Source organism: Tropicimonas sp. TH_r6 (assembly GCF_033101155.1).
Lineage (GTDB): Bacteria > Pseudomonadota > Alphaproteobacteria > Rhodobacterales > Rhodobacteraceae > Tropicimonas.
Map to the genome: position 1 here is coordinate 56,456 of NZ_JAWMPX010000009.1, position 57,671 is coordinate 114,126.

44 protein-coding genes (2 of these 44 running past the window's edge) are annotated in these 57,671 nt (G+C 63.6%); 27 read left to right on the forward strand and 17 right to left on the reverse strand.

The annotated features are described in order from the left end of the window. On the forward strand, window positions 1-1,258 hold the 3' portion of the coding sequence (locus tag R3X27_RS10950; protein ID WP_317708986.1) for a SulP family inorganic anion transporter. It extends 302 nt beyond the left edge of the window; the window shows 1,258 of its 1,560 coding nt (coding positions 303-1,560); its start codon lies beyond the left edge, outside the window; it ends in the stop codon at window positions 1,256-1,258. A 61-nt stretch (window positions 1,259-1,319) separates the two neighbouring features. Here the strand turns inward: R3X27_RS10950 and R3X27_RS10955 are convergent, their stop codons facing one another. Together R3X27_RS10955 and R3X27_RS10960 are read right to left on the reverse strand one after the other, a co-directional pair. After that, complete coding sequence (locus R3X27_RS10955; protein ID WP_317708894.1) at window positions 1,320-1,739, reverse strand: hypothetical protein; 420 nt, start codon at window positions 1,737-1,739, stop codon at window positions 1,320-1,322. Between the two features lie 118 nt (window positions 1,740-1,857). After that, window positions 1,858-2,868, reverse strand: coding sequence for a substrate-binding domain-containing protein (locus R3X27_RS10960; protein ID WP_317708895.1), 1,011 nt, complete (start codon window positions 2,866-2,868; stop codon window positions 1,858-1,860). 186 nt (window positions 2,869-3,054) lie between these two features. Between R3X27_RS10960 and R3X27_RS10965 the strand changes: the two genes are divergently transcribed. Both R3X27_RS10965 and R3X27_RS10970 read left to right on the forward strand, forming a co-directional pair. Further along, the gene (locus tag R3X27_RS10965) at window positions 3,055-4,680 is read left to right on the forward strand and encodes an alpha-amylase family glycosyl hydrolase (protein WP_317708896.1); all 1,626 of its coding nucleotides are present in this window, start codon (window positions 3,055-3,057) and stop codon (window positions 4,678-4,680) included. A gap of 487 nt (window positions 4,681-5,167) precedes the next feature. Next, complete coding sequence (locus R3X27_RS10970; protein WP_317708897.1) at window positions 5,168-7,639, forward strand: caspase family protein; 2,472 nt, start codon at window positions 5,168-5,170, stop codon at window positions 7,637-7,639. A 181-nt stretch (window positions 7,640-7,820) separates the two neighbouring features. Here the strand turns inward: R3X27_RS10970 and R3X27_RS10975 are convergent, their stop codons facing one another. The 4 genes from R3X27_RS10975 to R3X27_RS10990 all read right to left on the reverse strand — a co-directional run bounded on the left by R3X27_RS10975 (window position 7,821) and on the right by R3X27_RS10990 (window position 13,012). Further along, the gene (locus R3X27_RS10975; protein WP_317708898.1) at window positions 7,821-8,168 is read right to left on the reverse strand and encodes a DUF427 domain-containing protein; all 348 of its coding nucleotides are present in this window, start codon (window positions 8,166-8,168) and stop codon (window positions 7,821-7,823) included. A gap of 80 nt (window positions 8,169-8,248) precedes the next feature. Continuing rightward, window positions 8,249-10,048: an aminopeptidase P family protein gene (locus R3X27_RS10980; RefSeq protein ID WP_317708899.1), complete on the reverse strand. Its 1,800-nt coding sequence runs from the start codon at window positions 10,046-10,048 to the stop codon at window positions 8,249-8,251. Between the two features lie 158 nt (window positions 10,049-10,206). Beyond that, entirely contained in the window at window positions 10,207-12,075 is a 1,869-nt protein-coding gene (cobT, locus tag R3X27_RS10985) for a cobaltochelatase subunit CobT (protein WP_317708900.1), read from the reverse strand. 262 nt (window positions 12,076-12,337) lie between these two features. Further along, window positions 12,338-13,012 (reverse strand): DUF2270 domain-containing protein, encoded by a 675-nt coding sequence (locus R3X27_RS10990; protein ID WP_317708901.1) that lies wholly within the window; start codon window positions 13,010-13,012, stop codon window positions 12,338-12,340. Window positions 13,013-13,181: 169 nt separating this feature from the next. Between R3X27_RS10990 and R3X27_RS10995 the strand changes: the two genes are divergently transcribed. Further along, entirely contained in the window at window positions 13,182-14,657 is a 1,476-nt protein-coding gene (locus tag R3X27_RS10995) for a leucyl aminopeptidase (protein WP_317708902.1), read from the forward strand. 4 nt (window positions 14,658-14,661) lie between these two features. Beyond that, complete coding sequence (locus tag R3X27_RS11000) at window positions 14,662-15,120, forward strand: DNA polymerase III subunit chi (RefSeq protein ID WP_317708903.1); 459 nt, start codon at window positions 14,662-14,664, stop codon at window positions 15,118-15,120. Window positions 15,121-15,716: 596 nt separating this feature from the next. Here the strand turns inward: R3X27_RS11000 and R3X27_RS11005 are convergent. From R3X27_RS11005 to R3X27_RS11015, 3 genes are all read right to left on the reverse strand, one after another. After that, the gene (locus R3X27_RS11005; RefSeq protein WP_317708904.1) at window positions 15,717-17,000 is read right to left on the reverse strand and encodes a TRAP transporter large permease; all 1,284 of its coding nucleotides are present in this window, start codon (window positions 16,998-17,000) and stop codon (window positions 15,717-15,719) included. 3 nt (window positions 17,001-17,003) lie between these two features. Continuing rightward, window positions 17,004-17,543 carry a TRAP transporter small permease gene (locus R3X27_RS11010; RefSeq protein WP_317708905.1) on the reverse strand — a complete coding sequence of 180 codons (540 nt, stop codon included), beginning with the start codon at window positions 17,541-17,543 and terminating at the stop codon, window positions 17,004-17,006. A gap of 68 nt (window positions 17,544-17,611) precedes the next feature. Beyond that, a complete protein-coding gene (locus R3X27_RS11015) occupies window positions 17,612-18,604 on the reverse strand; it encodes a TRAP transporter substrate-binding protein (RefSeq protein ID WP_317708906.1) in 993 nt (330 codons plus the stop codon). A gap of 403 nt (window positions 18,605-19,007) precedes the next feature. On the opposite strand from R3X27_RS11015, the gene R3X27_RS11020 reads away from it, so the two are divergent. From R3X27_RS11020 to R3X27_RS11065, 10 genes are all read left to right on the forward strand, one after another. Continuing rightward, on the forward strand, window positions 19,008-19,727 hold the full coding sequence (locus tag R3X27_RS11020; RefSeq protein WP_317708907.1) for a FadR/GntR family transcriptional regulator: 720 nt from the start codon (window positions 19,008-19,010) through the stop codon (window positions 19,725-19,727). Between the two features lie 302 nt (window positions 19,728-20,029). After that, a complete protein-coding gene (locus R3X27_RS11025) occupies window positions 20,030-20,836 on the forward strand; it encodes a GntR family transcriptional regulator (protein ID WP_317708908.1) in 807 nt (268 codons plus the stop codon). A 19-nt stretch (window positions 20,837-20,855) separates the two neighbouring features. After that, window positions 20,856-21,950 carry a sn-glycerol-3-phosphate ABC transporter ATP-binding protein UgpC gene (locus R3X27_RS11030; RefSeq protein WP_317708909.1) on the forward strand — a complete coding sequence of 365 codons (1,095 nt, stop codon included), beginning with the start codon at window positions 20,856-20,858 and terminating at the stop codon, window positions 21,948-21,950. Between the two features lie 10 nt (window positions 21,951-21,960). Beyond that, the gene (locus R3X27_RS11035) at window positions 21,961-22,938 is read left to right on the forward strand and encodes an ABC transporter permease (protein ID WP_317708910.1); all 978 of its coding nucleotides are present in this window, start codon (window positions 21,961-21,963) and stop codon (window positions 22,936-22,938) included. Between the two features lie 12 nt (window positions 22,939-22,950). Then, the gene (locus tag R3X27_RS11040; protein WP_317708911.1) at window positions 22,951-23,832 is read left to right on the forward strand and encodes a carbohydrate ABC transporter permease; all 882 of its coding nucleotides are present in this window, start codon (window positions 22,951-22,953) and stop codon (window positions 23,830-23,832) included. 32 nt (window positions 23,833-23,864) lie between these two features. Continuing rightward, window positions 23,865-25,424 (forward strand): extracellular solute-binding protein, encoded by a 1,560-nt coding sequence (locus tag R3X27_RS11045; RefSeq protein WP_317708912.1) that lies wholly within the window; start codon window positions 23,865-23,867, stop codon window positions 25,422-25,424. A gap of 137 nt (window positions 25,425-25,561) precedes the next feature. Continuing rightward, window positions 25,562-27,895, forward strand: coding sequence for a DUF4962 domain-containing protein (locus tag R3X27_RS11050; protein WP_317708913.1), 2,334 nt, complete (start codon window positions 25,562-25,564; stop codon window positions 27,893-27,895). A gap of 64 nt (window positions 27,896-27,959) precedes the next feature. After that, the gene (locus R3X27_RS11055; protein ID WP_317708914.1) at window positions 27,960-28,292 is read left to right on the forward strand and encodes a cupin domain-containing protein; all 333 of its coding nucleotides are present in this window, start codon (window positions 27,960-27,962) and stop codon (window positions 28,290-28,292) included. Between the two features lie 279 nt (window positions 28,293-28,571). After that, window positions 28,572-30,059, forward strand: coding sequence for an amidophosphoribosyltransferase (purF, locus tag R3X27_RS11060; RefSeq protein ID WP_317708915.1), 1,488 nt, complete (start codon window positions 28,572-28,574; stop codon window positions 30,057-30,059). A gap of 207 nt (window positions 30,060-30,266) precedes the next feature. Next, the gene (locus tag R3X27_RS11065; protein WP_317708916.1) at window positions 30,267-32,189 is read left to right on the forward strand and encodes a DUF3604 domain-containing protein; all 1,923 of its coding nucleotides are present in this window, start codon (window positions 30,267-30,269) and stop codon (window positions 32,187-32,189) included. Between the two features lie 410 nt (window positions 32,190-32,599). Here the strand turns inward: R3X27_RS11065 and R3X27_RS11070 are convergent, their stop codons facing one another. Next, window positions 32,600-34,411 (reverse strand): SLC13 family permease, encoded by a 1,812-nt coding sequence (locus R3X27_RS11070; protein ID WP_317708917.1) that lies wholly within the window; start codon window positions 34,409-34,411, stop codon window positions 32,600-32,602. A gap of 672 nt (window positions 34,412-35,083) precedes the next feature. On the opposite strand from R3X27_RS11070, the gene R3X27_RS11075 reads away from it, so the two are divergent. Both R3X27_RS11075 and R3X27_RS11080 read left to right on the forward strand, forming a co-directional pair. Continuing rightward, window positions 35,084-35,335, forward strand: a complete 252-nt coding sequence (locus tag R3X27_RS11075; RefSeq protein WP_317708918.1) for a hypothetical protein — start codon at window positions 35,084-35,086, stop codon at window positions 35,333-35,335. 40 nt (window positions 35,336-35,375) lie between these two features. Continuing rightward, window positions 35,376-36,035, forward strand: coding sequence for an SDR family NAD(P)-dependent oxidoreductase (locus R3X27_RS11080; protein WP_411572485.1), 660 nt, complete (start codon window positions 35,376-35,378; stop codon window positions 36,033-36,035). 25 nt (window positions 36,036-36,060) lie between these two features. Here the strand turns inward: R3X27_RS11080 and R3X27_RS11085 are convergent, their stop codons facing one another. Both R3X27_RS11085 and R3X27_RS11090 read right to left on the reverse strand, forming a co-directional pair. Beyond that, a complete protein-coding gene (locus tag R3X27_RS11085; RefSeq protein WP_411572488.1) occupies window positions 36,061-39,258 on the reverse strand; it encodes a 2Fe-2S iron-sulfur cluster-binding protein in 3,198 nt (1,065 codons plus the stop codon). Window positions 39,259-39,272: 14 nt separating this feature from the next. After that, window positions 39,273-39,713, reverse strand: a complete 441-nt coding sequence (locus tag R3X27_RS11090; RefSeq protein WP_317708921.1) for a hypothetical protein — start codon at window positions 39,711-39,713, stop codon at window positions 39,273-39,275. Between the two features lie 260 nt (window positions 39,714-39,973). On the opposite strand from R3X27_RS11090, the gene R3X27_RS11095 reads away from it, so the two are divergent. Continuing rightward, window positions 39,974-41,041 carry a dipeptidase gene (locus tag R3X27_RS11095; protein ID WP_317708987.1) on the forward strand — a complete coding sequence of 356 codons (1,068 nt, stop codon included), beginning with the start codon at window positions 39,974-39,976 and terminating at the stop codon, window positions 41,039-41,041. 92 nt (window positions 41,042-41,133) lie between these two features. Beyond that, the gene (locus tag R3X27_RS11100; RefSeq protein ID WP_317708922.1) at window positions 41,134-41,616 is read left to right on the forward strand and encodes a hypothetical protein; all 483 of its coding nucleotides are present in this window, start codon (window positions 41,134-41,136) and stop codon (window positions 41,614-41,616) included. Window positions 41,617-41,845: 229 nt separating this feature from the next. Here the strand turns inward: R3X27_RS11100 and R3X27_RS11105 are convergent, their stop codons facing one another. Together R3X27_RS11105 and R3X27_RS11110 are read right to left on the reverse strand one after the other, a co-directional pair. Next, a complete protein-coding gene (locus R3X27_RS11105; RefSeq protein WP_317708923.1) occupies window positions 41,846-42,628 on the reverse strand; it encodes a hypothetical protein in 783 nt (260 codons plus the stop codon). 13 nt (window positions 42,629-42,641) lie between these two features. Then, window positions 42,642-43,649, reverse strand: coding sequence for a DUF2125 domain-containing protein (locus tag R3X27_RS11110; protein WP_317708924.1), 1,008 nt, complete (start codon window positions 43,647-43,649; stop codon window positions 42,642-42,644). A gap of 62 nt (window positions 43,650-43,711) precedes the next feature. Between R3X27_RS11110 and R3X27_RS11115 the strand changes: the two genes are divergently transcribed. The 3 genes from R3X27_RS11115 (at window position 43,712) to R3X27_RS11125 (ending at window position 47,983) form a co-directional block, all read left to right on the forward strand. Further along, a complete protein-coding gene (locus tag R3X27_RS11115; protein WP_317708925.1) occupies window positions 43,712-44,272 on the forward strand; it encodes a gamma-glutamylcyclotransferase in 561 nt (186 codons plus the stop codon). A 132-nt stretch (window positions 44,273-44,404) separates the two neighbouring features. Then, window positions 44,405-45,655 (forward strand): biopolymer transporter ExbB, encoded by a 1,251-nt coding sequence (locus tag R3X27_RS11120; protein WP_317708926.1) that lies wholly within the window; start codon window positions 44,405-44,407, stop codon window positions 45,653-45,655. Between the two features lie 3 nt (window positions 45,656-45,658). Next, entirely contained in the window at window positions 45,659-47,983 is a 2,325-nt protein-coding gene (locus R3X27_RS11125; protein WP_317708927.1) for a peptidoglycan -binding protein, read from the forward strand. Between the two features lie 3 nt (window positions 47,984-47,986). On the opposite strand, the gene R3X27_RS11130 is transcribed toward R3X27_RS11125, so the two are convergent. The 3 genes from R3X27_RS11130 to gloB form a co-directional block, all read right to left on the reverse strand. Next, window positions 47,987-48,991 (reverse strand): M23 family metallopeptidase, encoded by a 1,005-nt coding sequence (locus tag R3X27_RS11130; RefSeq protein ID WP_317708928.1) that lies wholly within the window; start codon window positions 48,989-48,991, stop codon window positions 47,987-47,989. Continuing rightward, window positions 48,991-51,324 (reverse strand): ATP-dependent Clp protease ATP-binding subunit ClpA, encoded by a 2,334-nt coding sequence (gene clpA, locus R3X27_RS11135; protein ID WP_317708929.1) that lies wholly within the window; start codon window positions 51,322-51,324, stop codon window positions 48,991-48,993. The genes R3X27_RS11130 and clpA overlap by 1 nt, the downstream gene beginning before the upstream one ends. Window positions 51,325-51,741: 417 nt before the next feature. Then, complete coding sequence (gene gloB / locus R3X27_RS11140; RefSeq protein WP_317708930.1) at window positions 51,742-52,503, reverse strand: hydroxyacylglutathione hydrolase; 762 nt, start codon at window positions 52,501-52,503, stop codon at window positions 51,742-51,744. A 68-nt stretch (window positions 52,504-52,571) separates the two neighbouring features. Here gloB and R3X27_RS11145 point away from each other — a divergent pair, with 68 nt between their 5' ends. From R3X27_RS11145 to atpD, 5 genes are all read left to right on the forward strand, one after another. Further along, window positions 52,572-53,327: a methyltransferase domain-containing protein gene (locus R3X27_RS11145; RefSeq protein WP_317708931.1), complete on the forward strand. Its 756-nt coding sequence runs from the start codon at window positions 52,572-52,574 to the stop codon at window positions 53,325-53,327. Between the two features lie 582 nt (window positions 53,328-53,909). Beyond that, window positions 53,910-54,470, forward strand: a complete 561-nt coding sequence (locus R3X27_RS11150; protein ID WP_317708932.1) for a F0F1 ATP synthase subunit delta — start codon at window positions 53,910-53,912, stop codon at window positions 54,468-54,470. Continuing rightward, the gene (gene atpA / locus R3X27_RS11155) at window positions 54,470-56,008 is read left to right on the forward strand and encodes a F0F1 ATP synthase subunit alpha (protein WP_317708933.1); all 1,539 of its coding nucleotides are present in this window, start codon (window positions 54,470-54,472) and stop codon (window positions 56,006-56,008) included. Before R3X27_RS11150 ends, atpA begins: the two co-directional genes overlap by 1 nt. 14 nt (window positions 56,009-56,022) lie before the next feature. Then, window positions 56,023-56,901, forward strand: a complete 879-nt coding sequence (locus R3X27_RS11160) for a F0F1 ATP synthase subunit gamma (protein ID WP_317708934.1) — start codon at window positions 56,023-56,025, stop codon at window positions 56,899-56,901. Between the two features lie 21 nt (window positions 56,902-56,922). Further along, window positions 56,923-57,671, forward strand: partial view of a F0F1 ATP synthase subunit beta gene (atpD, locus tag R3X27_RS11165; protein ID WP_317708935.1) — the 5' portion only. 673 nt of this gene lie beyond the right edge of the window; only the first 749 of its 1,422 coding nucleotides appear in the window; its start codon is at window positions 56,923-56,925; its stop codon lies off the right edge, out of view.

A 57,671-nucleotide genomic window follows, 5' to 3' on the forward strand; every position in this document is an offset into this window, starting at 1 on the left:
GCTCGGCAAGTTCATCCGGCTGGTGCCGCATTCGGTGATGCTGGGCTTCGTCAACGGCCTCGCCATCGTCATCTTCCTCGCGCAGCTCACGCAGTTTCAGGTCCCGGGCACGGCCGAGGTCTCCGGCCACGGCATGTCGGGCGGGGAATGGCTCTCCGGCTGGCCGCTTATCGTCATGCTGGCGCTGGTTGCGCTGACCATGGCCATCATCTGGGGGCTGCCGAAACTGACCAATGTGATCCCAGCCCCGCTTGCCGGGATCGGAATCACGGCCGGCCTCGTCATCGCCTTTGGCATTGATGTGCCCCGCGTCGGCGATATGGCCTCCATCGAAGGCGGGCTGCCGATGTTCCATATCCCGATGGTGCCGCTGACCTTCGAGACCTTCCAGATCATCCTGCCCTACGCGCTGATCCTTGCCGCGATCGGCCTGATCGAGAGCTTGCTGACGCTGAACCTCGTGGGCGAGATCGTCCATGAGCGCGGCGGCGCTTCCCAGGAATGCGTCGCCCAGGGCATCGCCAACACAGTCACCGGCTTCTTCGGAGGCATGGGCGGCTGCGCGATGATCGGCCAGTCGATGATCAACGTGAAATCCGGCGGCCGCACCCGGCTCTCCGGTGTTGCCGCAGCGCTCTTCCTGCTCGCCTTTATCGTCGTCGCCGCGCCGCTGATCGAACAGATCCCGCTCGCCGCGCTTGTCGGCGTCATGTTCATGGTCGTGATCGGGACCTTCGCTTGGAAATCCCTGACCATCATGCGCAAGGTGCCGATGACCGATGCGATCGTCATCGTTCTCGTGACGGTCGTGACCGTTGCCACGGACCTTGCCACCGCCGTGGTCGTCGGTGTCATCGTCTCGGCGCTGGTCTTCGCCTGGGAGAGCGCCTCCCACATCCACGCCAAGACCTACAAGACGCCGGAAGGCGCCAAGGTCTACCAGATCCAGGGGCCGCTCTTCTTCGGTTCTGCCCATGCCTTTGCCGAGCTCTTCGATCCCTCGGGCGATCCGGGGCGCGTTGTCGTCGATTTTGCCGAGAGCAAGGTGGCCGACCAGTCGGCACTCACGGCGATCGACGCGCTGGCGGGCAAATACGAGAAGGCTGGCAAGAAGCTGGAACTGCGCCACCTGAGCCATGACTGCCACGAGTTGCTGAGCAAGGCCGGGCAGTTGATCGTGGATGCCGATGACGATCCCGATTACGCCATTGCCGCGAACTACTCGGTGCGCACCGGCGTCCTGCACGCCGGCCACTGACGGAAAACGAACCTGGCTGGGCGCGGGGGCCTTGTGTCGCCCGCGCCGCCGCACTGGCTCATCACGTCTCCACGAACATCTTCCAGTCCGTTTCCAGCGCCGGTGACATGCCGATGTGGTCCAGCGCCTCGGCGCGGTCGTCTGTTATGGCGATGTCCAGCTCGCTCAGCTCCGAGAGCACCGTTGCCGTCATGCGGCTCAGGCCGAAACTCATGTCGCTCGGCGCATAATAGACCCAGCGGACCGGGCGGGGCAGCCCGGCATAGTGCTCGGCCAGTCTTTCCCGCCGGATCAGGATCATGGACAGGTCAATCTCGCTGGACTGGATGCGCGAAACATCATTCAGCACGGGCATGTCACGCTTGTAGCGCGGATCGGCCACGACCGTTTCCAGCATGTCGCGCTGCTCTGCGCGGCGTATCCGCCCCTCGTAGCACAGCAGTAGAACGCCGGGGGAAAGAAATCCGTGTCGACAGGGCATGTTCTGCCGCTCCTTGTCTTGTGGCAACTTTGGGATCCCAGAGCGCGGAGTCTAGCCCTCGCCGCGGCAAAGCTGCAATGAGGTTTGTTCTGCGTTCGCTGGGGGTTGCATGGCGAAGCTATGCCGGGGGTGGTCGAGTCGAGGCCCGCAAGACAAGCTCGACCGGTGCGATCTCCTGCAGGGAGTCGGGCGCAGCCCCGGTCATCAAAGCCTCCAGCATGCCGGCGATGGCCTGCCCGGCCTCCCGGATCGGGGCGCGGGTCACGGTGAGTGGCGCGGAGAAGCTGGCGGTGCTGAGACCGGACAGGTCGTCATCATGGCAGATCAGCGAGACATCCCGGCCAAGCTCCTGTCCCGCATCCCGCACTGCCCGTTCGGCCCCGAGTGCGAGCAGGATCGAGGAACAGAGCAGGGCGGTTGCGCCCGCTTCCAGTGCGGCGCGCGTGGCTCGGTACCCCGCCGCTTCCGTCATCTCGGTCTCGGTGATCGGTGTTTGTGCCCGGGGCAGTCCGCCGAGCCCGTCGAGGAACCCCTCCCGCCGCATGATCGCGAAGACCGCCTCGGGGTGACCGTTGAGCAGGGCGATCCGGCGGTGACCGAGAGCGACCAGCAATTCGGTGGCCTGCCGGAAAGCGCCATGATTGTCGATGTCATAGAAGGCGTGGGTGGGGGCGCGGCTGGCGCGACCATGCACGACGAAGGGGATGCCGAGACGGTCGAGATGCGCGGCGCGCGGGTCGTCGAGCAACGGCTGGCCGAGGACGAATCCGTCTACCTTGCCGGCCCGTGAGAAGCGCTCATAGGTCGCTGCGCCGAAACCCTCGAAGCTCGCGCCGAGCACGACATCGCGTTCCTGCCGCGCCAGTTCTTCCGTCAGGCCGGACATGAAGTCGGAAAAGAGCGGGTCGAGCAGCAGATGCCGTTCCGATGGCAGGATCATCCCATAGGCGCCGGCGCGACCGGTGGCGAGGCGGCGGGCAGAGCTGTTCGGCCGGTAATCGAGGGCCCGGGCGGCGTCGAGCACGCGTTGGCGTGTCTTCGGGCTGACGGTCGAGTAACCGTTCAACGCCCGGCTGACGGTCGCCTGGCTCAGGCCGAGATGTTCCGAGAGGGTCTTGAGGCTGGTCACAGGGTGCGCCCAATTACTTAAAGCGCTTTCTAAAGTATCTAGTAAACTGCAAGGCCGCAACGCTCATTGCGATGAATGGGCTAATTTTTGCTGATGATTTCTCTTCCGTTGACTTCGGATTTTCGTCGGTATTTATGAAAGCGCTTTCATAAATGCTCCCATGCATCGAGTCCCGAGGAGAAAACCATGTCCAAGACCCTGCTTGCCCAAAATCCCGACTGGTGGCGCGGCGCAGTGATCTACCAGATCTATCCGCGCTCCTTTCAGGACAGTTCCGGCTCCGGTACCGGCGATCTGCGCGGGATCACCGAGCGGCTCGACCATGTGGCCTCGCTCGGCGTCGACGCGATCTGGCTTTCGCCCTTCTTCACCTCGCCCATGGCCGATATGGGCTATGACGTGGCCGATTACTGCGATGTCGACCCGTCCTTCGGCACGTTGGCCGATTTCGATGCGCTGGTCGCCCGCGCCCATGAGTTGGGCCTGCGGGTGATGATCGACCAGGTCCTGTCGCACAGCTCCGATCAGCACGCATGGTTCAAGGAGAGCCGCAGCTCGCGCGACAATCCGAAGGCGGATTGGTATGTCTGGGCCGACCCGCTCCCCGACGGCTCGCCGCCCAATAACTGGATCGCCATCTTTGGCGGGCCGGCCTGGGAATGGGACGGCGTGCGCCGGCAATACTACCTGCACAACTTCCTGATCGGCCAGCCGGACCTCAACTTTCACAACCCGGAGGTACGTGGGGCGCTGCTGGATAGCGTTCGCTTCTGGCTGGAGCGTGGGGTGGACGGGTTCCGGCTCGACGTATGCAATTTCTACTACCATGACGCCTCGCTGGCCTCGAACCCGCCCCGGCCCGCAGACGCAGAGCCGAGCCGGCACACGAACCCCTACGGGATGCAGCTCCATATCCACGACAAAACGCAGCCGGAGAACCTGGAATTCCTCAAGTCCTTCCGTGCGCTCCTCGAAGAATACCCGGACCGGGCGTCGGTTGGCGAGATCGGCGCAGAGGAGCGTTCGCTCGACGTGGTTGCCGAATATACCGGGGGCGGCGACAAGCTGCACATGAGCTACACGTTCGACCTGCTCTCCAGCGACGGGACGCCGGCACAGATCGCAAGCTCGATCGAGAAATTCGAAACCGTCGTTACCGATGGCTGGGTTTGTTGGGCGCTCTCCAACCATGACGTGAACCGCCATGTCTCGCGCTGGCTGCGCGCAGGGGATGATCGGGAAACGGTGGCCAGGCTTGCGGCCAACCTGCTTCTGAGCTTGCGCGGCTCGGTCTGCATCTATCAAGGCGAGGAACTTGGCCTCGAACAGGCCGAGGTGCCGTATGAGCGGCTCAACGATCCGCAGGGCAAGCGCTTTTGGCCGGCCGACAAGGGGCGCGACGGCTGTCGCACGCCGATGCCCTGGGAGGCAGGGGCCGCGCAGGCGGGTTTCTCGACGGTCGAGCCATGGCTGCCGCTCGATCCGCGCCACGCAGAGCAGGCGGTGGACCGGCAGGGCGCACCCGGAACGGTGCTCGACCATTACCGGCAGATGCTGGCCTTCCGCAGGGCGCACCCGGTCCTTGCCACGGGCGCGATCCGAATCGTGGAGGCCGGTGATGCCGTTCTCGCCTTTGAGCGCAGCGGTGAGGAGACACTTCTGATGCTGTTCAACCTCGGCCGTACCGCCGTGTGCCGGGATCTGCCGGACGGGGCGGTCCCACTGGAACTGCCAGGGAACCTTCCGCCTGCCATGCAGGGGCATCGGGTGGATGTGCCGGCGCAATCGGCGGCGTGCTTCCGTCTTGCCTGACCGGCCCAGATCGCTTTGAAAATCGGGAAATGGCCGGTGGCCGGTCCGGCCATTTCTGCCCTCACGCGGGCTGTCTTTTTGCACAGGCTTGCAATGCTCGAAAAGGCATCGCAAGATTACCCAAGGTAAATTTATTGGATTGCTACCCGTAATTTCTTTGGGAGACTTGATATGCCGAAACGCGCAATTGCCGTTATTCTGGGGACTTTGATGTGGCTGGGGGCGTGTACGACAGTGCCGACCTCCACAACTGGCGAAACCGAAGCCATGGCCACGACCGCCGCCACGACCACAACGAATTCTTCTTCCTCGTCAAGTTCGTCCAGAAGCTCCCAGGGAACGTTGCTCAATCGGGGCTCGGGTGATTCCGGGACCGGCAGTTCGAACGATAGTTCTTCGGGTGGCAGTTCCGGAGGCGGCGGCTTCGGGGGCGGCAGCTCGGGTAGCAGCAGCTCGGACAATGACAGTTCGGACAATGACAGCTCGGATGATGACAGCACCGACGGTTCGGATGATGGCGGCTGGAGCGGCGGCTGACGCCATGCACAGCCCTTGTTCTTTTGCTTCGGCGCGGCGCCCGGTCCGGGCGCTGCTTTTGACCGCGACCCTGTTGGCTGCTGTCCCGTTCTCCGGCCTCCCCGTATTGGCTGGCTCTCTGCAATCGGAGCGGGCAAACGCCGGGCAGGCGGTTCCCGGGCGGATCGCCATTGTTATTGGCAATCAGGAATACGAGGCCGTCAGTGACCTCGAAAATGCACGTCGGGACGCCAGGGACGTTGCCGATATGCTCCGCAGCTTCCGTTTCAACGTGTTTGACGGCTATGATCTCGACAAACGGGGATTCGAGGAACTGCTGCGCAGCGCCATGCTGAATATCCCCGACGGCGCCGAGGTGGTGTTCTACTATGCGGGGCATGGCATCCAGATCGGCCGGCGCAATTACCTGCTGCCCACGGATGCGGCCTTTGCCAGCATCTATGACGTGCCGCTGGAAACGATGACGCTGGACCGGGTGATCGATACGCTCGCGGCGCGCGGCGCGGCGCATGTGGCTATCCTCGATTCCTGTCGCGACAACCCTTTCCCCGATATTCGCCTCGCGGCGGATCTCGACGCGAATCTTTTCGAGACCAAGTCCGGTTTCGACGTGTTCAGCACTCCGCTCAACTCTTTGGTCGCTTTCTCGACCTCTCCCGGCGCAGTGGCCATGGATGGCGCGGCCGGTGGCAACAGCCCCTATACGCGCGCCATCATGGAAGCGGCCCAGGCCGCGCCCGGCGAGAACATCCAGAACCTGTTTCCGGTTGTCCGGCGCAAAGTCCACGAGGCGACGGAAGGGCGGCAGGTCCCCTGGGAAAGTTCGACCCTTGTGCAGCCCTTCTTCCTGGCGCCGGCCTCGGTGACCGCGGCCGACACGTCCGGACAGGCCGACGCGGGGACCGGCTCGGCGGATCGCGGCATGGTGATCGCGGCCCCGTCGGATGAGCCGACCGCTCTTGAGCCCATTCCGATCTCCCTGACACGGGTCTTTGACCGCAGGGTTGTGCTGGGTGACGAAATTCTCGACGCGATCGGCGGGGAGTTCGTGGCCGTCGAAATGGCCGTTCCCCCGACAAGCGGCATCCTGTCGCTCGGAGCCGGGGTCGGACAGATCGGGCGGGTTTCCTTCGCCCCGGAAATCTCGGACATCCGCGCGACCGAGCTCGATGGATTTGAGCTTGAGGAGCGGTTCTCGCTGAACTTCGTACTGGCCGGTGGTTTGACCCGCCAGGTCGACGTCAACCTGAAGCTCGAAGTCGATTCGTGCGATCTTGAAATGGGCGATGCACTGGATCTCGGCGGGATCGGAATCTACCGCCTTGCCAATGAGATCGACGTTGCGGCGGGGCTTGCAGCTTGCGAACGCGCCGTTGCCGAGGATCCCGAGAGCGGCCGGTTCCACTATCAGCTTGGGCGTGCGCAGCAAAGCGCGGGGCAGGTCCCGGAGGCATTCGCCAGTTTCAGCCGTGCTGCCGAACTGGGGCATGTGCGGGCGCTGAACGCGTTGTCGATCCTGCACGGATCCAAGCGCATCGACCATGAGGCGTTGGGGATTCCCAAGGATCCGGAGCTGGCGCTGAGCTTGCTGGAACGCGGGATTGCGACCGGCGATCCCTATCCGATGCACCGGCTGGGGCAGCAGCTCCTGCGGCAGGGCGAGACACCACAGGATCGCCAGCGCGGATTCGAACTGATGGAGCGGGCGGTCGAACTGGGCCATACCTACTCGATGAACGAGCTCGGGATCTATTTCCTGACCAAGGACACCGATCACTACCTGCCGGAGCGCGGAATGCGCTATCTGCGTGCGTCCGAACTGCGCAAGGACATCTACGGCTATCACAATCTCGGATATGTGGCGCTGAACGGCCTTGATGGCGTTGAGCCCGACACCGCTCTCGCCCAGGAGTATTTTCGCAAATCCATGGAGGGCGGCCACCCGAGCGGCCCCAGCATGCTTGCGCGGATGATCCTGCGCGGCCAGATCGGGGAAAGGAACCCGAGCGAGGCAGTCAAATTCTATGACATGTCGCTTGCGCGCGGGGATGGATGGGCCGGTGCAAATGCGGCGACCCTGATCCTCAAAGGCGAGGTCCCGGGACTTGGTGAGGCCGACGCGGCGGTTCGGGCCGCGAAGGCGGCCAATCTCGGCAATGCCAAGGCGGCCGAGCGCGCGCGGGAACGGCTCGCGCAAGTGTCGGCGCGCGAGAAGGGCCGCGCACTCCAGATGCTGCTGGCTGAGCTTGGGCAACCGATTTCGGTTGATGGGGCCGTCGGTCCGCAGACGTTGCGTGCTCTTGAAGCCGCCAGTGCGGATGCCTCGATCCCGTATCGGCGGGTTGACGATCCGACCGAACGTCTGATCCTTGCCGCGCGTGTTTACTGGTCGGAAAACCCGGTGCGCTTCGATCTTTTCTGAGCGTCCCGGACGGCCCGGAGGATGACGTCGCATACGTGGGACTGTCCGATTGCGACGGCTGTGCCCGGCGTGGATCGAAAGCCGTGTACGCTTGGAGCGTTCACTCTTGCCGCGTTCGAAACAGAAAAGGAGCGCCGCAGGGCGCTCCTTTTTTACTCGAGGATCGTTCCGTCAAAGGGTGTCAGATCCGTTCGACGGCAATTTCCGATCCGTTGGCATGGAAGGCGATGTGATCCTTGATGCGGGTCATGCCTTCGATGGGCGCCTCATAGCTCCAGGCCGCATTGGCGAGCGTTTTGCTCTTCGTCTGGATCGAGAAGTAGTTGGCATCGCCCTTGTGCGGGCAGTGGCTGGTCTCGTCGCTCACGTCCAGGAAGGCCATCGCGATATCGTCACGCGGGAAATAGATGACCGGCGCGTGCCCGCCCTCGGTCAGTTCCAGCGCATTCCTGCTTTCGGCGAGCACGGCGCCGCCGGCGCGGACCACCCAGGTGCCGTCGGCCTTGCGGATCGTGATATGGTCAACCATGTCGGTCCCTTTGAAATTCGTCCGCCTCTATGGGCGGGCAATGTGACATTCTGGTGAATGAGGAATGTTAGCGGGCGACACTACAAGTTTCGCGTCGCGGCGTCCAGCCATGTGCGGGCGCTCCCGTCCAGCAGGTCGGCCAACCGCTGTCGGCACGCGTCGTGATAGCCGTCGAGCCACTCCCGTTCCGGGCCGCTCAACATCTCAGGACGGATCAGGCGGCGGTCGATGGGAACCCAGGTCAGCGTGGCAAAGGCGAGCATTTCACGGGCATCCGCGCCGGGGAGATCGGGGGCGGTGATGACATGGATCAGGTTCTCGATGCGGATGCCAAAGGCACCCTCGCGATAATACCCGGGCTCGTTGGAGAGGATCATCCCGGTCTGGAGCGGGGTATCCGAGACACGCGACAGCCGCTGCGGGCCTTCATGAACCGAGAGATAGGCGCCAACCCCGTGGCCGGTGCCATGATCGTAATCCTGACCGGCGCGCCAGAGCGGGGCGCGGGCCAGCGCGTCGAGGTCGCGCCCGGCGAGGCCAGCGGGCCAGCGCAGCGTCGAGATCGAGATCATGCCCTGCAACACGCGGGTAAAGCAGGCTTTCTGTTCCTCGGTGACGGCGCCCGTGGCGATGGTCCGGGTGATGTCGGTCGTGCCATCGGCATATTGGCCGCCGGAATCCACCAGCAGGATGTCGCCCGGGACAATCTCGCGATTGCTCTCTTCGCTGACGCGGTAGTGGACGATCGCACCATGCGGGCCGGTGCCGGCGATGGTTTCGAAGCTGATATCGCGCAGGAGCGGGTCGCGGCGGCGCTCCTCCTCGAGGCGACGGACGACGTCGATCTCGGTCAGGCCGCCGGCGGGCGCGGCCTCGTCCAGCCAGCTCAGGAAACGGCACATGGCGGCGGCGTCGCGAAGATGCGCGGCCTCCATCCCCTTGAGCTCGGAGGCGTTCTTGCGCGCCTTGGGCAGAATGCAGGGATCCTGGCCGAGCTTGATCTCGGCGTTGGCAAGCTGGTCGGCGACCCAGACAGGGGCCGAGGCGCGGTCGAGTCGGACCGCGCCGCGCAGGGCGCGCAGGGCCGGACCGAAGGCCGCCGTCGGCTGGCAGTGCACGTTAGCGCCGAGATGGCTGCGGACCTCCTCGGAGAGCTTTCCGGGGGCGCAGAACAGGTCCAGCTCGCCTGACGCGTGGAGGATAGCGAAGGCATGCGGGACAGGGTTGCGGGCGATGTCACTGCCACGGATGTTCAGCAGCCAGGCGATGCTATCGGGCAGGGTGAGGACCGCTGCCTGTTCGCCGCGCAGGGTCAGCTTGCCGGCCAGCGCGCGGCGCTTCTCTTCGTGCGCCTCCCCGGCATGTTCGAGCGGGTGGAGGATGATCTGCCCTTTCGGCGGCGCGGGCTGATCGACCCAGATCGCGTCGACGAGGTTGTCACTGGACACAAGCTCGATCCCGGAGCCGTTTCCGGTTTCGCGCAGGCGGGCGATTTCCTCGACCGAATGCAGCCAGGGGTCGAAGCCGACCCGGCCGCCTTCGGGCAACTGTTCGACCAGCCAGTCCCCGAGCTTTTCCTCGGGCCATTTGACCGGCGTGAAATGGGCCAGATCCACCTGGGAGCGGACCTGCACACGGTAGCGCCCGTCGATGAACACCCCGGCCACATCGGCAAGCGCCGCGCAGAAGCCGGCCGAGCCGGTGAAACCGGTCAGCCAGGAAAGGCGTTCGTCATACGGGGCGACATACTCGCCGTGATGCGCATCGGCGCGTGGGACGAGGAAACCGTCGAGCCCTGCTGCCGCCATTTTCGCACGCAGGGCGGCGAGGCGGGGCGGGCCGTCTTCAGGGCGGCTTGTCACGTCAAAGCTTTGAAACATCTGTATCTCCTGCCGCAGCGGGTCGCATCTTTCGTGTCTCTGTCATCCTGGAACCCGGTTGAAAGGGGGCGCTGCCCCCTGTGCTTTCTCCTGCGCAGGCCGGGAAGCTCCATCCGGAAGACGCGGGAGCGTTCCTCCGGATCATTCTTTCACCAAGGCTAGGAAGCGCGCTTCAAGCCAGAGAACCTTGCCCGTGCACGCTTGTCATTGTCGAAAAGGGAGGCCAGTTGCTCCGTCATCGCGCCGGCGAGCTGTTCGACATCCGTGATTGTTACCGCGCGGTCGTAATAGCGGGTCACGTCATGGCCAATGCCGATTGCCATCAACTCGACCTGCCGGCGGCGCTCGATCATCGCGATCACATCACGCAGGTGTTTCTCGAGGTAGTTTGCCGGGTTGACCGAGAGGGTGGAATCGTCGACCGGCGCGCCGTCCGAGATCACCATCAGGATCTTGCGCGACTCGGGGCGGACAACCATGCGCTTATGCGCCCATTCCAGCGCCTCACCGTCGATATTCTCCTTCAGCAACCCTTCCTTCATCATCAGGCCAAGATTGTCGCGCGAGCGGCGCCAGGGGGCGTCGGCGGATTTGTAGATGATGTGGCGCAGGTCGTTCAGGCGGCCCGGCATCTGGCTCCGGCCTTCCTTGAGCCATTTCTCGCGACTCTGACCGCCTTTCCAGGCGCGTGTCGTGAAGCCGAGGATCTCGACCTTGACCGAGCAGCGCTCGAGAGTGCGCGCGAGCACGTCGGCGCAGATCGCGGCGATGGAGATTGGCCGGCCGCGCATGGAGCCGGAATTGTCCAGGAGCAGCGTCACGACGGTGTCGCGGAACTCGGTATCCTTCTCGATCTTGAAGGAGAGGGGTGTCGTCGGGTTGGCCACGACACGCGCCAGCCGACCGGCGTCGAGCGTGCCTTCCTCGAGATCGAATTCCCAGCTGCGGTTCTGTTGTGCCTGAAGCCGGCGCTGCAGCTTGTTGGCCAGCCGCGAGACGGCGCCTTTGAGCGGCTCCAGCTGCTGGTCGAGATAGGCACGCAAACGCTCCAGTTCGACAGCCTCGGCCAGCTCGGTCGCCTCGATGATTTCGTCGAAATCACCACAGAAGACCTCGTAATTCGGATCGGCCTCGGAGGGCGGGGCAGGGGCGGGCGGCTCCAGCGGCGCCTCGCCTTCGGGCATCTCCGCTTCTTCGCCCATCTCGCTGTCGTCCGAGTCGTCCATCGTGACCTCGGCCTCGGTGGGATCGTCGGTCGCGTCCTGGTCCTGCTCGGGGGAGCTGTCGTCCTGCTGGCTGTCCTCGTCCTGCTGGTCGGTGTTTTCGGCCTCGTCCTGATCCTCTTCGGCTTCCTCGGGCTGTTCCTCGTCATCCATCTCGTCGGGATCGTCGCCGAGCTGGTCGCCATAGCCGAGATCCTCGATCACCTGCCGGGCGAATTTCGCGAAGGCGGTCTGATCCTCGAGGCAATCTTCGAGCCGTGGCAGGGTCTCGGCGGCCTGACCTTCGAGATAGTCGCGCCAGAGATCGAGGATGTTCTGCGCGCCTTCCGGCAGCTCTCGCCCCGTGGCCAGCTGCCGGACCATGTAGCCTGCGGCCACGGCCAGCGGCGCTTCGCTCGCCTTGGTGACCTGGTGATAGCCCTTGCGCTTCGCCTCGTTGCCGATCTTTGCGTCGATATTGGTGGCGGTGCCGGGCATGGTGCGGGCGCCCACGGCCTCGCAGCGGGCCATCTCCATCGCCTCGTAGAGATCGAGCGCCATCTGGCCGGAGGGCAGGTAGCGTCGATGGGTGGCCGGGTCGTGATGACGGCGGCGCAGCGCCAGCGCATCTGCGGTGCCACGCGCCAGCAGCACCTCTTCCTTGTTCAGCCGGCGGCTGACCTGCGGCAGGCGCATCTGGTCGCTGGTCAGACCCGAGGGGTCGACCGTGAAGACGACGCCAAGGTCAGGGTCATCGGCAATGACCCGGGTCGCCTCGCTCAGCGCCTTCTTGAACGGATCGGCTGGATTGTCGGACTGGCTCATGCGCAGAAAACTCTCTTTACCGGCGGACCCTCGGCTCCGCGCGGGCTTCCCTTGTTCGAGTAATCGGGCAAGGCCGGCGAAATGGCAAGGGTCGGAGCGTGCGGGAGAGGGGAGATGCCCCGGCGCCTGATCGGCGGAACCATGGGTACAAGCGGGTCGGCGCCATGCGCATGTCAGCGGATCCAGCATGTCGAGATGCTTCTGTCGACCGTTTCCGACCCATCCCATGCGCAGGCAATGCAATGGCCCCGGGGGCTCCTCCCTAGCCCAGCGACCGCCCCCGATCACGCATCGCGGTGCGGGCCGCGTCACGGTTTCCGGTCATGTAAGCGATATAGAAGAAAGCCCCGAGATAGACGACGCCGATTCCGAGGATCAGCTCTCCCGGAATAGGGCCTGTATCGGCGCGGTCGATCACCTCGCGGATCGATCCCGCCGAAACGGGGTGGACCACCAGCTTGCCGATATAGGCCACCATCTGGACCGACAGGATCCACAGGTAATTGCGCCGGATCCGCCGCCCCATCGCCGTCAGCAGGCTGACATGGTAATCCGGGCGCCAGTAATCCTCTGCCAGCACCTGCTGCCAGTTCTCCTCCGTGTGCAGGTCTCCATCATGCAGCATGGGGGCGTAGAAATGCACCTCGAGATAGCGTGCCCGCGCCCGCCAGACATTGAAATAGCGATAGCGCCGGGCCTCCAGCATCATCAGCGTCGAGATCAGCAGTCCCACCAGCAGCAGCGGCAATGCGCTTGCCTCCGGGCTGGAAAAGGAGATCGAAAAGGCCGCGCCGAGCGAGACCACGGACCAGTTGGTCGTGGTGTCGAGGCGGGTGCGCCAGATCGTCGAGCGATAGACCTCGCCGCGATAGAGATGCGCCATCGCGCCGATCTCGGCGGGCGTGAACTCACGGGTTTTCTGCGTCTCCTCCGGCATGGCCCCTCCCAAAGCGCATGAACGGCCCTCTCGAGCAGGGGCCTTGTGCCGAGCCTAGCGCGGCCGGGGCAAGCTGGGAACCGTGGCAGGGTGACAAAGCGGCCCCAGGGTGCTGGCATAGTGTCGCCGCCGCGCTTAGGTAGGGGGAAAGAACTCAGGAGATCTCGCCATGACCACCCCGCCCGTCATCGACATCCAGCCGCTGGACCTCGACGCGATTGCCGGCTTCGAGGGCCGCATCGCGGTCTTCGTGCCGGCAGACGGCAAGCTCGACCAGGGCGCGCGACGGGTGAACCGGCTGAGCAAGGGCGCGCTGGAGCGGTTCGCCGCGAGCGACGCCTTCGAGCGGCTCAAGCCGGGCGAAGCCGTGGATCTGGCCTGGCCCGCGGGCATGGCGGCCAGCGCGGTTCAGGTGATCCGGTTGGAGCCGAAATCCACCCCGATCGAACGGCGCAAGGCGGGGGCGGCGATTGGCGCGGCGCGGCGCGACGAGGATGTGTTGGTCCTCGGCGGCGCCCGCAAGCGGTTGGCCGAGATGATCCTTGGTTGCTACCTGCGCGCCTATGCCTTCAAGGAATGCCGCTCCGGCGAGGCGGCTGTGCAAGCCAAGGGCAATCTCTCCGTCATGGTGACGGATCCCAACGCCCTGCGAGCGGAGATGGCTGCCGCGGAGGCGGTCGCAGAGGGAGTCTATTTCACCCGCGATCTCGTCAACCTGCCCGCCAACACGCTCACCACCGAGAGCTTCGCCGAGAAGCTCGTCGCGCTTGGTGATCTGGGGCTTGAGGTCGAGGTGTTGGACGAGGCGGCGATGGCGGAGCTTGGCATGGGGATGCTGCTCGGGGTCGGGCAGGGCTCGGAGAGCCCGTCGAAGATCGTTGTGATGCGGTGGAATGGTGGCGGCGAGGAAGCCCCGCTGGCGCTGATCGGAAAGGGTGTCGTCTTCGACACCGGGGGTATCTCGCTCAAGCCCGGTGCGGGTATGGAAGACATGACCATGGATATGGGCGGCGCGGGCGTCGTCTCCGGCGTGATGAAGACGCTGGCGCTGCGCAAGGCGCCGGCCAATGTGGTCGGCCTTGTCGGGTTGGTCGAGAACATGCCGGACGGGCGGGCGCAACGGCCCGGCGATATCGTGACCTCGATGAAGGGCGACACGGTAGAGGTGATCAACACCGATGCCGAGGGCCGGCTCGTTCTGGGTGACGTGATGTGGTACGCGCAGGAGCGGTTCAAGCCGTCGGGCATGATCGATCTCGCGACGCTGACCGGGGCGATCATCGTCGCGCTCGGGCATGACAATGCGGGCGTGTTTTCCAATGATGACGGGTTTGCCGAGGGTTTCCTGGCGGCGGCGAAGGCGGAAGGCGAGGGCGCCTGGCGGATGCCGATCGGGCCGAACTATGCCGAGCTGATCAAGTCGACCAAGGCGGATATAAAGAATGTCGGCTCGGGCCGTTGGGGCGGGTCCATCACAGCGGCCGAATTCCTGCACCGCTTTGTGAAGGAAGACACGCCCTGGATCCATCTCGACATCGCCGGCGTCGCCCAGCCGGCCAAGCCGCCGGCCTGGGCCCCGAAAGGCGCGTCGGGCTGGGGTGTGATGGCGCTCGACCGGATGATCCGGGACAGGTACGAAGGCTGATCCCATGGGCCAGGCGCTGTTCTATCACCTGACCCAACGCCCGCTGGAGGCGACGCTGGCGATGCTGCTGGGGAAATCCCTCCAGCGCGGCTGGCGCGTTGCCGTGCGCGGTCCAGACGAGGGGCGCCTGCACTGGCTGGACCAGAAACTCTGGCTGGGGCCGGAGGAGGGGTTCTTGCCGCATGGCCTCGCTGGCGGTCCTCATGATGCGGACCAGCCGGTGCTGTTGACGCCCGGCGAGGCGTTGCCCAATGGCGCGGCCTGCCTGATCACGATCGACGGCGCGGCCGTCTCGGCTGCGGAGGTGGATACGCTGGAGCGGGTCTGCATCCTCTTTGACGGTCATGATCCGGAGGCGGTGCAGCAGGCGCGCGGCCAGTGGAAGGGGCTGACCGGAGAGGGCGCCCCGGCGCAATACTGGTCGGAAGAGAGCGGCCGCTGGGAGATGAAGGCCGAGAGTTGAATGCGGACTGTCCGGGGGGAATGCAGCGACCGGAACTGGACGCTTTCTTTCGGCGCATCGGTCGAATTGAGACGCCGATACGATTCGCATTGCTGTGATCCGGGACTTGCGGCCGCGGGGTGCGGACAAGAACGCTGGGCTTTTCTGCGGCGTTTCCCGGGCGGAGCGTCTCTGTCTCCACGGCGTTCGACTCGAAGACGCTGCGGCGAATGATGAACGGCGGCTGACCCGGCGTTCTCCCGGCATTTGTTTGGGGACCGCGCTTTGAAACGGCCTCGACTCGGACCCTGGTCTTGCCTTTCCCAACATCTGATCGGGCCTCCCTTGTTGGGGGGGGCGCGCTGCGCCGAGCCGAGGCTTTCGCGCCAGTGCTTGTCTGTCAGCCAGGTCAGCGAATCGCGGGTGGAGATGGGAAGATTGTAGCCTGTTCGAGGATCGGTCGGCGCGGGTCCGTGGACGTGGCGCTGGCATGATCCCTTCCGACCGAAGGGCGGATCGGTTTTCTCCGCCCGAAAAAGACTGGCGCCCCGCCCGATATCCCGGGGGGGGCGCCAGCAGTCCGGTCCCAAAAGGGGAGGGAAGGACCGGGGTTTCGTTTACTCTCCGAGCAGCGCGGGCAGGGTCATGGAGACCGCCGGCACATAGGTCACGAGGATCAGCGCCACGAAGATCGCGAGGTAGAAGGGGAAGATCGACTTCACCGCGTCTTCGATCCGGATCCGACCGACCGCGCAGCCTGCGAAGAGGCAGGTGCCCACCGGTGGCGTACAAAGGCCGAGGCCCAGGTTGACCAGCATCATGATGCCGAACTGGATCGGGTCCATGCCAAGATCCTTGGCGATGGGCAGGAAGATCGGCGTACAGATCAGGATCAGCGCTGCCATATCCATGATCATGCCCAGCACCAGAAGCATAAGGTTGATCATCAGCAGGATCATCCAGGTCTTCGAGGAGATCCCGAGCAGGAGCTCGCTGAGCTTGTCGGGCACCTGGTAGAGCGCCAGAAGATAGGCGAAGGCGCCTGCGAAACCGATCAGGATCATCACCATGGCCGTGGTGCGCACGGCGGAGGTGAGCGCGATGGTGAATTCTTTCCAGCCGAGTGTGCGATAGAAGACGGAGGTCAGGATCACCGCGTAGATCGCGCCGAAGGCACCGGATTCGGTCACCGTGAAGATGCCGGAGAGCACGCCGCCAACGATGATGACCGCCGTGATCAGGCCCGGAATGGCGATGGCGCCGGTCTTGGCGACGGAGACCCAGCCGGGGAAGGGCTCGGCGGGATAATTGCGCCGGACGGCAATCCAGTAGGCCGCAACCGCGAGACAGAGGCACATCATCACGCCGGGCACGACGCCCGCGAGGAAAAGCTTCGACACCGAGATGCCACCCCCCGCAGCCACCGCGTAGATGATCATGTTATGCGATGGCGGGATGACGATGCCGGCGATCGAAGAGGTCACCGTCACGTTCACCGCGTAGTCCGCGTGATAGCCCTTTTCCTTCATCACCGGGATCAGGATCGAGCCGAGCGCCGAGATGTCGGCAATGGCCGAGCCGGAGATGCCGCCGAACAGCATCGAGGAGAGGATGTTCACCGTCGCTAGGCCGCCGCGGATATGACCCACGAGCGCGCCGGCGAAGCGGACCAGCCGGATGGCGATGCCACCATGGAGCATGATCTCGCCGGCAAAAACGAAGAACGGGATGGCCAGCAGCGCGAAGACCGAGATGCCGGACATCGTGCGCTGGAAGGTGATCAGAAGCGGAAAGCCTTCGTACCAGAAGGCCGAGGCTGCGGCGATGCCCATTGCGAAAGCGACGGGCACACCGATCACGACCGCGCCGGCAAACATGCCGAGAAGAATTGCGAGTCCCATCGGTCAGGCCTCCTCGTGGTGAACTGGGTCAGGATAGGTCTCGCCGTTCTTCCAGTAGATGACGCGGAAGACGGCGCGGAACCCAGCGAAGATCGCGATGAGCGCGCCACAGATGACGAAGGCGAGGGTGCGGAAGCTCTCGGGGATATTGAGCATCGGCAGCATCGTCTCCCAGCCAAAGGCGAAGAGTTCGAGACCAGCGACAAACATAACGCCGCCGAAGCTGGCCAGGATGATGTCGATGATGAAGCGCCAGATCCCTGTCATTTTCGGCCCGAAGGCGTCCCGGAACAGGGTCACGCTGAGATGGAATTGTTCATGAATGCCCACGGCGGCGCCGAGAAAGGCAATATAGCCGACCAGAAGGAGCCCGAGTTGCTCGACCCAGGTCGGGGTCACGTTCATGACGTAACGGCCCCAGACCAGCCAGCCGAATGTGGCGACAAGCGTGGCGAGGGCGACGGCGCAGATAATGAGACAGAGCTTGGAGAGGAGGTCGAGCCACCCCTCGATCCTGTGCACGAAGGTTAGGCTGTTTGACATGCCCCTAGCTTTCTTGGTTGGCTGGCGCCCCGGATGATCCGGGGCGCCGCGTTGGTGTCAGTTACGGATCACTCGAAGTTCTGGAAGAGCTCGACGATCCCTTTCATGTCCGGGTTCGCGGCAAGGTACCCTTCATAAACCGGGGCCATGGCCTCCTGGAAGGGAGCCTTGTCCTCGATCATGTTGACCTCGACGCCGGCGGCCTTGACGACTTCCATCGACTTGGCTTCCCGATCAGCCCAGAGTTCGCGCTGGAGCATGGTCGAGTTCTTGCCGGCCACTTTCACGATTTCCTGCTGTTCCGGTGTCAGCCCGTCCCAGGTCTTCTTGGCGATGACCAGGACTTCCGGGATGATCAGGTGCTCGGAGATCGAGTAGAACGGGGCCACTTCGTAGTGAGCGGTCGACTCGTAGGAGGGCGGGTTGTTTTCAGCACCGTCCACCACGTTGGTCTTGATCGACTGGTACACTTCGGCGAAGGCCATCGGCGTGGCGTTGCCGCCCAGAGCCGCGATCATGTCAACGAACAGGTCGTTGTTCATGACACGAACCTTCATGCCTTCCATATCGGCGGGCGCGTTGATCGGGCCCCGCGAGTTATAGAAGCTCCGCGCGCCGGCGTCGTAGTAGCCGAGCGCGATCACGCCCTTTTTCTCCAGGCCGGCCGAGAGGGCTTCGCCGGGAGCCCCGTCCATCGCACGGTGCATCTGGTCGATGCTCTTGAAGATGAAGGGCAGCGAAACGACGTTGGCTTCAGGTGCAACCGGACCCCAGGGGCCGAGGCTGAATTCAGCGAAGTCGATGATGCCGAGACGTACCTGCTCGATGGCGTCGGGCTGCGAACCCAGCACGCCCTGGTGGAACACCTTGCCTTTGATCTCGCCGCCGGTCTTTTCGGTCACTTCGGCCATGAAGGCCTCCATGCCGTGGGACACGGGGTAGTCTTCGACGTGAATGTTCCAGCCGCGCCAGTCTTTGGCTTCGGCCACCGGAGCGGCGAAAGCGGCAGCGAGCGCGATGGCGCTTGCAAAGGCGGTTGCGGCGTATTTCTGGAATGCCATGAAGTCCTCCCATAGGTCATTCTGTTTGGTGAGCCGCACCCTATCGCCAAAACAAATTTTTACAATAATCAATAGTGCGACACATTGATATGCTAGTTCACGGCTATCCCACGCTGTCAAGAAATGCTTTAAGCAGCTGACAAGGCGAAATAATTTTTTCTACCGTTGCGGGTGTTCGCAAAAAATGAACCGAAAAAACCCCTCCCTTGCGTAATCTTCCGCGCCAGTTCCGCGCGAATCTTTCGTTTCGGGCGGGACCGGCATGGGGGCGACAGATCGGCGGTTTTACAAATTTGTTCCTTGCGTATACATCAGGCGTCAGGGTGCTCGCCAACGTGCTCTGCTCGCCGTTTGGACGGAAAAGGGCAGGGTGAGGGGCGGGCAAGGGTAGGAGGAGAATGGAATGGCTGTGGCATCGGAGGGCGCTGGGGGGCGGCCTGTTCGGCCGGGAACGCTTTCGGACCAGGTCTACGAGAAGATACTCGCGGGCATCGCCGATGATTCCTATCCGGTTGGCAGCAAGCTACCCACGGAGCACGCGCTGTGCGACCGATACGGCGTGTCCAGGCCGGTCCTTCGGCAGGCCCTGCGGCAGCTGCGCGAAGATGACGTGATCCAGTCCCGCCAGGGCTCAGGTAGCTTCGTCAAGCGCCGGCCGGAAATCGCGGCGCTCGATTTCGCGCCGGTCGGCTCGATCGCCGATATTCAGCGAACCTTTGAATTCCGGGCGGCCATCGAGGGCGAGGCAGCCTTTCTTGCCGCTGAACGGCACACGGCCTCCGATCTCGACGCTATCCGCGCTGCCGTTCTGGAACTCGACCGCTGCGTGCGGGAAGGCGAGTTGGGCGTCGATGCGGACGAGGTCCTGCACGCCGCGATCTGTCGTGCCTCGGACAACCAGTATTTCGTCGCTGCCCGTGCTTCGATGCGGGAGAATATCCTGACCGGCATGAACCTGACCCGAAACCTGTCTCTGACCAAGACGCAGCAGCGTCTCGATCTGGTCCAGGCCGAGCATTATGTCATTCTCGACGCCATCGAGCGTCGGGATGGCGAGGCGGCACGGCAGGGTATGCGCGCTCATATCGAGAATGCCCGCAAGCGAGTCTTCGAGGGCGGCTGATTCCGTCAATCCCGAGTCGTTGCCGCTAAGGCACCGCCCATTTTCCGGGCGGGATTTGTGACGTGTCAGGGCGCTAACAAATCTCAGGTTGGTGCGAATAGTTGGAACTGGCATCTTACAAATCAGCCGTTGAGACCTGATTCTAACATTTTGATTCAAAATGTATTTTTTGACTTCCTTCCGAAGGGGGATCTGCCTTCCCAGGGGTCAGAATGTCATAATTTGTAAAGATTAATCTGGACAAATCATTGTTGTGAGATATTAGATCACCCAATCGTGACGCCCTGGGAGGGGGAAGTCTGTTGGAGGAATTCCTGGTCAATTGCCGCGCCGACCGCATCTCGACGGTGTCGGAACTGCTTGCCAGCGTCGAGCTGACATCGAAGGAAAGCAAGGTTTCCCAGATATTTGAACGGCTCCGGGCTCTCGTCGTCGAAATCAAGCTGCTCCCTGGACAGCAGATTTCCGAACTGGAAGTGGCCGAGGCGCTCAAGACCAGCAAGACACCGGTCCGCGAGGCGCTGATACGTTTGGAAGATGCCGGCCTGGTCAATATCGTCCCCAAGAGTGGAACATATGTCACCCCGATCCGGATCGATCGGTATCTCGAGGCTTGTTTCATCCGGGTCAACCTGGAGATCGGCGCAGTGCGTAAGGCGGCGCAGAAAGCCCATCTCGCGCCAGACGCGTTCCGGGCGCGGCTCAAAGGGTCCATCGCGGAGCAGGAAGCGGCCATCGAGGCCGAGGATTACGACAGCTTCTACGCGCTGGACGAGGATTTCCACCGCTCCTTCTACGAACTGGCCGGCGTGCCGGGCGTCTGGTGGACGGTGAAGGGCGTGCAGGCCGATCTCGATCGGGTGCGCCACCTGAAAATGCTCCGTCGGATCCGTCGGGGCCCGCAGCTCATCGAGCAGCATCGTGAGATTGCCGAGGCGTTGTGCGCCGGCAATCCGGCCGGCGCGGAGACCGCATTGCTGGCCCATATCGGCCGACTGGGAAGCGAGATCGAGACGCTCTCGCGCCAGCCCGGCCTGCTGGAAAATATCGAATCCCTCAATGCCGCCGTTGGGCGGCCCCAATCCTTGCGCGCACTCGAAGCGCGCTGAACCCAGAACCGGAGGTATGATGTCGGGCGTTTTTCTCGAAGGTATCGTCAAGCGATACGGCGCCGTGGAAGTGGTCCACGGGATCGATCTTGAGATCCAACCGCAGGAGTTCGTCGTGCTTGTCGGCCCGTCGGGCTGCGGCAAGTCGACCACCCTGCGCATGATCGCCGGTCTCGAGGAGATCTCGGACGGCGAATTGCGGATTGGCGAACGCGTCATGAACCGCGTGGCCCCCAAGGACCGCGACGTGGCGATGGTGTTCCAGAACTACGCGCTCTATCCACACCTGAACGTCGCCGACAACATGGCTTTCGGCCTGCGTATCCGCAAGACACCGAAGGACGAGATTGCCAAGACGATCGAGGAAACGGCGAAAATTCTGGGTCTGACCGAGTATCTCGAGCGCCGTCCGGCCGACCTCTCGGGCGGTCAACGCCAGCGCGTTGCAATGGGCCGCGCCATCGTGCGCCATCCCGCCGTGTTCCTCTTCGACGAGCCGCTCTCCAACCTCGACGCCAAGCTGCGCACCCAGATGCGGGCAGAGATCAAGCGCTTGCACAAGCGTCTTGGCGTGACCTCGGTCTATGTGACCCACGATCAGGTCGAGGCGATGACGCTCGCCGATCGGATCGTCGTCATGGCCGATGGCAATATCGAGCAAATTGGTACGCCTATGGAACTGTTCAACAATCCGGCGAACACCTTCGTCGCGGGCTTTATCGGCTCGCCGCCGATGAACCAGTTCGAGGCGACGCTGGAAGACAGCGATGCAGGCCCAATTGCCCACGCCAACGGCACGATGATCCAGCTGCATGGCCAGGAAGCGCTGCGCGGCTCCGCCGGGCGCGACGTGATCGTCGGCATCCGCCCCGAACATGTGATGCTGAGCGCCGAGGCGGGCACCGCCGAGATCCCGATCAGCCTCGACCTGATCGAGACCCTGGGCTCGGAGGCGCTGCTGCACACACATGTCGGGGACGTGCCCTTCGTCGCCAAGGTGGAGACCCATGGCGAGATTGGCCACCTGCAGGGCGTAAGCGCGCTGCATGTGAAGCCCGAGCGCGTCAAGCTCTTCGACAAGGATTCCGGCCGAGCACTCGGTCAGGTGGCCTGAGGACAGAGCAATGGCAATTGTCGACAAAGAATCATCAGCCGGGATCGAGAAAGTCGTCCCCAAGCTGACCCTGTCGCAGAGGTTGGATCGCATCTACCTGCACCTCCGTCGCGAATGGCAGATCTACGCCATGCTCGCGCCGCTTATCATCTGGTTCCTGATGTTCAACTACAGGCCGATGTACGGTCTGCAGATCGCCTTCAAGGACTATTCCGTGTTCCTCGGGATCGATGGCAGCCCCTGGGTCGGGTTCGAGCATTTCCAGACTCTGTTCCAGAGTGACCAGTTCGTCCGGGCCTTCAAGAACACGATCATCATCTCGCTGCTCAGCCTGTTCATCGGCTTTCCGATGCCGATCATCCTGGCTCTGATGTTCAACGAGATCCTGAACGAGGCTTATAAGCGGACAGCCCAGACCATCGTCTACCTGCCGCACTTCATCTCCTCGGTGATCATCGCCGGTATCATCATCACGGCTTTCTCGCCGTCGGCTGGTATCGTGAACACCGTGCTTGGCTGGTTCGGCGTCGAGCCGATCTACTTCCTGACGAAGCCGGAATGGTTCCGCCCGATCTTCATCGGCACGGGCATCTGGCAGGAAGCGGGCTTCCAGTCGATCGTCTTCCTTGCGGCCATCGCGGGTGTGAACCCCTCGCTCTATGAATCGGCCGTGGTCGATGGGGCGAACCGCTGGCAGATGATGTGGAAGATCACCATCCCCTGCATCCTGCCGACGATCATCATCATGCTGATCATCCGTATCGGTAACCTGCTGGAGGTGAGCTTCGAGATGATCATCCTGCTCTACCAGCCGGCGACCTACCAGACGGCGGACGTGATCAACACGTTCATCTATCGCCAGGGTCTGATCGGTGGGCAGTACGATGTCGCGGCAGCAGCCGGCCTGTTCAACGCAGTCATGGCCTTCTGCCTGGTGATGAGCGCCAACGCGATCGCCAAGCGCGTGTCCAAGACGTCGCTGTGGTAAGGAGATAAATCGATGAGAAACATGAATCTCTATTCCCGCGGCGACAAGTTCTTCGTCTATGCGACGATGGTTCTGGTCGGGGTCTTCACGATCTCAACGCTCTACCCGTTCATCTATATCGCTGCGATGTCCTTCTCTTCGGGCTTCGCGGCGAGAGCGGGCACCGTGGTCCTGGCGCCGATCGACCTGACATTGGCCGCCTATGAACGGGTGATGTCGGAGCCGGCCTTCTGGAACTCCTACAGGAACACCTTCATCTACACCTTCGGCGGCACGCTTACCTCGCTGCTTCTGGTGATCCCCGGGGCCTACGCATTGTCGCGCCCCAATCTCTGGGGGAGGCGCTTCTGGAACCTGCTGGTGGCCTTCACCATGTGGTTCAACGCCGGCATGATCCCGATCTGGCTGAACTTCCGGGACCTCGGTCTTCTGGACAGCTATTTCGGTATCATCATCGGCTTCGCGCTGAACGCCTTCAACGTCATCCTGCTGCGCAACTTCTTCGAGAGCATTCCTGACAGCTTCCAGGAAGCGGCGCGGATGGACGGTGCAAACGAGTTCCAGATCCTCTGGAAAGTGTTCGTGCCGCTCTCGAAGCCGGCCCTCGCGACGATCACACTGTTCTGCATCGTCGCCCGCTGGAACGGCTTCTTCTGGGCCATGGTGCTGCTGACCGACGAGGGGAAAATCCCGCTCCAGGTCTATCTGCGGCACACGATCGCGGCCTTGTCCGACGACGAGGAGTTCTCCTCGACGCTTCTGACCGCGCCCTATTCGGTGGAGACGGTAACAGCCGCCATCATCGTCTGCTCGGTCATCCCGGTCCTAATGATTTATCCCTTCGTCCAGAAGTACTTCAACAAGGGCATCATGCTCGGCGGGGTGAAGGAATGAACAAGTCGAACATCGCATACAGGGAGGTATCCATGCGAAATCTGACGAAACTGACAGCGGTTGCCCTGGCAACCTCGGCAATGACCTCGGTCGCGCCGGTCTGGGCTGAAGGGGATCACCTGATCTCCGACGAACCGCTGGAGCTGACGGTGCACATGCACCACAAGCGCTACACCAAGTATGACGAAGACTGGCCTGTTGAGCAGGCCGCGCGCGAGATGACCAACATTCATCTCAAGAACGTGACGGTCGGCTCCAACTCGACCTCCTCGGAAGAGGCGTTCAACCTGCTGCTGGCCTCCGGCAAGATCCCGGATATTGTCGGCACCTCGCGCATCAAGGACTTCGTCTTCCAGTACGGCCCGCAGGGCGCCTTCCTGCCGCTCAACGACCTGATCGACGAGCATGCGCCGAACCTGAAGGCCTATTTCGACGAGCGTCCCGAGGTCAAGGCAGCGCTCAGCGCCGCGGATGGCAACCTCTACTACATTCCCTACCTGCCGGACGGGAAATACGGTCGCGCCTTCTTCATCCGATATGATTGGCTGGAGACCCTGGGCCTGGAAGTGCCGAACACGGTCGAAGAATACGAAGCCGTGCTGCGCGCTTTCAAGGAGCAGGACCCGAATGGCAACGGCGAGGCCGATGAGGTTCCCTATTTCGCACGTCAGTGGGAAGAGCTGATCCGTCTCGTGACCCTTTGGGGCGGCCGCTCCTCGGGCTCCGACACCTATCACGACTTCTATGTCGACAATGGTCAGATTGCCTATCCCTACATGGGCGAAGGCTATCGCGAAGGCATCAAGAACCTCGCCCGCTGGTACGAGGAAGGCCTGATCGACGCCGAAGTCTTCACCCGTGGTTCCTCCGCGCGTGAGTTCCTGCTCTCCGAGAATCTCGGCGGCGCGACCCATGACTGGTTCGCTTCCACCTCGGGCTACAACACGACGCTGCAGGGCTCGATCGACGGCTTCGAGTTCAAGGCCTTCGCGCCGCCGGCGAACGTCAATGGCGACCGGATCGAAGAGCACCGCCGCATCCCGCTCAAGCCGGATGGATGGGCGATCGGTGGCACCAACAAGAACCCGGTCGAGACCATCAAGTACTTTGACTTCTGGTTTACCCCGGAAGGCCGGAACCTCGTGAACTTCGGTGTCGAAGGCGAATTCTGGGACATGGTCGACGGCAAGCCGCAGTTCAAGGAAGAGGTCCTGACCAACGGCCGTCCGATGAACTCGCAGCTCTACGAAGTCGGTGCGCAGCTCCACGCGCGCGGTTATTTCCAGGACTACGAGTACGAGAAGCAGTGGTCGAACGAATACGCACTCGAAGGTATTGCGCTCTATGATGAGGGTGACTACCTGATCGATCAGTTCCTCGGCGTTGCGATGAATGCCGACGAACAAAAGGTCTACGACAAGTATTTCTCCCAGGCACGGACCTACATGCTCGAGAAGCAGCAGGCCTGGATCCTCGGCTCCTCCGACGTGGAAGCCGAATGGGATGCATATCTTGACGAGCTGAATGACATGGGCATGAACAAGGTGCTCGAAGTCATGCAATCGGCTTACGACCGCCAGTACGGCGGCTGATAGGTCGTCTCTCAGGCGCCGCCCCCCGACGAGCATGGTGGGGGCGGCGCCGCTCCGAAATCAAATGAGCTTGCCCCGTCATTCCGGACGGGGCCTCATCTATCCGATCGAAACCTTAGAACCAAGGACGCCCGTCGATGCCTTCGACCTCCATGAAAGATGCCACCGCCTATCTCGATGAACCGAAGGCCGGCCGGCTGAACATCAAGTACTCCCCCGCAGGAGGCGAGGCGCTGGTCGAAAACCCACCCCGTTTCATGTGGCTGCCGGTGGTCGACGAGGGCGCGCATTATGTCCTGCGGGTCTCCATGGACGCCACCTTTCCGGAAGGCGAGACACAGGTCTTCACGGATATCCCGCTGAATTTCCTGACCCCGGATATTGTCTTCGCCCCGGGGCATTACCACTGGTCCTATGCCGTCTGGGACGCCGAGGCCTGCCAGCCCGCCACGGCCTGGAGCGGGGTTCGCGACTTCGTGATCCCCGAAGGCCTGCCGGAAGTGACGCTGCCCAGCCGTGCCAAGCGCTATGCCAACTCCGATATGGCACATCCGCGTCTCTGGCTTGGTCCGAAAGAACTGGCCGCTTTCAAGAAGGCCGTGGCCAAGGATCCCGATCACTGCACCTGGTCGACCTTCTACGAGAAATCCGTCACGCCCTGGCTTGACCGTGAAATCACACCGGAGATCAAGCCCTACGAGAACAACCAGCGCACGCCGCCGGTCTGGCGCCAGGGCTATATCGACTGCCAGGAGACGATCTACGCGGTCCGCCACCTCGCCGTTGCCGGTCATGTGCTGGGCGACCAGGCGATGCTGGACCGCTCCAAGGAATGGCTGCTTTCGGTCGCCGAATGGAACCCGAAGGGGACCACGTCGCGCGCCTATACCGACGAATGGGCCTATCGCATCGCCACCGCGCTCGCCTGGGGCTATGACTGGCTCCACGGCGAGATGACGCAGGAGGAGCGCGACAAGGTCCGCGCTGCCCTGCTCGAACGGACCCGCGACGTGGCCGATCACGCCATCCGCCACGCCAATATCCACACCTTCCCCTATGACAGCCACGCCGTGCGTTCGGTCTATGCGGTCATCATCCCCTGCTGCATCGCCATGCTCGGCGAGGAGCCGGAAGCGCAGGAATGGCTGGATTACTCGATCGAATTCCTCTCCACCGTCTACTCGCCCTGGGGCGACACCGATGGCGGCTGGGCTGAGGGCCCGCATTACTGGATGACCGCAATGGCTTACCTGGTCGACGGCGCCAATTACGTGAAGAACTTCGCCGGTTTCGACCTTTACCAGCGCCCATTCTTCCAGAAGACGGGCGACTTCCCGCTCTACACCAAGCCGCCCACCACGCGACGCTTCACGCTTGGCGATGACAGCACCATGGGCGACACGGTCTGCCTCAAGGTCGGCTACAACCTGCGCCAGTTCGCGGGTGTGACCGGCAATGGCGCCTATCAGTGGTACTATGACGAGGTGAAGCGGAACGACCCCGGCACCGAGATGATGTCCTACAATTACGGCTGGTGGGACCTGAATTTCGACGAGATGTGCTACCAGCATGACTACCCGACCGTCGAGGCGGAGCCGCCGGCGGATGACCAGCGCCTGCGCTGGTTCAAGGGCACCGGCTGGGCCGCGATCCAGCACCGCATGGGCAACCCCGACGAACATATCGGCTTCGTGCTGAAATCCAGCCCCTTCGGCTCGATCAGCCACAGCCATGGCGACCAGAACGCCATGGTCATGTCGGCCTTCGGCGAAGACCTGATGGTCAATTCTGGCTACTACATCGGGTTCAACACTTCGATGCACCGCAAGTGGCGGCGCCAGACGAAGTCGAAATGCACCATCCTGGTCAATGGCAAGGGCCAGTATGCCGACCGGGACAAGACCATGGCGATGCGCGCCACGGGCGATCTGGAACTGGCCGAGCAGCGCGAGGATCACATCTATATCCGCGGCAACGCGACCGAGGCCTACAAGGTGCTCTCGCCGGAAGTGACGAGCGTCACGCGCGAAGTCTATTTCGCTCATGACAGCTTCTTCGTCGTCGTCGACAGCATCGACGCCGACGAGCCGGTGAGCATCGACTGGTTGGCCCATGCCAATAATGGCTTCGATGTCGGCTCCGACAGCTTCCGCTATACCGGCGAACGGGCGGGCTATTATGGCAAGTTCGTCTTCTCCGAAGCCGGCATGCCGACCGTCGAGCAGATCAAGGGCTATGACGATGCTGACCCCGCTGAGTTCGAGGGCAAGCCCATCGGATCGCGGATCGTCGCGCGCTTCCCGAAGGCGAAGCGCCACCGCATCGCAACGCTGCTCGTTCCCTACCCGAAAGCTGCGCCGCGCCGGGTCTTCAACTTCATCGACGACCAGGGCTATGACGCCGATCTCTATTTCACCGATGCCGACGAGAATTCCTTCAAGGTTGTCGTGCAGAAGCTGATGAAAGCCTGATCTCCGATTGCCGGCGCTCCCGGGTGCCGGCAATTGCTTCCCCCTCTCACCACGGAGAAACCCGATGGACATTACCAATTTCTGCTTCAGCAAGGATCACGAGCTTCAGGATCTCGGCGGGGGCATCAGCCGCCGCATGGCCGTCTATGCCGAGAACGCGATGGTCGTCGAAGTGCATTTCGAGAGCGGCGCCGTTGCCGCCATGCACAACCACCCGCATGAGCAGATCTCCTACTGCGTATCGGGCGTGTTCGAGTTCACGATCGGCGAGGAGACGAAGACCGTTCGCGCCGGAGACACGACCTACAAGCAGCCGAATATCCCGCATGGTGCCAAATGCATCGAGGCCGGCATGCTGCTCGACTTCTTCACGCCCCATCGCGAAGATTTCGTCTGATCCCGCACAGGAACTCCCCCGCGGGTGAATAGTTCTCCAAGCCCGCGATATCAGCCGCCTCCGCCTTCGGGCGGGGGCGGTCCTTCTTTCGGGGCAGGGGGGACCGCTCCGGTCCAGTTTTCTCTGCAGTGCCGCGACAGCTGGTAGTTGCGCCCCGTGTCCGATCTGACCCGACGAAATTGAACGATCCGCGCCGTCGCCATGACAAAGGGATGACACCTGAAGTGTAAGCTCGTAAACAGACCGCGCCCCCTCTGCCGGATTCGGAGCCACCGCCTCATGCCTGCCGCGCTCGAAAACTCGAAGCCCTTCCTTGCCCACCCATTTGACGACGACAAACTCCGCGAGGAATGCGGTGTCTTCGGGGTCACGGGCGTTGCCGATGCCGCCAATTTCATCGCTCTCGGCCTGCACGCGCTGCAACATCGCGGCCAGGAAGCCGCCGGGATCGTCACCCACAACCAGGGTACGGGGTTCCACTCCGCGCGCCGCTTCGGCTACGTGCGTGACAACTTCACCTCCGCCAAGCTGATGGAAACGCTGCCCGGCGATCTCGGCATTGGCCATGTGCGCTATTCGACCGCTGGCTCCAAGGGCCGGACGGAGATCCGAGACGTGCAGCCCTTCTTTGGCGAGTTCTCCATGGGCGGGGCGGCGATTGCCCATAACGGGAATCTCACCAATGCGGATGCACTGCGCCGCGAGTTGATCGATCGCGGGTCGATATTCCAGTCCGGCTCGGACAGCGAATGCATCATCCACCTGATGGCCCGCTCGCTGCAGCGTGACATCCCCGAACGAATGAAGGACGCGCTGCGCCGGGTCGAGGGCGCCTTCTCTGTCGTGGCGATGACACGCACCAAGCTGATCGGCGTCCGGGACCCGCTGGGTGTGCGGCCGCTGGTGCTGGGGCGGATCGGCGATGGCTGGGTGCTGTCTTCCGAGACCTGCGCGCTGGACATCATCGGTGCCGAGTTCGTGCGTGAGATCGAGCCGGGCGAAATGGTCGTGATCGCGCCCAATGGTGGGGTGAAGAGTCACCGGCCTTTCGAAGCGCGGCAATCACGCTTCTGCATCTTCGAACATGTCTATTTCTCACGCCCCGACTCGATCCTCGGCGGTCAGTCGGTCTACGAGACCCGGCGTCAGATCGGTGTGGAACTGGCACGAGAGAATCCGGTCGATGCGGATCTCGTCTGCCCGGTGCCGGATTCGGGCACGCCGGCGGCCATCGGTTTCAGCCAGGAAAGCGGCATTCCCTATGCGCTCGGCATCATTCGCAACCAGTATATGGGCCGGACCTTCATCGAGCCCTCCGAACAGATCCGCAACATGGGCGTGCGGCTGAAACTGAACGTGAACCGGGCGCTGATCGCCGGCAAACGGGTGATCCTTGTCGACGATTCCGTGGTGCGCGGCACGACCAGCCGCAAGATCAAGGAGATGATCCTCGATGCCGGCGCCAAGGAGGTGCATTTCCGCATCGCTTCCCCGCCGACCGCCTGGCCCTGCTTCTACGGCGTGGACACACCGCAGCGCGAGAAGCTTCTGGCCGCGACCATGTCTGAGGATGAAATGCGCGAGCACCTTGCCGTGGACAGCCTCAAGTTCATCTCGCTGGACGGGCTTTATCGCGCCGTGGGCGAGGCCAAGGGGCGCGATCCAAAGGCCCCGCGCTATTGCGATGCCTGCTTCTCGGGCGAGTACCCGGTGGAGCCGTCCGATATGCTGGAGCGTGGCTTCAAGCTGAAGACGGCGGCCGAGTAGACGTCAGGCGCGTCCCGGCACGCAGCCCGCAGCACAACGAAAATCACGCATGGGTTGCAACACAGCCCGTCATCTCCTGTAAGCACAAATTTTTGTGGATTTTCAGCGAAGATGTGTCACCCTCAGGTTGTGCGGTCTCGTGATCGCTGCGTGCGGAGGCGACTTTGCACCGGTGCTTGCATGGACGGACCGACTGGGGAGGACCACATGCTGAAACTATTGTCGTCGGCGGCCTGTATTGCCGTCATTTCCGTGCCTGCCGCCGCGCAGATCGTTGTCAGTGAAGAGGCTGCGGAAGGCACCTTCGCCGCCCGCCCGTTTTCGCCTTATGCCAACCGGACCTTTCCGGAGCGGCCGCTCTGGGGCGAAACGCATCTGCATACCGGCCTGTCGCTCGATGCCGGTGCCTTCGGCAATATCCTCGGCCCGGATGATGCCTGGCGCTTTGCCAAGGGCGAGCAGGTGGTCTCCTCGACAGGGCAGCCGGTGCGTCTCAGCCGTCCGCTGGACTGGATGGTCCTGACCGATCACACCGACCTGATGGGCTTTGCGCCCGACCTTCAAGCCGGCGATCCCGGCATTCTCGCCGATCCGAAGGGGCGCGAATGGTATGAAGGGTATAGCCAGGGCGGCGAAGCGGCCGGAAAATCGGCCTTCGACCTGATCACCAATTTCTCGCAGATGACGTTGCCAGAGGCGATCGTCGAAGCCTACAGTCCTGGCGCCGATGCTTTTGCCTTCACCTGGGAGAAGATCGTAAAGGCGGCCGAGGATCACAACGAGCCGGGCAAGTTCACGGCCTTCATCGGCTTTGAGTGGACCTCCGTTCCCAAGGGGTTCAACCTGCACCGCAACGTGATGCTGCGCGATGGCGCGGTGCGGGCCTTGCAAGTGGTGCCGCCGGTGACGCAACCGCCCATGGGCAGCACCGACCCTCTCTCGCTCTATGATTGGCTTGAGGCCTATCAAGAGAAAACAGGCGGCCGGGCCGTCGCGTTTTCGCATAATGGCAACCTGTCAAATGGCTGGCTCTTCCCGACGGAAGGCACGTATCACGGTGGCACGGTCGACGAAAACTACGTGACCCAGCGTGCCAAGTGGGAACCGCATTATGAGATCACCCAGATCAAGGGGGACGGCGAAGCCCATCCCTATCTGAGCCCGGAGGATGCCTTTGCCGATTATGAGAACTGGGATATCGGCAACCTGGATCTTACGGAACTAAAGACGCCGGAGATGCTGAAGGGGGAGTATGCCCGCGAAGCACTGAAACAGGGATTGGCCCTTGAAGCGAAACTGGGCGTGAACCCCTACAAGTTCGGCCTGGGCGGCGCGACGGACAGTCATACGGGGCTGACCACCGCCGAGGAGGAAAACTTCTTCAACAAGTCGGTCAGCGTCGAGCCATCGCCAACGCGGATCGAGCATCCGTTCATCGCCAGTGACCTCGGCGAGATCCCCGGCCACATGATGGTTGCCTCGGGCTACACGGCGGTCTGGGCAGAGGAAAACACGCGGTCGGCGATTTTCGATGCTTTCAAGCGGCGCGAGACATATGCGACCACCGGTCCTCGGATCGGGGTGCGCTTCTTCGGCGGCTGGGAGTTCACGGAGGACGACATTCGCACCCGCTCCATCGCCGAGGCCGGATATAGCCGGGGCGTGCCAATGGGTGGGGACCTTCGCCCGCGCGAAGGGAATGTAGCGCCGTCTTTCCTGATTGCTGCCCTGCGCGATCCGATCGGAGCCAATCTCGACCGGGTGCAGGTCGTGAAGGGCTGGATGGACAGCGAAGGCGCGTTGCAGGAAAGGGTCTATGACGTTGCATGGTCCGGGGATCGCGTGCTGGATGCCGATGGCAATCTGCCGGAGGTCGGCAACACCGTGGATCTTGAGACCGCGAGCTGGAGCAACACGATCGGCACGTCGGAGATCGCCACTGTTTGGAGCGACCCCGATTTCGATCCGGCCGAGCGAGCGTTCTATTACCTGCGCGTGCTGGAGATTCCGACCCCGCGTTGGGTTGTCTATGACAAGCTGCGCTTCGGAATCGAGTTGCCGGAAGAGGCGCAACTGATCCACCAGGAGCGGGCGTATTCTTCGCCGATCTGGTACACGCCCGAGGGGTGACCCTTGAGATCCGCAGTTCGGGAACTTGTGCCCGTGCCGGGCATACAGCGTGACCCGAAGGGTGGGTTCCAGGCCGAGAATGCCGCTTCCCGCTTCCAGGTCAGGCGCCAGGTTCTAGCGCTAGCCGCATGCGATGCCGGGCGCGTGCCGCCGAGCCGTCGATGGGCTTTCGCGGCCCCTTCGGGGCCACGGTCCCATCTCGGCTCGAGCGGCGGTGGCACCGCTGCGCGGTGCCTGCCTTCGGCAAGGAGGAGCCGAGGTGCGGATCTTTTTTTGCACGTCGCTTGCGTCTCGTGGAACCGCGCCCGCTGACGCGGGCGCCCGGCCCAACGGGACAAGGGCATCTCTGATGCCCGCGGACGGGCGGGAGCGCTACCCGGTCGGTCCCAGCGCAGTCGTCTGTTCTGCGCTCAGAAAGGGAAAACCAGCGGGATCACGAAGATGGCGATCAGCATGACCAACACGGTCAGAGGCAGGCCGCATTTGAGAAAATCGATGAACTTGTAGCCGCCCGGATTGACCACCAACGTGACCACCGGCGATGAGACAGGCGAGGCGAAACCCGCCGAGCCTGCAACCAGAACGGCGATGGCCATCGGCATCGGGGACACCCCCATCGAGATCGCCGCATTGACGGCGATAGGCGCAACGAGCACCAGCGTTGCCGTATTGGACAGGATCCAACTCAGTGACATCGTCAGGAAGAACATCGCGAACATCACCGCGCGCGGGTTCTCCGCCCCGGCCATGCTGATCAGCCCGTCTACGATGATCTCCGTCCCGCCCGTCTTGTCGAGCGCAGTGGCCAGTGGCAGCATTCCGGCGATCAGTACCAGCGTCTCCAGCTTGATCGAGCGATAGGCCTGGTTGGTCGAGACCGTTCCGGTCAGCACCGCAGCGATTGCTGCGAGGATCACGGCAATGGTGATCGACATTCCGCCCAGAGACACAGCGATCATCGTGAAGAGGATGATCATCGCGATCCAGAGCTTGTTCGAGTTGGGCACGGACAACGCGCGTTCGGCCGGCTCCTCGAGGACAACGAAGTCGCGGGAGCGGCTGTTGATACGGTCGAGCTTGGTCCATTTTCCGGCAACCAGCAGCCGGTCGCTCTTGCGTAGTTTCTCGTCCTTGAAACTGGCAACAGGATCGGGGCCGCGCTTGAGTGCCAGCACTTCGAGACCGTAAACAGACCGGAACTCCAGATCCTCGATGGTCTGGCCGAGCACGCTGGCCTCTGGGTGCACCATGACTTCCATGATACCCAGCGTGTCGATCCAGGCATTCATGTCGTCATAGAAACTGCTGACAAACTCGATGCCGGGGCGGTCCCGGAACGCGGCCATTTCGGCCTCCGAGCCAACGACGACGATGAGGTCCCCGGGCTGGAAATCCATGCCCGAGGAATACAGCGAGGTGTTGGCATTGCCGCGCGGTCCGCGCCGGCGGCGGGCGAGGATGCGGGGGGCAGAGAGCTCGAATTCGCGCGCTGCCGCGCCTTCATAGGCATGTTCGAGCCGAAGCACCTCGACCCGTTCGACGCCGTGGTCGCGATACATCTCGGCAAAGGAGCGACTGCGGGTCCGGGGCTGGTCGGAGCCGTCGGCATATTTCGGGCCAAGCAGGTGACGGCCGACAAAGGCGAAGAAGACCAGGGTTCCGGCGAGAACGATGAAGCCGATAAGCGAGAAGCTGAAGAAGCCTAGCGGTTCGCCCGTCGCGTCGCGCAGCGCGTCCGAGACGGCGAGGTTGCCCGGTGTACCGATCAGCGTGAGCATGCCCGAAAGCAGCGCGCCGAAGGACATCGGCATCAGCAGCCGTGCGGCGTTGATACCGGTGTCGCGGGCCACGCGCATGACGATGGGGATGAAGATCGCGACCACCGCCGTCGAGGACATGACCGAGCCCAGCAGCGCCGCCCCCGCGCAGAGCGGGATCATCAACCGGACCTCGTCACCCTTGCCCTGTTTCAGGATCAGATCGCCCACGGTGCGGGCGACGCCTGTGCGGTCCAGCATTTCGCCGACCACGAAGAGACCGGCAACCATGATGATAATCGTGGCGCCGAAGCCAGCAACGGCCTCGGTCGGGGTCAGGATGCCGGTGAGCGCCAGTGTCACGAGGACCAGCAGCGCGATCAGGTCGTAGCGGACCCGGTTGGAGGCCATCATGATCGCCGTGAGGCCGATCAGGTAGAAAACGATTGTTGCGTCGCTGGGCATGGCAGCTTTCCTCAGGCGGGGCGCGGTTGCTTCGCTTTTGTCTTAAAGCAGGGTGGTGCCGACTGCGCCAGTCCCGAAGGCGAGTGAGGGCAGGTGGCGTCGCGGCGGAATGCGTGTTGGGGCACCTCCCGGCGGAATGGGGTGCCGTTCGCTCGGGGGCCAGGAAGCTTCAACTGGTGCCGTGCCGGCGTCAGCCAGTCGGGCCGGGCGGCCGTTGGCTGGAAAGCGTTCGCCCGTGTGTGTGTGCCAATGGCGCTCCCTCCCGTAATCTCCGTGCGGGGTCTTGCAGCATTCAGGTTCGGCCCGGGCGAGCGGTGGCCGAAGTCTTGGCGTCGGCGTCCACTCCGGGCGATTCTGACCTGCCGCGCAGCCGGGATCGTCGCTCGGAATACCGGGACAACACTCCACGCATCACAGTTTCGAAATCGACAGGGACTGCGCGGAAAATTGCCAGCCCTTTACGCCTCCTCGCGCGATTTTCGGCCCAGCTTCTTCCGTACGCACCTGCGGGACTTCCGTCTTCCCCAAGGCGGCTGATAGCGGGGCCCCTGACCTGACGCGGCGGGATCACTCAACCGGTGCCGCGATGTTTCGAACAAATCTGCTTTGCCCGTGTCCCTTCGCCTGCGTCGCGCGGTGTCGGGGATGTGGCTGGGCGCAAAAAGGATGAACATGTCCGAGAACCAGAAGGTGGCCACCGCGGCCACGAAGAAGAATGAACTCCGCCTCGACCGCCTGTCGCTGATCGGAACCTTCGGCACCGAGACCAAGCGTCACGCGTTGCTGCGCCACTCGTCCGGGCGCATCTCGAAGGTCGAGATGGGCAAGCGGATTGCCGGGCAACAGGTGGTCGCTATTGCCGATGGCGCCGTCTTCCTGAAAACCAGCACCGGTACGCGGCGGTTGGAGATGCCCGAAGGCTGAGCCTTGCTTTCGCTTGACCTCGCGGGCGCGCCCGGTGCAGATGCGGCCCATGACCAGACTTGCCCTCGTGACCGGCGCGTCCCGTGGCCTTGGCGCTGCCATGGCCGAAGCGCTCGCCCCCGACTATCACATCCTCGCCGTCGCCCGCACTGTGGGCGGGCTGGAAGAACTTGACGACCGCATCAAGGCGCGCGGCGGCGACGCGACGCTGGCGCCGCTGGACGTGACCGATGACGGCGCGATGCAGCATCTCTGTCGCTCGGTGCATGAGCGTTGGGGGGGCTTGGATCTCTGGGTCCACACCGCGATCCACGCCGCGCCTCTGACCCCAACCAACATGGTCGAGGGCAAGAGTTGGGACAATTCGGTTGCGGTCAACCTCGAGGCCACGCGGCGGCTGATCACCTATGTTTCGCCGCTGTTGCAGGCACGCGAAGGCGCACGGGCGGTGTTTCTCGACGATGACCGTGCCGGCCAGCCCTTCTTCGGCTGCTACGGAACCACCAAGGCCGCACAGATGGCGCTTGTGCGCGGCTGGCAGGCGGAGACGCGCAAGCATGGGCCTCGGGTCGAGATCCTGCAGCCGCAAGCCGTTCCGACCGCTTTACGCGCGCGCTTCTTTCCCGGCGAGGACAAGAGCGCGCTGGTGAATATCCTGAAAGAAGGCGCCCGGCTGGCCGACCTGATCAAGGCCGGCTAGGACAAGGCCTCGTCGCGAGCCGCGGCTACAGGTCCAGTTCCAGAATCCCGTCCGGCTCTGCTGCGCGGGACTGGCAGGCGATGAACCCTGTCTGCCGTTGTCTGGCCGACAGAACGTGATCGCGATGCTCGACCGCGCCGGAGACCAGCCCGCACCGGCAGACACCACAGATCCCGTCCGAACATTTCACATCGACCCGTATGCCGTTCGCATTCAGCACCTCGGCGGCGGTCTGCCCGGGCGCGACCTCCAGCTCTCGCCCGTCGCGCAATCGCAGGCGGAAGGGGTGGTTGACGTAGTCTGGCGTCTCCGGCGGGTTGAAATACTCCAGGTGGCGTGCATCCTCGGCAAAGCCCTGTCGCTCGGCGGCGGCCAGCACGGCCTCCATGTAGCGCTCCGGTCCGCAGGTGTAGACATGCCAGCCCGGTCGCGCGCCGGCGAGGATCGCGTCCAGATCGGCCCGGCTTCCCTCGTTGGAGACATGCAGGCGAACGCGCCCGGCCCAGTCCGCCTGTTCCAACGCGTCGAGATAGCCGGCCTCGGCGCGCGTCGGCACGGAATAATGCAGCTCGAAATCCCGTCCGAGAGCGTGCAGGCGGTGGGCGAAGGCGATCATCGGCGTCACGCCGATCCCGCCTCCCATGAGGAAGCTCTTCCCGGCCGCCTCGACCAGCTCGAAATGGTTGATCGGACGCGCGGCGAAAAGCTTGCGGCCGGGTGTGAAGATCCGGTGCAGCAGCGCCGAACCACCCCGGCCCGCATCTTCGCGCAGCACGCCGATCTGGTAGGTGGCGCGGTCCGCCGGATCGCCCGCGAGCGAATATTGGCGGAGATATTCCGGCGCCACGAGCAGGTCGATATGCGCCCCGGCGGTCCAGTCGGGCAGGGGGGCGCCATCTGGGGCGCGCAGCGTGTAGCCGGTGACCCGCGCCGCCATCGGCTCCACCTTGGCGACCTCAAGTTGGATCACCGGAGAGTCGCTTTCAGTGCGGGAGTGATGGATCACCGAGGCATCGCCCTGCGCCAGCCGGGCGCGGTATTCATCCGCCGGGATCATCGCCTCATAGGCCGATATCCCTGCCTCGCGATCCATCGCGAATGGGTAGGGCCAGGGATGCGGCGCCAGCGGGGCCGGGTAGACCGCGAGTGTCTGGTCCTCGTAGGCAAGGTCGAGATCGGTCTGCAGATCGCGCCGGTTGACCGGTTTTTCAGTCGGGCGATAGGCGCCATCCTCTGACTGCTCGAGGTCCCACCACCATTTCTTGACATCGTTCAGCCCGCCATTGCCCAGCCGGTCGTCGAGCTTTGCCAGAAACGGCGCGGCGGTGGGGATGTTGGAGGCGGCCCAGCGGAACGGGGCTTCGGCGAAAAGCCCTTCGAGATTCCATGGGCAGGTCTTCATGCAGCGCCCGCACATCGCGCCGCCCTCCTGCGTGACGCGGTAGGTGGTGCATTTCTGGCTGTCGGATTTCCAGATCTCGTAGCCGTTGAACATCAGCTTCGGCCCGGCAGTGATGGCGCCGGAGGGGCATTCGCGGGCGCATTTGTTGCAAGCCTCGCAGAAGGATTGCAGGCCGAAATCGATCGGCCTGTCATGGGCCATCGGCATGTCGGTCGTCACCGCGCCGGATTTGAGCCGCGGGCCGAGATAGGGGTTCAGGATCACTTCGCCGATGCGGGACACCTCGCCGAGCCCCGCGAGCAGCAAGAGCGGCGGTTGCAGCACTTCGCCATCCATCACCGTATGTGCCTTTGCCGAGAAGCCGAGGTTGCGGATCTGCTGCGCCATCACCCCGCCGAGAAGCGAGAAGCGCAAATAGGCGCGCATCGATTGGCTGACGGCGATCCAGTCATCGCCCGAAGCGCCTTCCATTGTCTCGAAGCCCTGGTCGACGATCATCGACAAAGCCTGGTCATGCGGCGGCTCGATCGGCGCGCCGGTGGCGTCATGGCTGTACCAGGCCCAGTCCGGGCAGCGCGAGGTGCCCGCGGCGTCGATGCCGAGGAAATAGCTCGCAGCCTTCAGGTTCAGCGCGTTGCGCTTCGGGTCGGTCGGACGCGGGCCGTTTGGGTCTGGCGGGCCGTCCTGTAGCAGGACGAAAGCGCCGAGCGCGCGGCGTTGCGCCATGGAAGGCGCGGATTTGCGGACATATTTGCCACCTGTGGCCGCCTTTTGCAGCGCCGGTCCCATATCGCCGAACTGGCTGCGGGCGAACATGTCGGCGCGTTTGGGCACGCGGGCGACATTGGGCTCGTCGATATAGGTCGTGGGGCTGTCCACCCGCTTGAGCCGCTCGAAGGGATGCGCACCAGCGGCATAGCTGCGCCGCGCATAGGGATCGCGGTTCATGGCGCCCTTGCCGGTGCCCAGCCCGAACCACCAGCCCGGACCGTTCGCCTGCGCTCCGGGCGCGAGCGGGTCGTCATGGGCCAGCTCCAGTTCGGTCGTCACCGCCGCGAGCCCGAAGCGCCGTCCCAGCCACGGGGCGGAGAGCGCGCCGTCTTCGAGCGAGACCAGCCCGGCCGCGAGCGCAAGCTTGCCGAGGTCGACCTCGCTCGTGGTCGCCGTATGGGCGCGGGCGTCATAACCGAGCGCGCGGATGTAATTGGCCAGTACCACGGCGTTTTCCGTGGCCCGCAGGCAGGCCCGATGCGCCTGCGCGCCGAGGATCCAGTCGCTGCCGGGTTCGTCGGGACGGGGGGCGCGATGGTGTTCGTAGAGCAGCACGATGGCGTGGGCGTGGTCCGAAAGCGGTTTCGGGGGCGCCTCCATGCTCTCCTTGAGGTCGGCCATGATCAGGTCGATCCCGGCGGCGAGGGTGCGGGTCTGGCGGGTGCGGAGCGCCTCGGCCAGCCGCTCGATATCCGGGTTTCGGCGCGGCTCCGCCAGAAACGCGGCAGCGGGCAGGGGGCCGGTCCCGACCATGGAGGCGTCGTTGTAATAGCCGAAGGCCTTGAGGTGATTGGCGCGCTCTGCCGGATCGTCGGGGATGGCGGCGCGCGCCGGGTTGACCAGCCCATCGCGGATCGCATCCATCATCGCCTGGAATTCGCCCATGGCATTGACGATGCTGTCGGGCTGCTCGGGTCGATGGAAGCTCAGCGGCGGCATGGCGGGGGCGTCGCTGAGGTCCGGGATGCGCTCCTGCCGCTTCAGCCGCTCCAACGGGTAGGACCCGAGATGGACCGGTCGCTTTCGGTTGGAAAAGATCCGCATCGCCAGCCCCTCTTCGCGTCTCAGCCGCCGCAGCTATCCGCGCCGAGGCGGGAGATGCGCGCCAGCGCCATCTGCTCGATCTCGCGCAGTCTTTGTTCGGTCTCGGCGAACTGGGCGCGGATCTCGGATTCCGGCACATAGGTCTCGCCGGTCTGTCGCGACATCTCGATCAGCCGTTCTTCCAACGCCGTAAACCGGGTTTCGATTTCCTCGGCGGGAACGAATTGCGCTTCGGCGCTTATCCCGTCGCGAAGGCGCTTCTCGATATCAGCGAAACGGGCGTGAAGCTCGTGCGCGGGGACATATTCCGCCGCGCGCTCATCTTCGATCAGCGCCCGGAGCGCGGCGCGAAACCCGGGGCCGCCTTTGCGGATCCGCGATATGACATCCCGCACGAGCTGCTCGTGTTCATGTTCGATCCGCAGGTTGATCGCCTTGGTGCCTGTCTTCGACGCTGTCATGCCCGTCTCCCTGAAAGAGGTCTCGCAGGACCCCCTTCGTTTCCGTAGCATAATGGAAGCATTGTGCAACCAGCTCCTGTGCGCGCCGGCACGCCGAAGGCGTGCCACCCCCGACGGGAGGAGCGCATCTTGATGCGTCGACGACGGGAGGGACGCCTCCTCTGTCCCGGCCTGCGCCCAGCGGTCGCTCTTCCGAGCGCTTCCACCCGTCGGAAAAGACGCCTAGCTTGCGCGCAGTCTCCCATATCGAGTTGAGCGCCATGCCTGAAATCATCCCCGTCTTCGACGGTCATAACGATCTGCTTCTCCGTCTCCATCATGCCCCCGAGACGCGGCGCACGCTCTTTCTGGAAGGCGGGACAGAGGGCCATCTCGACCTGCCACGAATGCGCGCGGGCGGGTTTGCCGGCGGTCTTTTCGCGATCTACGTACCCTCGCCGCCCAGCCCGGGTGCCCCCGACCTCTTCGAACTCATGAAAGAGCCCCCCTATGATGTCCCGCTGCCGGCACCATTGAACCTGACGCGGGCGCAACCGGTGGCCCTGTCACAGGCCGGACATATGCTCTGGATGGAGCGCGCGTCCGAGGGCGCGTTCACGGTCTGCCGGTCCGCCGCTGACTGTCGCGCCGCCATGGAACGCGGTTCCATCGCCGGCGTTATGCATATGGAAGGTGCCGAGGCGATCGGCCCCGACCTGGACGCGCTACATGTCTTCCACGCGCTTGGGCTCCGCTCGATTGGCCCGGTCTGGAGCCGCCCTACCGCCTTTGGTCACGGCGTGCCCTTCCGCTTCCCCGGCAGCCCGGATAGTGGCCCGGGCCTGACCGACGCTGGCAAGGCGTTGGTGCGCGAGTGCAATGCGCTCGGTATTCTGATCGACCTCTCCCATCTCAACGAGGCCGGTTTCGACGATGTCGCCAGCCTTTCCGACGCCCCCCTCGTCGCCACCCACTCCAATGCGCATGCGCTCTGCCCCAGCCCGCGGAACCTCACGGATCGCCAGCTTGACCAGATCGCCGAGAGCGGCGGAATGGTCGGGTTGAACTTCGCCACATTCTTCCTGCGCCCGGATGGGCTGGCCGCACGAGATTGCGGTTTCGAGCCGATGCTGCGCCATCTCGATTACCTGATTTCGAGGCTCGGAGAGGATCATGTCGGCTTCGGGTCCGACTTTGATGGTTGCGTCGTTCCGGAGGCCATCGGTGATTCTGCGGGCCTTCCGGCCCTGATCGAAGCAATGCGCGAACACGGGTTTGGAACGGAGTTGCTGAAAAAACTGGCGTACCGGAACTGGTTAGCTATTTTGGAACGCACAATCGGGAGGTGATGTCATCGAATCTTGGCATTGCCATGGTTCGTGCTCCTGCAGGGGCGCCATTTGGACTATGACGCTGCGAGGTGGATGAGTGGAGAATGGGTATGGAGCAATTGGTCAGGACATGTGACCGCGACGAAGGATTCGAAGCGGTTCCGCAAGAGAGCTTTGGGGCCGACGTCGTGGAGAGCTGCACCAATCTTGCGTTGGATCGGTTTTTTGAAGCCAAGAATGCCTTCATGGCGCCTCTTCTGAATGCGCCGGGCCTTGTCACGCTCTATGCAGACGAGGCCGAGATCGAGCTGGAAGTGCCCGCAGAGCCGGGAATGGAGCGGCGCATTTGTCGAGGAAGTGCCCAGATCGAGGCGCTTTTCGAAGAATTTGCAGAGGTGATGCTATCGACCACGGTGGTCGAGATTTCCCGAAAGGTGACCGGGCGCGCGGCTTTCTGGAGCGGACTTGTTCAGGGCGTGCACCGGGAACGACGGGAGCCGGTGAGGCTGGATGCGTTGTTTCGGCTGGAGTTCGATGAGCATGATCATGTGACCCGTCAATGGACGCGTCTGACCCCGTCGGGGAGTGAGTGATGGCGCGCCGGGCCGTCCCGACGGCCCGATGCTCATCCGCCCAGGCAATAGGCTGAGCCTCGTTCTATGTGACAAGACTGCTTGGCAGCGCCCGACTGCCGCGGCACCGGCCACGGTTGGGTGCTGAAAGGACAGCCGTCGCACGAGCTTTCCGTCGTCGCGACGTCCCGTGCCGCCAGAACCGGCCTTCAGGAACCAGTCCCCTGGCCTTTGCCGACCGGTCCGGGGTCTATCCGAACTCCGCCTGATGCGCCGCGAGGATCGGGTCGACCCGTTTCAGGGCTGACAGGATCCGCGCGGAGATCGTTGCCTCGCCATCCCCAGGCGTCAAAGGGCCAGAGACATGGGCGGCGCAGAGCGTTTTCGTCTCTTCCGTTGAGTCCGCAAGCTCTTCCGCCCAATTCCTGAACGCGGCCGCAGCTCCGGCGCGCGGTTCCAATACCTTGCGCAGGGTTGGATGGAAGGAGACGCGCGGGCGCAGGCCGAATGCGCGCAGCAGGGCGGGGGGGCGCAGGACGGTCAGAGTGTCATCGACATGCAGCACGCCGGAGGCGCGGTGCATCGCCAGGACGGAGGAAAAATGGAGCTTCTCGTCTGACGAGATGAAATCGACCCCGCGCGGAATGAAAATGTCGAGATCTTCGGCGAAGAGGTCCGGGAATTCGGGGTCCTCGCAGCGTAGCGGCTCCCAAGGCAGGTCAGGGCGCTTCGTTGCATGGCGGCGTGTGCCGTAGAGCTTTGCCTGCGGGAAGTCGCGGTGCATGGCGTGGCAATGCAGCGTGTGGAACGGGTGCAGGTTCAGGATCGCTTCGACGGCGTTGCCGCCATCGGTCAGCTCTAAAATCTCGCGGCGATGCGCGTCCCGCAATGTCAGCGAGTCGAGCAGCAGAAAGGAGCCGTTCCGGCGGCGCAGCAACGAGGCATGGGTGCCCAGGTCGATGACACCGCCGACACGGAAGGAGCCGCGGATATTCCAGAAATCCTCGGCGACGCGAAGAATCGAGTTGCTCATGGCGGGGGCCTTCTCACGGGATGCGGATCACCGGTGCCGGCCCCAATGGGACCGGGCCAAGCTTGGTGCGACCATTGGAAAAGCTGAGTGGGATGTCCAGCGTGTCCGAACGTCCGGCAAGCCCGCTCAGAAGCCCCAGCCCGGATTCGATTGGATCGACAAGGCTTTCGGGAACCAGACCCGACTGGCGCACCAGTTCCAGGATGTCGCGCCAATTTGTGGATTTGACCATCACATCGCCGCTGACGAGGCCCGCCGCGTCCAGCTCAAGATCGCCGGCAATTCGCAGCTCAAGCTCCCCCCATTTCACCGCGATCTCTCGGATCTCGATTTCGCGCGGCTGCGGCCGGGCCGTCTCGACGGCCAGCCTGTCCCAGGGCCGGTCGAAGCCGACCGACAGATCGGCACGCAGGGTCTCGACCTCCTCGGGCACCAGCCCGGCCTGTGCCAGACGCCCCAGCAGTGGCGCGCGCGGTTTCAGGCCGAGGAATTCCAGCCCGATATCGCGCCGGCCGAGCTTTGCTTCGGTCGGGCGAGTGGCCAGGCGCATCTCGTCGCTCGAAAAGGTCCATCCGGCATCGGAGATCAGTTCCAACGCCTCGAAAATCAACGTCGCCTCTGACAATTCCCGCGCCGGGCCGGGCAGGAAGGTGGCGCTGCCCTGAAGAGACTGGCCGGTGATCGCGACGTTCTGATAGGGCGTCCGAAGCGCCATCTCGTTTGGCCAGACGAGGATGACGTGATCCTTCTGATAATTCAGCCCGAGGATCTGGAAGAAAGGCGCGGTCCAGACCCAGCCGGAATCTGTATTGGCCAGGGTCACGCCGGTCAGGGTCCGGTCGATCCGCGTCGGGAACCCCCGGACCTCCAGCCCGTCCCACTCGGCCTGCCAGCCGGCCTCCCGGCGCGCCTCCAGCCAGTGCTCCAGCCCGTTTTTCGCCTGCCAGGCACCCCAGCCCCACCAGGCGCTCCAGCCCGCCGCGAAGATCACGACGATCCACAAGAGTCTGCTCGGTCTCATATCGGCCCTTTCCCATCGCTCCGATATGCGGTTTACACCGGCAACCGCGCGAGGAACATCGGATGCTTCAGGAAATCGACACCACCCAGCCGCTCTGGGTCTTCGGCTATGGCAGTCTGATCTGGCATCCCGGGTTTCCGGTCGAAGAGCAGGCTGTTGCCCGGCTGACTGGCTATCATCGGGCGTTCTGCATGTCCTCGATCCATCATCGCGGCACCGAAGAAGATCCGGGGCTGGTCCTTGCACTGGACCGGCTCGAAGACGCCCATTGCGACGGGTTGGCCTTTCGCGTCATGCCGGACCACGAAGCCGAGACGCTGGCGGCGCTGCGTGAACGCGAGCTGGTCTCCTCGGCCTATATCGAGGAACTGGTGACGCTGCGGCTGCATGACGGGCGCAGTGTGACGGCGCTGGCCTATGTGATCGAACGCGGCCATGTGCAGTATTGCGGCGGCATGGCGCTGGAAAAGCAGGCGCAGATCATCGCCCGCGCTGTTGGCGGACGTGGTCCAAACACCGAATACCTCTTCAACACCGCCGATCACCTGACAGAGCTTGGCCTTGCGGATGCGGATATCGACTGGCTCGCCGCCCGCGTCCGTGCGCTGACCCGGCTTGGCTGAGCCGGGCAGGGCAGGGAGTTTTGCAACGCTGCCGGTCCTTCCTGCGTCATCGTCCGATTGCTCATTGGCATTCGCCTGACCGTTAACTAACGTGCGCAGCAAGATTTCCCTTGTGCGAGACGCCCGCCAGCCATGAGCGACACCCCGGCCCAGACCCATTTCTCGCAACCCGTGCGACAGATCACCCAGATGCTCATCGCCTGTGGCCTTGTCGCCGCCGGAACATGGGTCATATTCCCGTCGGTTCAGCCGGTCTTCTACGCCAATCTCTGGCTCAACGGCACCATCGCGCTGGTCTTCGTGATCGGTGTGCTGGCCTGCTTCCTGCAGGTCGCGCAGCTTTCCTCCTCGGTGCGTTGGATCGAGACCTTCGCACGCGACCATGACAGCGCGGCCAACTCGCCGACCCCCCGCCTGCTCGCGCCGCTCGCGGCTCTTCTGCGCTCGCGCGGGGTCAACCGGCAAATCTCCTCGACCTCCGCCAGCTCGATCCTCGACTCGGTGGCGACCCGGATCGAGGAAGGGCGCGACATCACGCGATACATCGTCAACCTGTTGATCTTTCTGGGCCTTCTGGGGACGTTTTACGGTCTGGCGACCACCGTCCCGGCCGTGGTGGAGACCATCCGTTCGCTCGCGCCCAAGGAGGGCGAGACCGGCGTGCAGGTCTTCGAGAAGCTCATGGGCGGGCTGGAAGCGCAGCTCGGCGGCATGGGCACGGCCTTCAGCTCCTCGCTCCTGGGTCTTGCCGGATCTCTGGTCGTGGGGCTGCTGGAGCTCTTCGCCTCGCGCGGACAGAACCGCTTCTACCGCGAGCTGGAGGAGTGGCTTTCCTCGATCACCCGGCTGGGCTTTGCCGGAGGCGGCGAGACCGAGCTGTCCGGCGAGACCGGGGCGCTGGTCGGCGTGCTCGACCACATCGCCGAGCAGATGGAGAACATGCGCGAGACGCATTCGGTGGCCGATGCGAGTCGGTCCATGGTGGATGACAAGCTGACGGAAGTCGCCATGGCGGTGACCGCGCTCACCCGCACGATGCAGCATGGCGACCGCACGACGGACGTGCTGGAACGCATCGCCGAGGGGCAGGAGCGGATGCTCGAAACCCAGCAGCAGATGCTGCGCCGGGCGGGCTCCGCGCCGAGCCAGGAAGGGGACATGGTCGATAGCGGCGGCGATGCCGAGGCGCGGATGCGTCTGCGCTCGATCGACGTCCAATTGCTGCGGATCCTCGAGGAACTGGCCGCTGGTCGCCAGGAGACGGTGGCCGAATTGCGCGGCGATATCGCCACGATGACACGCGAGATCCGCCGCGCCCGCCGACAGCAGGGCCTCGCCGAGACCGGGACCGTGGTTGGCCCCGACGAGCGGCCGGGGAGCTAGGCCATGTCGCTGCGCCGACGCGGGAGTGATCGTCTCTCGGCTTCGATCTGGCCAGGCTTCGTCGACGCGATGACGGCGCTGTTGTTGGTGCTGATGTTCGTGTTGTCGATTTTCATGATCGTGCAATTCATGCTGCGAGAGACCATCACCGGGCAGGAAAGCGAACTGGACCTGCTGCAGAACGAGATCCTGCAACTCGCCGAGGCGCTCGGCATGGAAGAGACCCGCTCCGCGGATCTGGAGCGGCAGGTCGGCGTGCTCGATGCGACGCTCTCGGCCGCGCGCGACGAGGCGAGCGAGCAATCGGCCCTGATCGCGGCGCTCACGTCCCAGATTGGCCAGCAGGAAACGGCCCTGGCGGATGCCGCTGGCCGCATCTCCGATTTTGAGGAACAAGTCGCGGCATTGCTGCTGGAGCGCGATGCCGCGCGGACCGATATCGCGGAGCTGGAGAGCGCGCAGGACACGCTGGAGAGCGAGCGCGACGCGCTTACGACGGCGTTGGCTTCGGCGCGCGGCGAGATCGATGTTCAGGAAGAGGCGGCGCGGTTGGCGGCGGCGAAACGGGAGGCGCTGGAGGCGTTGATCGCCGATCTGGAGACGGAAAATGCGGAAACCGAAGCGGCTTTGACGGAGAAGCTGGCAGAGGCCGAGGATCTGGCGGAACGGCTCTCGGAGGAAGAAGCGTCGCGGCTGGCCGAGGTCGCTGCCGCGCAGGCACTGCGGGAGAAGCTGAAGGGCGCCGAGGACGAACTGACGGCGATGACGTTGGCGCTGGAAGCGCAACGACGCAGGGCTGAAGAGACGTTGACGCTGCTGGCCGCGGCGCAATCGGCCGAAGCCGCACTGGACGAGAAACTCGCCGCTGCGCTGCTCTCGCGGCTGACGTTGGAAGAGGAGCTTGCCGGTGAGACCGCGGCGAAGGAAGCCGGCGCGACGGCGCTCGAGGAGGCACAGGCAGAGGCTGCGCGGATGCGCGAGGCGCTTGCCGAGGCGGAGGCGGAACGTGCGCGGCTGGTGGCGGCTCTGGAAGAGGCGCGCTCTGGTCAGACCGCGCGGGCAGCCGCGCTCGGCGAGGCGAATGAAGAAATCGCCCGGCTGCAGGATGCGCTTGCCGGGCAGACGGCGCGCGGTGAGGCGCTCGCGGCGGCGCTGTCGGAGTCCGAGACGGGCAATGCGGCCCAACTGGCGGAGCTGGCTGACGCGAAAGCACGTATCTCAACCCTTTCGAGCGAATTGGAAAGCGAGCGCGCCGCTGTCGTGGCTCTGACTTTTGAGCGCGATGCGGCCCGTGCCGAGGGCGGCGAGTCTGGCGCGCGCCTGGCAGAAGCGGAACGAACCATCGAGACGTTGTCGGGCGAGATGGCGGATCTGCGCAGTGAGATGGCGCGGCTGGAGACCGAGAATGAGAGCCTGCGCGCGGCCACCGGAGATGCCGAGGATATTCGTCGTCAACTCGCGGCGGCTCTCGCGGCCAAGCTGGCCGCCGAGCAGGATGCCGAGAAGCAACTGACCGATGCCGAGCAGCGTGCTGCGCTGCTGGCGGCCGCCAAGACCGAGCTGGCACAACGCGAAGCGGCTTCGGCCGAGGATCAGCGGCGCATGGCGTTGCTCAACGAAAACATCTCTTCGTTGCGCAGCCAGCTCGCCTCTCTGGAGGAGTTGTTGAGCGCCTCGGAGGCCCGCGATTCTGTTTCCAAGGTGGAAATTCAATCGCTGGGATCGCGGCTCAACACGGCCTTGGCACAGCTTTCGAGCGAGCAGAAGGTGCGGGCGGATCTCGAAGCCGAACGGGCGCGACTGGAAGAGGTCGAGCGCGTACGGCTTGAAGAAGAGAAGAAACGGCTGGAAGCGGAAGCACGCGACCTGAAGAACTACCGTTCTGAGTTCTTTGGCCGGCTGCGCGAGATCCTCGGCGGGCGCGAAGGTGTGCGGATCGAGGGCGACCGCTTTGTCTTCTCCTCCGAGGTGCTGTTCGAACCGGCTTCGTCCGATGTCTCCGAGGCAGGTCGGGCGCAAATCGCGCGCGTGGCGCGGATTCTCGCGGAGATCTCGGAAGAGATTCCCGAAGGGATCGACTGGGTGATCCGGGTCGATGGCCATACCGACGACACGCCTCTGTCGGGACGGGGGCAATATGCCGATAACTGGGAGCTGAGCCAGGCGCGTGCGCTTTCCGTGGTTCGGCACATGACGGATGAACTGGGCTTCCCGCCCTATCGCCTGGCGGCGAACGGGTTCGGGGAATTCCAACCGGTAAGCCGCGACGACAGCGACGAAGCCCGCGCCCGCAATCGCCGGATCGAGCTGAAACTCACCGAGCGTTGAGCGTCAGGGGCGACGAAAGGCGATGGCATCGCGGGCCAGCAGGGTTTCCCCACGCCAGAGCTCCACGCGCCCGCGATAGTCGCCCGACTTGAATCCCTGCGCAGGGGCTTTGATGCCCCAGGCGCGGAAGAGCTGCGGCTGGGACTTCTCCAGCCGGATCTCGCCGCTGCGGGAGCGACCATCGGGAAAATCGATGCCAAGGACCAGCCTGTCGCCGGCCTCGCCTGCATAGAGCTGGCTCCAGACGACCAGCGCGTCAAGTGGTCCGCCGGGCAAAGTCTCTCGCGCAAAGCCAGCCTTGACTTCACTCCAACTGGGGACCCGGTTTGCGATCCCGACCTGTACCACGCCGCCCGGCGCGTAGTCTGGCAAGGAGGGCCAGGGGCTTTTTCCGGTCCCGGAACCACATGACTCGTCGGGATTTGAGCGGAACGGATCGACGACACGCCCGTTCTCGCGCAAGCTGAAATGGAGATGGTAGAAATTCGTGTCTCCACTCAACCCGACCTCGCCGAGAGGCGTTCCGGCGCTCACGATTTCGCCCTTGCGCACAACAAGACTACCGCGTTTCAGGTGACAATATTGGCTTTCCCAGCCGTCGCCATGATCGATCACCACGCCGTTCCCGCATTCCCTGCCGGCCACGTTTGGCGCTCCCGGTGCCATGACGTCCACATCCGACATGCCGTCCCGAAGCCCCCGCACCCGTCCGGCGGCCGCCGCCACGACGCGCACGCCTGCCCCTGTCGCATCGACGGGCGGCACGGCGATGTCTGTTCCCTTGTGTCCATCGCTGGTCAGCCGGCCGCACGCAAAGTCCCGCAAACCCGGGCCCGGGTCGTTATCGACATGTTTCTGGACAAAGCAGCGCGTGGCCGAGCAATCCACCGGGAGCAATAACTCCGGCATTTCGGCGTGCAGGACGGATGCGGTCGAGAGCACAAGGAGGCAGGGCAGAAAAAAGGGCGCCGCGAAGCGCCCTCTTTCATGTTTCAGGACCGGTTTCATCAATCCGCCGTCAGCAACGGCGGTTTGCGCGTGGACAGGCGCGGTTTGCCCGGTTCCTCGATCTCGAGATCCAGCGCGTTCTCCTTGACCGCGACCTTGACGATGCCACCCTTGGTCAGCTTGCCGAAGAGCAATTCCTCGGCCAATGGCTTCTTGATGTATTCTTGGATCACACGGCCCAGCGGACGGGCGCCCATCTTGTCGTCGTAACCCCGTTCGGCAAGCCACTCGGCGGCCGGCGTGGTCAGCTCAATGCTCACGTTGCGATCCATGAGTTGGGCCTCGAGCTGGAGAACGAACTTCTCGACCACCTGCAGGATCACCTCCTTGCCGAGCGGTGCGAAGCTGACCACAGCATCCAGACGGTTGCGGAACTCCGGTGTGAAGGTGCGCTCGATGGCGGCGGTGTCTTCACCTTCGCGCTTGTCGCGACCGAAGCCGATCGCGGCCTTTGCCATGTCCGACGCGCCTGCATTGGAGGTCATGATCAGAATCACATTGCGGAAGTCCACCGAACGGCCGTTATGATCCGTCAACGTACCGTGATCCATCACCTGCAGCAGGATGTTGAACACATCCGGGTGCGCCTTCTCGATTTCGTCGAGCAGCAGAACGCAATGTGGATGCTGGTCCACGCCGTCGGTCAGCAGACCTCCCTGATCGAAGCCGACATAGCCCGGAGGGGCACCGATCAACCGCGAGACTGCATGTTTCTCCATGTACTCGGACATGTCGAAGCGCAGCAGTTCAACACCCAGAGTGTCGGCAAGCTGCTTGGCGACTTCGGTCTTGCCGACGCCGGTCGGGCCGGCGAATAGGTAGTTCCCGATCGGCTTCTCCGGCTCACGCAGCCCGGCGCGGGCAAGCTTGATCGCCGCGCTGAGGGCTTCGATCGCCTTGTCCTGACCGAAGACGACGCGCTTGAGGGTCGGTTCCAGATCCCGCAGCAGCTCGGCATCATCCTTGGAGACGTTCTTGGGCGGGATGCGGGCGATCTTGGCGATAACGGCCTCGATCTCCTTTGTTCCGATGGTCTTGCGCCGTTTGCTCTCCGGCACGAGATGCTGTGCCGCACCGGCCTCGTCGATCACGTCAATCGCCTTGTCTGGCAGCTTGCGGTCATTCATGTAGCGCGCCGAGAGCTCCACAGCCGTCTTGATCGCGTCCGCCGTGTATTTGATCTCGTGATGCTCCTCGAAGTAAGGCTTGAGGCCTTTGAGGATCTTGACGCTGTCCTCGACGGAAGGTTCGTTCACGTCGATTTTCTGGAAGCGGCGGGAGAGGGCGCGGTCCTTTTCGAAATGCTGGCGGAACTCCTTGTAGGTCGTCGAGCCCATGCAACGCAGCTTGCCACCCTGCAGCGCTGGCTTGAGCAAGTTGGAGGCATCCATCGCGCCGCCGGACGTTGCGCCGGCGCCGATTACGGTGTGGATCTCGTCGATGAAGAGAACCGCGTCGGGGTGATCCTCCAGTTCGGTCACGACGGCCTTTAGCCGTTCCTCGAAATCGCCACGATAGCGAGTGCCGGCGAGCAGCGCGCCCATGTCGAGCGAGTAGATGGTTGCGCCCGAGAGCACATCCGGCGTCTCGCCCGACACGATCTTGCGCGCCAGACCTTCAGCGATGGCGGTCTTGCCGACGCCGGGGTCTCCAACCAGAAGCGGGTTGTTCTTGCGCCGGCGACAGAGAACCTGGATGCAGCGCTCGACCTCCGGGTCGCGTCCGATCAGCGGGTCCACATCGCCTTTCTCGGACTTGGCGTTGAGATCCACGCAATATTTCGCGAGCGCAGATTCGCGCTGCTCGCCGCTGTCCCCCGGTGGCGTCTCGTGTTGCTGGCTTTCCTCCTCCATGTCGGCGCCCGTCACCGGACGGCTCTCGCCGAAGCTCGGATTCTTGGCAACGCCGTGGGCAATGAAATTAACCGCGTCATAGCGGGTCATTTCCTGTTCCTGCAGGAAGTAGGCAGCATTCGATTCGCGTTCGGCGAAGATCGCGACGAGTACATTCGCGCCGGTCACTTCGGTGCGGCCAGAGGACTGCACGTGGATCGCGGCGCGTTGGATGACGCGCTGAAACGCGGCGGTGGGCACTGCTTCCGAGCCTTCGACCTCGGTCACCAATGTCGCCAGATCTTCCTCGATGAACTCGGTGAGCTTGTTGCGCAGCTCCTCGAGATCGACATCGCAGGCCTGCATCACCTTGGCCGCGTCCGGCTCATCGATCAGCGCCAGCAGCAGGTGTTCCAGGGTCGCGAGTTCATGACGGCGGGCATTGGCGAAACCCAGTGCGGCGTGAATCGCTTGCTCGAGCGTATTCGAAAATGACGGCACGATAAGTGCTCCTTGGTCCTGCGGGGCCTGCGGCGGGAGCGCCCGGCGTCGAGACTGGCCCGTTTAAGTTAAAGTTTGGTGGGCGGGGCGGCAGCTTCAAGTGTTTTTTTCCCCAAGTTGGCCCAGGCCGAGGGCCGATGCACAAAATGTGATCGTTTGGCGTGCCCTACTAGGCAAGCAAACAAGGGTTTCCGGGGCAAGTGGAGCCGCGCAAGGGAGCGCGAAAGAAATTGCTTAACGCACCGTGCGCCGAGAGATCGGTGATCGCGCCGCAGGCGCACGCCGCGCAGCGGCGCCACCGCCGCTCGAGCTTCGCTCGGCGGCACGCCCGCTGGCAGCCTCGAAACTCCGGAAGGGTACAAGGAACTCACGCTGCTCCAGCAGGGTAGCAGCACGACCCGTGCAACGCCGGACTATTCAAAAGGAGTCTTTACGGCGACGAATCTCGGCGAAGACCTCGGCGTCGGGTGCTCCGGGAAGCCCGACCTGCGCTTTGACCTCGGGGGCGGTTGCGCGCAGGAAGGGGTTCGTCGCCAGTTCGACAGACAGCAGGGAAGGAACGGTCGGTTCGCCGGCATCCCGGGCGCGCGCCACCTCTGCAACCCGAGCTGCCAACGCGGTGTTGTCGGGATCCACCGTGACGGCGAAGGCGCCATTGGCGGCCGTGTATTCATGTCCCGAATAGACCAGCGTCTCTGGCGGCAAGGCGGCGAGCTTGCTCAACGAGGTCCACATGGTGGCCGGGTCGCCCTCGAAGAGCCGTCCGCAACCGAGCGCCATAAGGCTGTCTGCGGTAAAGACCGCACCGGGGAAGTGAAAGGCGATATGGCCGACCGTGTGGCCGGAGACATCGAGGACCGCGCCCTCGACCGTTCCGATTCGCACCGTGTCGCCCTCGCGAACAGCTTCGTTCAACTCAGGCAGGCGGTGACTGTCGGCGGCCGCGCCGATCACGCGGGCGCCGGTCTCTGCCTTGAGCCTGTCCACACCGTCGATATGGTCGGTATGGTGATGCGTGATCAGTATGTCGGTGAGGTGCCAGTTCCGCGCAGCAAGGGCCGCGAGGACAGGGGCAGCGTCCGGTACGTCGACCACCGCGACCGCGCCGCTCTCCGAGTCGCGGACTAGATAGGCGTAATTGTCCGTCCGGCATGGGATTGTGACGATTTCCAGCGACATGGCGTTTCCTTTTCCCCGAGACCCGGTATGTTCAGGCTCCAAGGTGGCAAGGGAGTTGTCCGGGCGCAATGCATCTCGATGTGCTGGACCTGAGAAATTTCTATTACAAGACCAGGCTGGGCCGCGTGGCGCAGCGGGCTATCCGTGATCAGATGGTGGAATTCTGGCCGCCCACGGAAGCGCGCGGCCAAACCGTGGCCGGGTTCGGCTTCGCCGTGCCATTGCTGCGCCCCTATCTCGGTAATGCGCGCCGTGTGATCGCTCTGATGCCGGGTCCTCAGGGTGTCATGCCCTGGCCAGCGGGCCATCCCAATCTCTCGGTGCTCTGCGAGGAAATGCTCTGGCCGCTGGATACCGGATCGGTCGACCGGCTGGTCCTGCTGCACGGGCTGGACACGTCCGAGCACACTTCAGAGGTGCTGGCCGAGTGCCAGCGTGTGCTCGGCCCCGGCGGCAAGGCGCTCTTCATCGTTCCCAACCGCTCTGGGCTCTGGGCGCGTCGCGACGCGACGCCCTTCGGCTATGGCCGCCCCTATTCGACCGGTCAGCTCGAAGCGCAGCTCTTGCGTCACGGTTTCCAGCCCGAGCGCCATGCCGCGGCGCTTTTCGGGCCGCCCTCGGAAAAACGGTTCTGGCTGCGCTCTTCCCGTATGTGGGAAAAGTTCGGCCGGCAGGTCTTCACCTCGCTTGCCGGTGGGGTTTTCCTAGCCGAGGCGAGCAAGATTACCCAATTGCCCGGCGGGTCTCCGGTCAAGGACATGGTCCGCGATCCGTTGCGTGTGCTGGACGCAGTGAACGCGCCGCCAGGGCCAAAACCCGCGTAAACCGCGCGCGACGGGGCGATCGTGGCCCAAGTGCAGACTGGAACGGACTTGGGACAGGCAGGCGTCGCCTTTCCGAGAACACTTCCTTGCTTGCGCAGCAAGTGTCCGCTCCGCCGCGACACCTGATTGTCCTTTCCTGAACCAGAACCGTCCTTTGGCGCCGCCCTGTATCCGCGCCGAGGTGATTCTGTCGCGAACACACGAAGCCCCGCGATTTTCTTCCAAATCGTCCTGCTTTCTGCTTCCTGCTCCCCGGTATTCGAATCTCTGGACAATCTGCCGCAAGGGAAACCGTCGATCGCTCATGCTGCGTCGCGGCATGCGAATGTATGCAATGGTGCACCGAAAACGGTTGCTTTGGGCGCTAACGACAGGTTCACGCCATGTTGACCGGCCATTTGAACGGATATTTTCCAGACGCCTATTTCCCGGGCAATGATATTGCGCGCTCCAAGGGAGTTGCGGGGTGCAAACGGGTCTGTTACATCGCTTTTCGATTTGAGGGGGGAACTGCTGTTTCCGCCCGGGACAACATGCGTCCGGGGGTGCACGCCCGAACGCACAAATAGCAGAGGGGTGGACGTGTCAGAAACGGCTTCGATTTCCTCGAGCATTGCAGGACGCTACGCGCTGGCGATGTTTGAACTGGCCAAGGACGAGGGAAAACTGGATTCCCTCGAAGCCGATACCGACGCCCTGTCGGCCGCGCTTGAATCCTCGGAAGATTTCTCGGCGATGATCTCTTCGCCGATCTATTCCCGCGATGAACAGACCGCCGCGATCTCGGCAATCGCCGATGGCATGGCTCTGGACGCGACGACGAAGAACACGCTGGCCCTGATGGCTTCCAAGCGTCGGCTCTTCGTGCTGCCGCAGCTGCTGAGCAGCCTGCGCGCGATGATCGCCGAGGAAAAAGGCGAGGTGACCGCCGAGGTGACATCCGCCATCGCGCTCAACGACGCCCAGGCCGGCGCCGTGGCCGAAATGCTGAAGTCCCGCTTCGGCAAGGACATCAAACTGAACACGACCGTCGATGAAAGCCTCATCGGTGGTCTTATCGTCAAGGTGGGCTCCAAGATGATCGACACGTCGGTCCGGGCCAAGCTCGCCAATCTCCAGAACGCTATGAAAGAGGTCGGGTAATGGCATTGCAAGCTGCGGAAATCTCCGCGATCCTCAAGGACCAGATCAAGAATTTCGGCCAGGAGGCCGAAGTTGCAGAAGTCGGTCAGGTGCTGTCGGTTGGCGACGGTATTGCCCGCGTGCATGGTCTGGACAACATCCAGGCCGGTGAGATGGTCGAATTCCCCGGTGGCATCCGGGGCATGGCGCTGAACCTCGAAGTCGACAATGTCGGTATCGTGATCTTCGGCTCCGACCGGGACATCAAGGAAGGCGACACCGTCAAGCGGACCAAGGCCATCGTGGACGTGCCCGTGGGCGACGCCCTGCTCGGTCGCGTGGTTGACGGTCTTGGCGCGCCGATCGACGGCAAGGGGGCCATCGAGGCCACCGAGCGTCGCGTTGCCGACGTGAAGGCCCCGGGCATCATCCCGCGGAAATCGGTGCATGAGCCGATGGCGACCGGTCTCAAATCCGTTGACGCCATGATCCCGATCGGCCGTGGCCAGCGGGAACTGATCATTGGCGACCGTCAGACCGGCAAGACCGCCGTGGCGCTCGACACGATCCTGAACCAGAAAGCCTATAACGACGCCGCCGGCGACGACGAGAGCAAGAAGCTTTACTGCATCTACGTTGCTGTTGGCCAGAAGCGCTCGACCGTTGCCCAGCTCGTCAAGAAGCTCGAAGAGACCGGCGCGATCGAATACACGACGGTTGTTGCGGCCACCGCGTCCGACCCGGCGCCGATGCAGTTTCTCGCTCCCTATTCGGCGACCGCGATGGCCGAGTTCTACCGCGACAATGGCCGCCACGCGCTGATCATCTATGATGACCTGTCCAAACAGGCCGTGTCCTATCGCCAGATGTCGCTGCTGCTGCGCCGTCCGCCGGGGCGTGAAGCCTATCCGGGCGACGTTTTCTACCTCCACTCCCGCCTGCTGGAGCGCTCCGCCAAGCTGAACGAGGACAATGGTGCCGGCTCGCTGACCGCGCTGCCGATCATTGAGACCCAAGGCGGCGACGTCTCGGCCTTTATTCCGACCAATGTGATCTCGATCACCGACGGCCAGATCTTCCTTGAGACCGAACTGTTCTACCAGGGCATCCGCCCGGCCGTGAACACCGGTCTGTCGGTGAGCCGGGTTGGCTCCTCGGCCCAGACCAACGCGATGAAATCCGTCGCCGGTCCGGTCAAGCTGGAACTGGCGCAGTATCGCGAAATGGCGGCCTTCGCCCAGTTCGGCTCCGACCTCGACGCCTCCACCCAGCAGCTGCTGAACCGTGGTGCGCGCCTGACCGAGCTGATGAAGCAGCCGCAATACTCGCCGCTGACCAATGCCGAGATTGTCCTTGTCATCTATGCCGGCGTGAACGGCTATCTCGACAAGATCGACGTCAAGGATGTCGGGCGCTTCGAGGAAGGCATGCTGAACTTCGTGCGCTCCAAGCACGCTGACCTGCTCGATTGGATCACCACCGAAGATCCGAAGGTCAAGGGCGAGGCATCCGACCGTATCAAGGCCGTGGTGGACGAGTACGCCAAGGGCTTCGCGTAAGCGAGGAGAGGTAGATGCCCAGCCTTAAGGATCTCAAAACACGGATCGATAGCGTCAAGTCGACGCGAAAGATCACGAAGGCCATGCAGATGGTGGCCGCCGCAAAACTGCGGCGGGCCCAGGATGCGGCCGAGAGCGCACGGCCTTACGCCGAGCGCATGGGGGTCGTCATGAGCGGCCTCGCTGCCTCCGTTGGCAGCAGCGACAGTGCGCCCCGGCTCATCGCCGGGACGGGCAGCGATCAGGTTCAGATGCTGGTCGTGATGACCTCGGAGCGCGGGCTCTGCGGTGGCTTCAACTCCACGATCGTTCGGGCCGCGCGCCTGAAGATCCAGGAGCTGCTGGCCGCTGGCAAGACGGTGAAGATCATCACCGTCGGCAAGAAGGGCCGCGAGCAGCTCAAGCGTGATTACGCGAGCCTCTTTGTCGATCACGTCGACATGAGCGAAGTGAAGAAGGTCGGCTATGGGGACGCATCGGGCATCGCCCGCGATCTCATGGATCGTTACGAGGCCGGCGAATTCGACGTCTGCACGATCTTCTACAACAGGTTCATATCGGTGATCAGCCAGGAGCCGACGGTCAGGCAGATCATCCCTGCCACGTTCGAGGCGCCCGAAGAGGGTGCCGAGGCTGGCGCGCTCTACGATTACGAGCCCAGCGAGGAAGATGTTCTGGCCGACCTGCTGCCGCGCGGCATCTCGACCCAGATCTTCACCGCATTGCTGGAAAACGGCGCCTCGGAAGAGGGCGCGCGGATGTCCGCCATGGACAACGCCACGCGCAATGCCGGCGAGATGATCGACAAGCTGACGATCGAGTTCAACCGCTCGCGTCAGGCCGTCATCACCAACGAGCTTATCGAAATCATTTCGGGCGCCGAGGCGCTCTGAGACACCGGAGACACATAGCACATGGCTAGCATAGGCAAAGTGACCCAGGTTATCGGCGCTGTCGTCGACGTTCACTTCGACGGCGACCTGCCCGAGATCCTGAACGCCCTGGAAACCACCAATAACGGCAAGCGCCTCGTTCTCGAGGTTGCCCAGCACCTCGGCGAGCACACGGTCCGCACCATCGCCATGGACGCGACCGAAGGTCTCGTTCGCGGCGCTGAGGTCAAGGACATGGAAGGCCCGATCACAGTGCCCGTGGGCAACGCGACCCTCGGCCGGATCCTCAACGTCGTCGGCGAGCCGGTGGACGAAGGCGGCCCGGTCGAAGCGACCGAGTATCGCGGCATCCACCAGCCCGCTCCCGAGTTCGCCGAGCAGGCGACTGAATCCGAAGTCCTCGTGACCGGCATCAAGGTCGTCGACCTGCTGGCGCCTTACGCCAAGGGCGGCAAGATCGGCCTGTTCGGCGGCGCCGGCGTTGGCAAGACGGTTCTCATCATGGAACTGATCAACAACATCGCGAAGGTGCACTCGGGCTTCTCCGTGTTCGCCGGTGTTGGCGAGCGGACCCGTGAGGGCAACGACCTCTACCACGAGATGATCGAATCCGGCGTTATCACCCCGGACAATCTCGAAGACTCGAAGGTGGCGCTGGTCTACGGCCAGATGAACGAGCCGCCGGGAGCCCGTATGCGTGTTGCCCTGTCCGGCCTGACCCTGGCCGAGCAGTTCCGCGACCAGTCCGGCACCGACGTGCTGTTCTTCGT

Bases quoted from the DNA above. Each gene is read 5' to 3' on its own strand.
- R3X27_RS11100 (WP_317708922.1), top strand. From the start codon at position 41,134: ATGGAGCAATTGGTCAGGACATGTGACCGCGACGAAGGATTCGAAGCG.
- R3X27_RS11120 (WP_317708926.1), top strand. From the start codon at position 44,405: ATGAGCGACACCCCGGCCCAGACCCATTTCTCGCAACCCGTGCGACAG.
- R3X27_RS11145 (WP_317708931.1), top strand. From the start codon at position 52,572: ATGCATCTCGATGTGCTGGACCTGAGAAATTTCTATTACAAGACCAGG.
- R3X27_RS10980 (WP_317708899.1), bottom strand. From the start codon at position 10,048: ATGTTTCAAAGCTTTGACGTGACAAGCCGCCCTGAAGACGGCCCGCCC.
- R3X27_RS11080 (WP_411572485.1), top strand. From the start codon at position 35,376: ATGCGGCCCATGACCAGACTTGCCCTCGTGACCGGCGCGTCCCGTGGC.
- cobT (WP_317708900.1), bottom strand. From the start codon at position 12,075: ATGAGCCAGTCCGACAATCCAGCCGATCCGTTCAAGAAGGCGCTGAGC.
- R3X27_RS11035 (WP_317708910.1), top strand. From the start codon at position 21,961: ATGGCAATTGTCGACAAAGAATCATCAGCCGGGATCGAGAAAGTCGTC.
- purF (WP_317708915.1), top strand. From the start codon at position 28,572: ATGCCTGCCGCGCTCGAAAACTCGAAGCCCTTCCTTGCCCACCCATTT.
- R3X27_RS11070 (WP_317708917.1), bottom strand. From the start codon at position 34,411: ATGCCCAGCGACGCAACAATCGTTTTCTACCTGATCGGCCTCACGGCG.
- R3X27_RS10990 (WP_317708901.1), bottom strand. From the start codon at position 13,012: ATGCCGGAGGAGACGCAGAAAACCCGTGAGTTCACGCCCGCCGAGATC.
- R3X27_RS10965 (WP_317708896.1), top strand. From the start codon at position 3,055: ATGTCCAAGACCCTGCTTGCCCAAAATCCCGACTGGTGGCGCGGCGCA.
- R3X27_RS11160 (WP_317708934.1), top strand. From the start codon at position 56,023: ATGCCCAGCCTTAAGGATCTCAAAACACGGATCGATAGCGTCAAGTCG.
- R3X27_RS11010 (WP_317708905.1), bottom strand. From the start codon at position 17,543: ATGTCAAACAGCCTAACCTTCGTGCACAGGATCGAGGGGTGGCTCGAC.
- R3X27_RS11130 (WP_317708928.1), bottom strand. From the start codon at position 48,991: ATGAAACCGGTCCTGAAACATGAAAGAGGGCGCTTCGCGGCGCCCTTT.
- R3X27_RS11075 (WP_317708918.1), top strand. From the start codon at position 35,084: ATGTCCGAGAACCAGAAGGTGGCCACCGCGGCCACGAAGAAGAATGAA.
- R3X27_RS11020 (WP_317708907.1), top strand. From the start codon at position 19,008: ATGGCTGTGGCATCGGAGGGCGCTGGGGGGCGGCCTGTTCGGCCGGGA.
- R3X27_RS11000 (WP_317708903.1), top strand. From the start codon at position 14,662: ATGGGCCAGGCGCTGTTCTATCACCTGACCCAACGCCCGCTGGAGGCG.
- R3X27_RS11105 (WP_317708923.1), bottom strand. From the start codon at position 42,628: ATGAGCAACTCGATTCTTCGCGTCGCCGAGGATTTCTGGAATATCCGC.
- R3X27_RS11055 (WP_317708914.1), top strand. From the start codon at position 27,960: ATGGACATTACCAATTTCTGCTTCAGCAAGGATCACGAGCTTCAGGAT.
- atpA (WP_317708933.1), top strand. From the start codon at position 54,470: ATGGCATTGCAAGCTGCGGAAATCTCCGCGATCCTCAAGGACCAGATC.
- R3X27_RS10975 (WP_317708898.1), bottom strand. From the start codon at position 8,168: ATGGTTGACCATATCACGATCCGCAAGGCCGACGGCACCTGGGTGGTC.
- R3X27_RS10970 (WP_317708897.1), top strand. From the start codon at position 5,168: ATGATGACAGCACCGACGGTTCGGATGATGGCGGCTGGAGCGGCGGCT.
- gloB (WP_317708930.1), bottom strand. From the start codon at position 52,503: ATGTCGCTGGAAATCGTCACAATCCCATGCCGGACGGACAATTACGCC.
- R3X27_RS11015 (WP_317708906.1), bottom strand. From the start codon at position 18,604: ATGGCATTCCAGAAATACGCCGCAACCGCCTTTGCAAGCGCCATCGCG.
- R3X27_RS11125 (WP_317708927.1), top strand. From the start codon at position 45,659: ATGTCGCTGCGCCGACGCGGGAGTGATCGTCTCTCGGCTTCGATCTGG.
- R3X27_RS11090 (WP_317708921.1), bottom strand. From the start codon at position 39,713: ATGACAGCGTCGAAGACAGGCACCAAGGCGATCAACCTGCGGATCGAA.
- R3X27_RS11030 (WP_317708909.1), top strand. From the start codon at position 20,856: ATGTCGGGCGTTTTTCTCGAAGGTATCGTCAAGCGATACGGCGCCGTG.
- R3X27_RS10995 (WP_317708902.1), top strand. From the start codon at position 13,182: ATGACCACCCCGCCCGTCATCGACATCCAGCCGCTGGACCTCGACGCG.
- R3X27_RS10955 (WP_317708894.1), bottom strand. From the start codon at position 1,739: ATGCCCTGTCGACACGGATTTCTTTCCCCCGGCGTTCTACTGCTGTGC.
- R3X27_RS11095 (WP_317708987.1), top strand. From the start codon at position 39,974: ATGCCTGAAATCATCCCCGTCTTCGACGGTCATAACGATCTGCTTCTC.
- R3X27_RS11040 (WP_317708911.1), top strand. From the start codon at position 22,951: ATGAGAAACATGAATCTCTATTCCCGCGGCGACAAGTTCTTCGTCTAT.
- R3X27_RS11045 (WP_317708912.1), top strand. From the start codon at position 23,865: ATGCGAAATCTGACGAAACTGACAGCGGTTGCCCTGGCAACCTCGGCA.
- R3X27_RS11110 (WP_317708924.1), bottom strand. From the start codon at position 43,649: ATGAGACCGAGCAGACTCTTGTGGATCGTCGTGATCTTCGCGGCGGGC.
- R3X27_RS11115 (WP_317708925.1), top strand. From the start codon at position 43,712: ATGCTTCAGGAAATCGACACCACCCAGCCGCTCTGGGTCTTCGGCTAT.
- R3X27_RS11005 (WP_317708904.1), bottom strand. From the start codon at position 17,000: ATGGGACTCGCAATTCTTCTCGGCATGTTTGCCGGCGCGGTCGTGATC.
- R3X27_RS11050 (WP_317708913.1), top strand. From the start codon at position 25,562: ATGCCTTCGACCTCCATGAAAGATGCCACCGCCTATCTCGATGAACCG.
- R3X27_RS11065 (WP_317708916.1), top strand. From the start codon at position 30,267: ATGCTGAAACTATTGTCGTCGGCGGCCTGTATTGCCGTCATTTCCGTG.